The 57,671-nt window shown below is 70.8% G+C and carries 53 protein-coding genes and 1 tRNA gene (2 of these 54 cut by a window edge); 40 read left to right on the top strand and 14 right to left on the bottom strand.

Features of this window, described 5'->3' with window-relative positions:
- The 7 genes from OG538_RS22230 to OG538_RS22260 all read left to right on the top strand — a co-directional run.
- Positions 1-60, top strand: partial view of a transglycosylase family protein gene (locus OG538_RS22230; protein ID WP_406096218.1) — the 3' end only. It extends 678 nt beyond the left edge of the window; the window shows 60 of its 738 coding nt (coding positions 679-738); its start codon lies beyond the left edge, outside the window; it ends in the stop codon at positions 58-60.
- A gap of 283 nt (positions 61-343) precedes the next feature.
- Complete coding sequence (gene eno / locus OG538_RS22235; protein ID WP_073738482.1) at positions 344-1,624, top strand: phosphopyruvate hydratase; 1,281 nt, start codon at positions 344-346, stop codon at positions 1,622-1,624.
- Between the two features lie 112 nt (positions 1,625-1,736).
- The gene (locus tag OG538_RS22240; protein WP_406096220.1) at positions 1,737-2,207 is read left to right on the top strand and encodes a septum formation initiator family protein; all 471 of its coding nucleotides are present in this window, start codon (positions 1,737-1,739) and stop codon (positions 2,205-2,207) included.
- 64 nt (positions 2,208-2,271) lie between these two features.
- Positions 2,272-2,805 carry a DUF501 domain-containing protein gene (locus OG538_RS22245; RefSeq protein WP_406096222.1) on the top strand — a complete coding sequence of 178 codons (534 nt, stop codon included), beginning with the start codon at positions 2,272-2,274 and terminating at the stop codon, positions 2,803-2,805.
- 104 nt (positions 2,806-2,909) lie between these two features.
- Positions 2,910-3,854 (top strand): exopolyphosphatase, encoded by a 945-nt coding sequence (locus tag OG538_RS22250; protein ID WP_406096224.1) that lies wholly within the window; start codon positions 2,910-2,912, stop codon positions 3,852-3,854.
- Positions 3,855-4,287: 433 nt separating this feature from the next.
- Complete coding sequence (locus OG538_RS22255) at positions 4,288-5,673, top strand: NAD(P)/FAD-dependent oxidoreductase (protein ID WP_359082861.1); 1,386 nt, start codon at positions 4,288-4,290, stop codon at positions 5,671-5,673.
- A 364-nt stretch (positions 5,674-6,037) separates the two neighbouring features.
- The gene (locus tag OG538_RS22260) at positions 6,038-7,342 is read left to right on the top strand and encodes a class I SAM-dependent methyltransferase (RefSeq protein ID WP_406096226.1); all 1,305 of its coding nucleotides are present in this window, start codon (positions 6,038-6,040) and stop codon (positions 7,340-7,342) included.
- Between the two features lie 68 nt (positions 7,343-7,410).
- On the opposite strand, the gene OG538_RS22265 is transcribed toward OG538_RS22260, so the two are convergent.
- The 3 genes from OG538_RS22265 to OG538_RS22275 all read right to left on the bottom strand — a co-directional run bounded on the left by OG538_RS22265 (position 7,411) and on the right by OG538_RS22275 (position 12,087).
- A complete protein-coding gene (locus OG538_RS22265; RefSeq protein WP_406096228.1) occupies positions 7,411-9,939 on the bottom strand; it encodes an ABC transporter permease in 2,529 nt (842 codons plus the stop codon).
- A 71-nt stretch (positions 9,940-10,010) separates the two neighbouring features.
- On the bottom strand, positions 10,011-10,781 hold the full coding sequence (locus OG538_RS22270; protein ID WP_406096230.1) for an ABC transporter ATP-binding protein: 771 nt from the start codon (positions 10,779-10,781) through the stop codon (positions 10,011-10,013).
- A gap of 286 nt (positions 10,782-11,067) precedes the next feature.
- Positions 11,068-12,087 carry a LacI family DNA-binding transcriptional regulator gene (locus OG538_RS22275; protein ID WP_406096232.1) on the bottom strand — a complete coding sequence of 340 codons (1,020 nt, stop codon included), beginning with the start codon at positions 12,085-12,087 and terminating at the stop codon, positions 11,068-11,070.
- Between the two features lie 222 nt (positions 12,088-12,309).
- Between OG538_RS22275 and OG538_RS22280 the strand changes: the two genes are divergently transcribed.
- From OG538_RS22280 to OG538_RS22355, 16 genes are all read left to right on the top strand, one after another.
- Positions 12,310-14,040, top strand: coding sequence for an ABC transporter substrate-binding protein (locus OG538_RS22280; protein ID WP_406096234.1), 1,731 nt, complete (start codon positions 12,310-12,312; stop codon positions 14,038-14,040).
- Between the two features lie 119 nt (positions 14,041-14,159).
- Complete coding sequence (locus OG538_RS22285) at positions 14,160-15,155, top strand: ABC transporter permease (protein WP_406096236.1); 996 nt, start codon at positions 14,160-14,162, stop codon at positions 15,153-15,155.
- Positions 15,152-16,066: an ABC transporter permease gene (locus OG538_RS22290; RefSeq protein WP_406096238.1), complete on the top strand. Its 915-nt coding sequence runs from the start codon at positions 15,152-15,154 to the stop codon at positions 16,064-16,066. Before OG538_RS22285 ends, OG538_RS22290 begins: the two co-directional genes overlap by 4 nt.
- 44 nt (positions 16,067-16,110) lie before the next feature.
- Complete coding sequence (locus tag OG538_RS22295; RefSeq protein WP_406096240.1) at positions 16,111-17,052, top strand: ABC transporter ATP-binding protein; 942 nt, start codon at positions 16,111-16,113, stop codon at positions 17,050-17,052.
- Entirely contained in the window at positions 17,037-17,945 is a 909-nt protein-coding gene (locus OG538_RS22300) for an ATP-binding cassette domain-containing protein (RefSeq protein ID WP_406096242.1), read from the top strand. The genes OG538_RS22295 and OG538_RS22300 overlap by 16 nt, the downstream gene beginning before the upstream one ends.
- Positions 17,942-20,350 carry a glycosyl hydrolase 2 galactose-binding domain-containing protein gene (locus tag OG538_RS22305; RefSeq protein ID WP_406096244.1) on the top strand — a complete coding sequence of 803 codons (2,409 nt, stop codon included), beginning with the start codon at positions 17,942-17,944 and terminating at the stop codon, positions 20,348-20,350. The genes OG538_RS22300 and OG538_RS22305 overlap by 4 nt, the downstream gene beginning before the upstream one ends.
- A gap of 247 nt (positions 20,351-20,597) precedes the next feature.
- Positions 20,598-20,683: transfer RNA gene (locus tag OG538_RS22310), tRNA-Leu, on the top strand.
- Between the two features lie 188 nt (positions 20,684-20,871).
- On the top strand, positions 20,872-21,081 hold the full coding sequence (locus OG538_RS22315) for a superinfection immunity protein (RefSeq protein WP_406096246.1): 210 nt from the start codon (positions 20,872-20,874) through the stop codon (positions 21,079-21,081).
- Positions 21,082-21,369: 288 nt separating this feature from the next.
- A complete protein-coding gene (locus OG538_RS22320; protein ID WP_406096248.1) occupies positions 21,370-22,926 on the top strand; it encodes a Flp family type IVb pilin in 1,557 nt (518 codons plus the stop codon).
- A 25-nt stretch (positions 22,927-22,951) separates the two neighbouring features.
- The gene (locus tag OG538_RS22325; RefSeq protein ID WP_406096250.1) at positions 22,952-23,542 is read left to right on the top strand and encodes a hypothetical protein; all 591 of its coding nucleotides are present in this window, start codon (positions 22,952-22,954) and stop codon (positions 23,540-23,542) included.
- Between the two features lie 36 nt (positions 23,543-23,578).
- A complete protein-coding gene (locus tag OG538_RS22330; RefSeq protein ID WP_406096252.1) occupies positions 23,579-24,034 on the top strand; it encodes a hypothetical protein in 456 nt (151 codons plus the stop codon).
- 10 nt (positions 24,035-24,044) lie between these two features.
- Entirely contained in the window at positions 24,045-24,458 is a 414-nt protein-coding gene (locus OG538_RS22335; RefSeq protein WP_406096254.1) for a DUF3592 domain-containing protein, read from the top strand.
- Between the two features lie 78 nt (positions 24,459-24,536).
- Complete coding sequence (locus tag OG538_RS22340; protein WP_406096256.1) at positions 24,537-24,923, top strand: DUF4259 domain-containing protein; 387 nt, start codon at positions 24,537-24,539, stop codon at positions 24,921-24,923.
- Positions 24,924-25,067: 144 nt separating this feature from the next.
- Positions 25,068-25,664, top strand: coding sequence for a DinB family protein (locus OG538_RS22345; RefSeq protein WP_406096258.1), 597 nt, complete (start codon positions 25,068-25,070; stop codon positions 25,662-25,664).
- 250 nt (positions 25,665-25,914) lie between these two features.
- A complete protein-coding gene (locus OG538_RS22350) occupies positions 25,915-26,802 on the top strand; it encodes a Bax inhibitor-1/YccA family protein (protein WP_406096260.1) in 888 nt (295 codons plus the stop codon).
- A gap of 325 nt (positions 26,803-27,127) precedes the next feature.
- On the top strand, positions 27,128-27,445 hold the full coding sequence (locus OG538_RS22355; protein WP_406096262.1) for a hypothetical protein: 318 nt from the start codon (positions 27,128-27,130) through the stop codon (positions 27,443-27,445).
- Between the two features lie 119 nt (positions 27,446-27,564).
- On the opposite strand, the gene OG538_RS22360 is transcribed toward OG538_RS22355, so the two are convergent.
- The 3 genes from OG538_RS22360 to OG538_RS22370 form a co-directional block, all read right to left on the bottom strand.
- Positions 27,565-28,434 carry a hypothetical protein gene (locus OG538_RS22360; protein ID WP_406096264.1) on the bottom strand — a complete coding sequence of 290 codons (870 nt, stop codon included), beginning with the start codon at positions 28,432-28,434 and terminating at the stop codon, positions 27,565-27,567.
- Positions 28,435-29,092: 658 nt separating this feature from the next.
- Positions 29,093-30,313, bottom strand: coding sequence for an acetyl-CoA C-acetyltransferase (locus tag OG538_RS22365; protein ID WP_406096266.1), 1,221 nt, complete (start codon positions 30,311-30,313; stop codon positions 29,093-29,095).
- A 198-nt stretch (positions 30,314-30,511) separates the two neighbouring features.
- Entirely contained in the window at positions 30,512-31,567 is a 1,056-nt protein-coding gene (locus OG538_RS22370) for an SGNH/GDSL hydrolase family protein (protein WP_406100255.1), read from the bottom strand.
- A gap of 177 nt (positions 31,568-31,744) precedes the next feature.
- Between OG538_RS22370 and OG538_RS22375 the strand changes: the two genes are divergently transcribed.
- Positions 31,745-33,157 carry a cystathionine beta-synthase gene (locus OG538_RS22375; protein WP_406096268.1) on the top strand — a complete coding sequence of 471 codons (1,413 nt, stop codon included), beginning with the start codon at positions 31,745-31,747 and terminating at the stop codon, positions 33,155-33,157.
- Between the two features lie 288 nt (positions 33,158-33,445).
- Here the strand turns inward: OG538_RS22375 and OG538_RS22380 are convergent, their stop codons facing one another.
- Positions 33,446-34,315, bottom strand: coding sequence for a helix-turn-helix transcriptional regulator (locus tag OG538_RS22380; protein ID WP_406096270.1), 870 nt, complete (start codon positions 34,313-34,315; stop codon positions 33,446-33,448).
- 148 nt (positions 34,316-34,463) lie between these two features.
- On the opposite strand from OG538_RS22380, the gene OG538_RS22385 reads away from it, so the two are divergent.
- Entirely contained in the window at positions 34,464-35,225 is a 762-nt protein-coding gene (locus OG538_RS22385; protein WP_406096272.1) for an SDR family oxidoreductase, read from the top strand.
- A gap of 29 nt (positions 35,226-35,254) precedes the next feature.
- Here OG538_RS22385 and OG538_RS22390 read toward each other — a convergent pair whose 3' ends face one another.
- Positions 35,255-35,683 (bottom strand): hypothetical protein, encoded by a 429-nt coding sequence (locus OG538_RS22390; protein ID WP_406096274.1) that lies wholly within the window; start codon positions 35,681-35,683, stop codon positions 35,255-35,257.
- A 184-nt stretch (positions 35,684-35,867) separates the two neighbouring features.
- On the opposite strand from OG538_RS22390, the gene OG538_RS22395 reads away from it, so the two are divergent.
- From OG538_RS22395 to OG538_RS22405, 3 genes are all read left to right on the top strand, one after another.
- Positions 35,868-36,386 carry a SigE family RNA polymerase sigma factor gene (locus tag OG538_RS22395; RefSeq protein WP_406096276.1) on the top strand — a complete coding sequence of 173 codons (519 nt, stop codon included), beginning with the start codon at positions 35,868-35,870 and terminating at the stop codon, positions 36,384-36,386.
- Positions 36,379-37,059: a hypothetical protein gene (locus OG538_RS22400; protein WP_406096278.1), complete on the top strand. Its 681-nt coding sequence runs from the start codon at positions 36,379-36,381 to the stop codon at positions 37,057-37,059. The genes OG538_RS22395 and OG538_RS22400 overlap by 8 nt, the downstream gene beginning before the upstream one ends.
- A 325-nt stretch (positions 37,060-37,384) precedes the next feature.
- Positions 37,385-38,242, top strand: a complete 858-nt coding sequence (locus tag OG538_RS22405; protein WP_406096280.1) for a MurR/RpiR family transcriptional regulator — start codon at positions 37,385-37,387, stop codon at positions 38,240-38,242.
- 201 nt (positions 38,243-38,443) lie between these two features.
- On the opposite strand, the gene OG538_RS22410 is transcribed toward OG538_RS22405, so the two are convergent.
- The 4 genes from OG538_RS22410 to OG538_RS22425 form a co-directional block, all read right to left on the bottom strand.
- The gene (locus OG538_RS22410; RefSeq protein ID WP_406096282.1) at positions 38,444-38,818 is read right to left on the bottom strand and encodes a hypothetical protein; all 375 of its coding nucleotides are present in this window, start codon (positions 38,816-38,818) and stop codon (positions 38,444-38,446) included.
- 85 nt (positions 38,819-38,903) lie between these two features.
- Complete coding sequence (locus OG538_RS22415) at positions 38,904-39,374, bottom strand: roadblock/LC7 domain-containing protein (RefSeq protein WP_406096284.1); 471 nt, start codon at positions 39,372-39,374, stop codon at positions 38,904-38,906.
- A 38-nt stretch (positions 39,375-39,412) separates the two neighbouring features.
- Positions 39,413-40,189, bottom strand: coding sequence for a transcriptional regulator (locus OG538_RS22420; protein WP_406096286.1), 777 nt, complete (start codon positions 40,187-40,189; stop codon positions 39,413-39,415).
- Positions 40,186-40,629, bottom strand: a complete 444-nt coding sequence (locus OG538_RS22425) for a hypothetical protein (RefSeq protein ID WP_406096288.1) — start codon at positions 40,627-40,629, stop codon at positions 40,186-40,188. Before OG538_RS22425 ends, OG538_RS22420 begins: the two co-directional genes overlap by 4 nt.
- 230 nt (positions 40,630-40,859) lie before the next feature.
- On the opposite strand from OG538_RS22425, the gene hutU reads away from it, so the two are divergent.
- The 4 genes from hutU to hutI all read left to right on the top strand — a co-directional run bounded on the left by hutU (position 40,860) and on the right by hutI (position 46,544).
- On the top strand, positions 40,860-42,521 hold the full coding sequence (gene hutU, locus OG538_RS22430) for a urocanate hydratase (RefSeq protein WP_406096290.1): 1,662 nt from the start codon (positions 40,860-40,862) through the stop codon (positions 42,519-42,521).
- A gap of 101 nt (positions 42,522-42,622) precedes the next feature.
- Positions 42,623-43,837, top strand: a complete 1,215-nt coding sequence (locus OG538_RS22435; RefSeq protein WP_406100256.1) for an allantoate amidohydrolase — start codon at positions 42,623-42,625, stop codon at positions 43,835-43,837.
- The gene (locus tag OG538_RS22440) at positions 43,828-45,213 is read left to right on the top strand and encodes a formimidoylglutamate deiminase (protein ID WP_406096292.1); all 1,386 of its coding nucleotides are present in this window, start codon (positions 43,828-43,830) and stop codon (positions 45,211-45,213) included. Before OG538_RS22435 ends, OG538_RS22440 begins: the two co-directional genes overlap by 10 nt.
- A 143-nt stretch (positions 45,214-45,356) precedes the next feature.
- Complete coding sequence (hutI, locus tag OG538_RS22445; protein WP_406096294.1) at positions 45,357-46,544, top strand: imidazolonepropionase; 1,188 nt, start codon at positions 45,357-45,359, stop codon at positions 46,542-46,544.
- A gap of 89 nt (positions 46,545-46,633) precedes the next feature.
- Here hutI and OG538_RS22450 read toward each other — a convergent pair whose 3' ends face one another.
- A complete protein-coding gene (locus tag OG538_RS22450; protein ID WP_406100257.1) occupies positions 46,634-47,617 on the bottom strand; it encodes an RNA polymerase sigma factor SigF in 984 nt (327 codons plus the stop codon).
- 280 nt (positions 47,618-47,897) lie between these two features.
- Here OG538_RS22450 and OG538_RS22455 point away from each other — a divergent pair, with 280 nt between their 5' ends.
- From OG538_RS22455 to OG538_RS22480, 6 genes are all read left to right on the top strand, one after another.
- Positions 47,898-48,266 carry an STAS domain-containing protein gene (locus OG538_RS22455; RefSeq protein WP_406096296.1) on the top strand — a complete coding sequence of 123 codons (369 nt, stop codon included), beginning with the start codon at positions 47,898-47,900 and terminating at the stop codon, positions 48,264-48,266.
- Positions 48,267-48,494: 228 nt separating this feature from the next.
- Positions 48,495-49,043: an ATP-binding protein gene (locus OG538_RS22460; RefSeq protein WP_406096298.1), complete on the top strand. Its 549-nt coding sequence runs from the start codon at positions 48,495-48,497 to the stop codon at positions 49,041-49,043.
- A 361-nt stretch (positions 49,044-49,404) separates the two neighbouring features.
- Entirely contained in the window at positions 49,405-50,070 is a 666-nt protein-coding gene (locus tag OG538_RS22465; RefSeq protein ID WP_406096300.1) for a peptidase, read from the top strand.
- A 45-nt stretch (positions 50,071-50,115) separates the two neighbouring features.
- Entirely contained in the window at positions 50,116-51,192 is a 1,077-nt protein-coding gene (locus OG538_RS22470; protein ID WP_406096302.1) for a hypothetical protein, read from the top strand.
- Positions 51,189-52,325, top strand: coding sequence for a hypothetical protein (locus OG538_RS22475; protein ID WP_406096304.1), 1,137 nt, complete (start codon positions 51,189-51,191; stop codon positions 52,323-52,325). Before OG538_RS22470 ends, OG538_RS22475 begins: the two co-directional genes overlap by 4 nt.
- A 38-nt stretch (positions 52,326-52,363) precedes the next feature.
- Positions 52,364-53,722, top strand: a complete 1,359-nt coding sequence (locus OG538_RS22480; protein WP_406100258.1) for a hypothetical protein — start codon at positions 52,364-52,366, stop codon at positions 53,720-53,722.
- Between the two features lie 84 nt (positions 53,723-53,806).
- Here the strand turns inward: OG538_RS22480 and OG538_RS22485 are convergent, their stop codons facing one another.
- Positions 53,807-55,303, bottom strand: coding sequence for a peptide MFS transporter (locus OG538_RS22485; protein WP_406096305.1), 1,497 nt, complete (start codon positions 55,301-55,303; stop codon positions 53,807-53,809).
- Between the two features lie 420 nt (positions 55,304-55,723).
- On the opposite strand from OG538_RS22485, the gene OG538_RS22490 reads away from it, so the two are divergent.
- Both OG538_RS22490 and OG538_RS22495 read left to right on the top strand, forming a co-directional pair.
- Positions 55,724-56,401, top strand: coding sequence for a response regulator transcription factor (locus tag OG538_RS22490; RefSeq protein WP_018524728.1), 678 nt, complete (start codon positions 55,724-55,726; stop codon positions 56,399-56,401).
- A gap of 15 nt (positions 56,402-56,416) precedes the next feature.
- A protein-coding gene (locus OG538_RS22495) for an ATP-binding protein (RefSeq protein WP_406096308.1) crosses the window boundary here: on the top strand, positions 56,417-57,671 show its 5' portion. It continues 11 nt past the right edge of the window; the window shows 1,255 of its 1,266 coding nt (coding positions 1-1,255); its start codon is at positions 56,417-56,419; its stop codon lies beyond the right edge, outside the window.

Here is a 57,671-nt window from a genome sequence, read left to right on the forward strand (position 1 = left end):
GACATCGTCACGGACGCGGACCTGATCTACCCGGGTCAGCAGCTCCACCTGACGAAGTAGTGGCGATCTCTCCTCGCTGATCACTCCGGCCGCCCCGGCCCGGTGCGCACCTTCCCCCTGCGCACCGGGTCGGGGTCGGCCGGTTTCGGCGGACGCGTTCAACTGTTGTAGTTACTGGCCAGTAAAATTCTGGCCTTTTGCCCCGCTGTGCCCGCCCTTGAGTCCTTTTTCGTCCCAGGGGACGGGCGGTCGGCCGGTTGGGGCGGCCCGGCCGGTTAGGCTCTTGTCGCAAGGCCAAAGCGACCCTGCACCACCAGCGTCATATCCCAGAAGGAGATGCCTCGTGCCGTCCATCGACGTCGTCGTAGCCAGGGAAATCCTCGACTCCCGCGGAAACCCCACGGTCGAGGTCGAGGTCGGCCTCGACGACGGCAGCACGGGCCGTGCTGCCGTGCCGTCCGGCGCCTCCACCGGCGCGTTCGAGGCCATTGAGCTTCGCGACGGAGACCCCAACCGCTACCACGGCAAGGGCGTCGAGAAGGCCGTCCTCGCCGTGATCGAGCAGATCGGCCCGGAGCTCGTCGGCTACGACGCGACCGAGCAGCGGCTGATCGACCAGGCGATGTTCGACCTGGACGCCACGGAGAACAAGGGCTCGCTCGGCGCCAACGCCATCCTCGGCGTCTCGCTCGCCGTGGCCCACGCCGCCTCCGAGGCCTCGGACCTGCCGCTGTTCCGCTACCTCGGTGGCCCGAACGCGCACCTGCTGCCCGTCCCGATGATGAACATCCTCAACGGTGGGTCGCACGCCGACTCCAACGTGGACATCCAGGAGTTCATGATCGCCCCGATCGGCGCGGAGTCCTTCTCGGAGGCCCTGCGTTGGGGCGCCGAGGTCTACCACACGCTGAAGAAGGTCCTGAAGACCAAGGGCCTGTCCACCGGCCTCGGTGACGAGGGCGGCTTCGCGCCGAACCTGGAGTCCAACCGCGCCGCCCTCGACCTCATCGTCGAGGCCATCAAGGAAGCCGGCTACGCCCCGGGCAAGGACATCGCGCTCGCGCTCGACGTCGCCGCCTCGGAGTTCTACAAGGACGGCAAGTACGAGTTCGAGGGCAAGTCCCGCTCGGCCGCCGAGATGACCGAGTACTACGAGGAGCTCGTCTCCGCGTACCCGCTGGTCTCCATCGAGGACCCGCTGTACGAGGACGACTGGGCCGGCTGGAAGGTCATCACCGACAAGATCGGCGCCAAGGTGCAGATCGTCGGAGACGACCTCTTCGTCACCAACCCGGAGCGTCTGGCCCGCGGCATCGAGGAGGGCTCCGCCAACGCCCTGCTCGTCAAGGTCAACCAGATCGGTTCGCTGACCGAGACCCTGGACGCCGTCGAGCTGGCCCAGCGCAACGGCTTCAAGTGCATGATGTCGCACCGTTCCGGCGAGACCGAGGACGTCACCATCGCCGACCTCGCGGTCGCCGTGAACTGCGGCCAGATCAAGACCGGCGCCCCGGCCCGCTCGGACCGTGTCGCCAAGTACAACCAGCTGCTGCGCATCGAGGAGATCCTCGACGACGCCGCGGTGTACGCGGGCCGCTCGGCGTTCCCGCGTTTCAAGGGCTGACACACAGGCCCGGCAAAGCCCGGCGGGGTCGAGCGCCCCGGCCTCCGTCCGTCCCCGCACTCGGTCCCGTACCGTGTGCGGGGACGGACGTGCGTAATGGGGAGGCGGAGACATGGCCGCGAAGGACCGGGACCGGTTCTCCACCGCGACCCGGCTGCGGTTGCTCGGCGAGCAGACCGCGGCCCGCGTCTACCGGTCCCAGAACCGCCGTCAGGCCCGCCGCTCCCGGCTCACCGGCCGGGCCGCCTTCCTGGCTCTGATCGTCTGCTCACTGATCGTCGCCCTCGCGTACCCGATGCGGCAGTACGTGTCGCAGCGTGACGAGATCGCCGACCAGGAGCGGCTCGCGCAGGAGGCCGAGGCCCGTACCGAGGAACTGCGCGACGAGAAGGCGCGGCTCCAGGACGACGCGTACGTCAAGCGGCTGGCCCGTGAGCACCTGCACTACCTTCTTCCCGGGGAGACCGGCTACACCGTGGTCGACCCCGACGCGGTCAAGGAGCGCGACGGTAGGCCGGAGGAGACCGACCGGCCCTGGCACTCCAACCTGTGGGACGGCGTCGACAGCGCCGACCGCGGCTGACCCGTATGTCCCCCAACTCTGCAGAACCGCAGTTCGAGCAGTCCGATCAGAACCCTAGGCAGGCATGGAAACGCCCCCTCCCCAGACCGAGTCCACCGCGCCCACCGACGCGGACATCGCCGCGTTCCAGCAGCAGCTGGGGCGCCCGCCGCGCGGGCTGCGCGCGATCGCCCACCGCTGCCCGTGCGGCAACCCGGACGTGGTCGAGACGCAGCCCCGGCTGGACGACGGTACGCCGTTCCCGACGACGTTCTACCTGACGTGCCCGCGTGCGGCGTCCGCGATCGGCACGCTGGAGGCGAACGGGGTCATGAAGGAGATGACCGAGCGCCTCGCTGCGGACCCCGAGCTGGCCGCGGCCTACCGGGCCGCGCACGAGGACTACATCGCGCGGCGTGACGCCATCGAGGTGCTGGAGGGCTTCCCGAGCGCGGGCGGCATGCCGGACCGGGTGAAGTGCCTGCATGTGCTCGTCGGGCACTCGCTGGCCGCGGGGCCGGGCGTGAACCCGCTCGGGGACGAGGCGATTGCGATGCTGCCGGAATGGTGGCGCAAGGGGCCGTGCGTCTCGCCGTGCGGCGCGCCGGACGAGGGCTGACCGTCCGTACCCGGGGGCGGTGCCCCCGGACCCCCGCTCCTGGATCGCCGGAGAGGCTTGGACGGGGGCTCCGCCCCGGACCCCGCTTGATTTGGGAGTAACTCATGACGCGTGTGGCCGCCATTGACTGCGGTACCAACTCGATCCGTCTGCTCGTCGCGGATGCCGACCCCGTCACGGGTGAGCTCGTCGAGCTCGACCGGCGGATGGAGATCGTCCGGCTGGGGCAGGGCGTCGACCGGACCGGCCGGCTCGCCCCCGACGCGCTGGAACGGACCTTCGCGGCCTGTCGGCAGTACGCCGCGGTGATCAAGGAGCAGGGCGCGGAGCGGGTCCGCTTCGTCGCCACCTCCGCCTCCAGGGACGCGGAGAACAGGGACGACTTCGTCCGCGGCGTGCTGGACATCCTGGGTGTCGAGCCCGAGGTGATCACGGGCGATCAGGAGGCCGAGTTCTCGTTCGACGGGGCCACCAAGGAGCTCGTCGGGCGCGACGACCTCGCGAAGCCGTACCTCGTCGTGGACATCGGCGGCGGCTCCACCGAGTTCGTCGTCGGCGACGACCGGGTGCGGGCCGCCCGGTCCGTGGACATCGGCTGCGTCCGGATGACCGAGCGGCACCTCGTGCGGGACGGTGTCGTCAGCGACCCGCCCGCCCCGGACGCGGTCGAAGCGATCCGGGCCGACGTCGCTGCCGCGCTGGACCTGGCCGAGGAGACCGTCCCGCTCACCTCGGCGGCAACGCTCGTCGGCCTCGCCGGAACGGTCACCACCGTGGCCGCCATCGCGCTGGGGCTCGACGCGTACGACTCCGAGGCGATCCACCACTCCCGGGTCTCCCTGGAGCAGGTCCGGGAGATCACCGAACGGCTTCTCGCCTCGACCCACGCCGAGCGTGCGGCGATCGGCGCGATGCATCCGGGCCGGGTCGATGTGATCACCTCCGGGGCGCTCATCCTGCTGGCCGTGATGGAGCGGGTCGGGGCGCGCGAGGTCGTCGTCAGCGAGCACGACATCCTCGACGGAATCGCCTTCTACGCGGCCCGTTAGGGGGGCCCGCAGCCGCCCGCAGGCACTGCTCATCAGCACCCCGGCCTGCACTTTTGAGCCGTCCGGAACCGTCCTGCGGGCGCCTTCGGGGACGCGGCGCGACGAAGTTCGTGAACTTCTTCACAAGGAATTCGGCCCTCTGGGCCGGACTTCTGCTGCGAACGGGTCCGCAGGAGGGTGCGCGGGGGTCCTCGCGCCGCATACGGGGCGGTTCCGGACGCGCTGCGGGAGTGGGGTCCAACGGGGTGGTTCATCCCGCTCGGCGGCTCAAGGGCCAGCTCACAAGCGGTGAACAACGTTCGCCAGGCTGTCGTGGTTCCCCTGCCGGGTCATGACCTGGGTCACGTGGGCGGCGAAGTGTAGCAGAGGGTGGGCCATACCTTGTGAAGGGGCTCACGAGCGTGCCCCCCGGGGGAGGTGGATACTCGATGGCATGAGCACCACGGAGCGTCCCAGGATCCTCGTAGTAGGCGGTGGGTACGTAGGCCTGTACGCAGCTCGGCGCATTCTGAAGAAGATGCGCTACGGAGAGGCGACCGTCACGGTCGTCGACCCCCGGTCGTACATGACCTACCAGCCCTTCCTCCCCGAAGCTGCTGCCGGCAGCATCTCGCCTCGGCATGTCGTCGTCCCGCTGCGACGCGTGCTGCCCAAGGCCGAGGTCCTCACCGGCCGCGTCACGACCATCGACCAGGACCGCAAGGTCGCCACGGTTGCGCCGCTCGTCGGCGAGGCCTACGAGCTGCCCTTCGACTACCTGGTCATCGCGATGGGCGCAGTCTCCCGTACCTTCCCGATCCCCGGCCTGGCCGAACAGGGCATCGGTATGAAGGGCATCGAGGAGGCCATCGGCCTGCGCAACCACGTTCTCGAGCAGCTGGACAAGGCTGACTCGACGACCGATGAGGACGTCCGTCGCCGGGCGCTCACCTTCGTCTTCGTGGGCGGCGGGTTCGCCGGTGCGGAGACCATCGGTGAGGTCGAGGACATGGCCCGCGACGCGGCGAAGTACTACACGAACGTGAAGCGCGAGGACATGCGCTTCATCCTCGTCGACGCCGCCGACAAGATCCTTCCCGAGGTCGGCCCGAAGCTGGGCACCTGGGGCCGGGAGCACCTGGAGTCCCGTGGTGTCGAGGTCTTCCTCTCGACCTCCATGGACTCCTGCGTCGACGGTCACGTGGTGCTGAAGAACGGCCTGGAGGTCGACTCCAACACCATCGTGTGGACCGCCGGCGTGAAGCCGAACCCGGCGCTGGCCCGCTTCGGTCTGCCGCTCGGCCCGCGTGGCCACGTGGACACCTCCGAGAAGCTCCAGGTGCAGGGCACCGACTACATCTGGGCCGCGGGCGACAACGCCCAGGTGCCGGACATGGTCGGCCGCAAGGCCGGCAACCCGAACGCCTGGTGCCCGCCGAACGCCCAGCACGCGCTGCGTCAGGCGAAGGTCCTCGGTGACAACGTCATCTCCGGGATGCGCGGCTTCCCGCAGGGCGACTACAGCCACGCCAACAAGGGTGCGGTCGCCGGCCTGGGGCTGCACAAGGGCGTCGCGATGATCGTCATGGGCAAGGTGAAGATCAAGCTCAAGGGCCGTCTCGCCTGGTACATGCACCGTGGCTACCACGGCATGGCGATGCCGACCTGGAACCGTAAGATCCGGATCTTCGCCGACTGGACCCTGGCGATGTTCCTCAAGCGCGAGGTCGTCTCGCTCGGCGCCATGGAGACTCCCCGCGAGGAGTTCTACGAGGCCGCCAAGCCGGCGCCGGCCCCCGCCGCCGCCAAGCCCGTGGGCGAGAAGGCCAAGGCCTCCTAGGCCCGCACCCGGGCACGAGGACCCCGGTCCTCCGGCCCGGTCCGCGGATCTCCGTATCCGCGACAGACAGTCGCACGACGTCCGAAGGGGCCGTCCGCCATCCGTGGTGCGGACGGCCCCTTCGGCGTATCGGTGCAGGTGGGCGCGGCAGCCGGTGCGGGAGTACGGGGGCCAGTGCCCCGACGGATGCGTGTGCGGTACAGGTATTTTGCCGTTCCGTTGCGCAGTAGCGGGATGGCCGGCCCGCCGGAGACTGTTGAGGGGGGTGTACCTCGCCACGGCGCCAAGGGTGCCGTGGCGTGGTCCGAGACATGTGTGGGCATGTCTGGGCACGTTGGGAAACACCATCACGGAGGTGTGCGCCATGGCAGACGCCGCATTGCGGCTGACCGCTCTCGCCCAGGAGTTGCTGGGAGAACCCCTACCGGTCCGCATCCGGGCCTGGGACGGCAGCGAAGCCGGACCCCCCGGCGCCCCCGTCCTCGTCATCAGGAACCGCCGTGCCCTGCGCCGCCTGCTGTGGAAGCCGGGCGAACTGGGCCTGGCCCGCGCCTGGGTGGCCGGAGAACTCGACATCGAGGGCGATCTGTACGGGGCCCTGGACCTGATGGCCGGGCTGATCTGGGAACGCGGCGGCGACGCCAAGGACAGCGTCCACCCGGTCCGCGACCCGAAACTGAGAGCCGCTGCCAAGGGACTGCTGCACCTGGCCGGCCCCTGGCCCCCGCCCCCGCCGCCACCCGAGGAGGTACGCCGCCGCGCCGGCACCCTGCACACCAAGCGCCGCGACAAGGAGGCCATCAGCCACCACTACGACGTGGGCAATGACTTCTACGAACTGGTCCTCGGCCCCTCCATGGTCTACTCCTGCGCCTACTGGGAGGACGGCGGGAACCTCGAGGACGCCCAGCGCGACAAGCTCGACCTGGTATGCCGCAAGCTCGCGCTGAAGGAGGGCGACCGTCTCCTGGACGTCGGCTGCGGCTGGGGATCGATGGCCATCCACGCCGCCCGTGAGTACGGCGCCCGCGTCACCGGAGTGACCCTCTCCGTGGAACAGGCCGCCTTCGCCCGGAAGCGCATCGCCGAGGAGGGCCTGACCGACCGGATCGAGATCCGGGTCCAGGACTACCGGGACGTCAGGGACGGCCCGTACGACGCCATCTCCTCGATCGGCATGGCCGAACACGTCGGCTCGGTTCGCTACCGCGAGTACGCCGACGACCTCTACGCACTCCTCAAGCCCGGCGGACGCCTCCTCAACCACCAGATCGCCCGCCGCCCGGAGAGGGACGAGTCCGCGTACCACGTGGACGAGTTCATCGACGCCTACGTCTTCCCGGACGGCGAACTGGCCCCGGTGGGCCGGACCGTCGCGACCCTCGAAGAAGCCGGTTTCGAGGCCCGCGACGTCGAGTCGCTCCGCGAGCACTACGCCCTGACCCTGCGTCGCTGGGTCGCCAACCTGGAGCGCGACTGGGAGCGCGCCGTGCGGATGACCTCGCCCGGCAGGGCCAGGGTCTGGCGGCTCTACATGGCCGCCTCCGCGCTCTCCTTCGAGCGCAACAAGATCGGCGTCAACCAGATCCTCGCGGTCCGCCCGGTCGAGGGCGGGGGCGCCCGCATGCCGCTGCGCGCCCGCGACTGGAAGGCCGACGCGACCGGCTGACCCCGGACACGGCCGAGGGCCGGCCCCCGCGCGAAGCGGGGACCGGCCCTCGGCCGTCTCACGTGGCACTACTCCGTCTTGATCGCCGTCAGCATGTTCAGCTTCGCCGCGTTGCGGGCCGGCCACAGGGCGGCCAGCACCCCCACCAGACCGGCCAGCAGCAGGAAGACCGCGATCCGGCCCCACGGCACCACCAGGACGTACTGCGGGATCTCGGCGGCCACGGTCTGCCCGATCGCCCAGCCGAGGAACATGCCGAGCCCAATGCCGACCACCGCGCCGAAGAGCGAGATGACGACGGCCTCCAGCCGGATCATGCGCTTGACCTTGCGCCGGTCCAGGCCGATGGCCCGCAGCATGCCGATCTCCTGCTGCCGTTCGAACACCGACATGGCCAGGGTGTTGACGACCCCGAGCACCGCGATGATCAGCGCCATGGCCAGCAGCCCGTACATGATGTTCATCGCGAGGTTGATGGAGCCGCCGAACATGTCGCGGATGTCCTTGCGGTCCATGATGCTCATGCCGGGGTTGTCGCCCAGCGCGTCGACCAGCGCCTGCTCGTGGGCCGCGCTCGCGCCGCCGTCCGTCTTCACCCAGATCTCGCGGATGTCCGCCCGGCCCTGGTGCGGGGCCACGACGTCACGGGGAATCAGGACCGGCGAGAGGAACTCGTTGTCCTTGTAGAGGGCGCCGACCTTCAGGTTGCCCTTCTTGTCGTCCTCGTACGTGACCGGGACGCTGTCGCCGGTCTTCCAGCCGTGCGACTTCGCGGTCTTGTCCGAGACGGCGATCTCCCCCTTGCCCAGGGAGTCCAGGGAGCCCGCGACGGTGTCGACGGTGAGGACCTTCTGCACATCGCCGGGGGTGACACCGGACGCCGAGAGCGAGGTGTTGCCGATCTCCAGCCAGACCGCCTGCTGGGGCGAGAGGGCGGTGACGCCGTCCGCCTTCTCCAGGGCGGTGAGCGCCGACTCGTCGAGCGCGTCGCCGCTTGCCATCGACACCATGTAGTCGGCCTTGATGTTGTCCGTCGTCACCTTGTCGACCGCCTGGCCGAGGGTGACGCCGAGCACCGAGATGCCGGTGACGAGAGTGAGGCCGATCGCCAGCGCGGAGGCGGTGGCGCCGGTACGCCGCGGATTGCGGACCGCGTTCTGCGCCGCCAGCTTGCCGGAGACCCCGAACAACCGCCGCAGCAGCGGGCGCACCAGAGCGATCACGGGGCGGGACAGCAGCGGGATCAGGATGATGACACCGATCAGGGCCAGGAAGGCGCCGCCCGCGAGGAGCATCTGACCGTTCGACCCGGCCTGCGCCGCACCCGCCACGACGGCCGCGCCGCCGAGCAGTGCGATGACGCCACCGATCGAGTTGCGCAGCACCAGGGACTTCACCGTGGCCACCGCGTACTGGCTGTTCATCGCCGCGACCGGCGGGATCTTCGCCGCCCGGCGGGCGGGCAGCCAGGCGGCCAGCACGGTGATCAGGACGCCGACGCCGAAGGCGGCGACGACGGTGAGCGGCGCCACGACCAGCGGCCCGGCCGGGATCTTTCCGCCGATCAGGCTCATGGCGGAGCGCAGCCCGGTGGCGAGGCCGAGGCCAAGGGCGAAGCCGACCACGGATGCGATCAGACCGACCACGGCCGCTTCGAGCAGCACGGAGCGCTTGACCTGACGGCGCGAGGCGCCGACGGCACGCAGCAGTGCGAGCTCCTTGGTGCGCTGGGCGACCAGCATGGTGAAGGTGTTGGCGATCAGGAAGATGCCGACGAAGAGGGCGATGCCCGCAAAGGCGAGCAGCAGCTTGTTGAGGCTGCTGAGGGCGGTCTCGGTCTGGTCGGCCTGTTCGTCGGCACGCACCTTGCCGGTCTTGGCCTCGGCGTCCTTGGGGAGCAGCGGCTTCACGGCGGTCAGCAGCTGCTGGTCGGAGGCGCCGGGCGCGGCGGTGAGGGTGACGTCCTTGAACTCGCCCGGCCGCAGGAACAGCTTCTGGGCGACGGGAGTGTCGAACAGGACCAGGCTGCCGCCGGCGTTGACCGCGCCGTCCTCGGTGGTGAAGACCCCGGACAGGGTGTACTCCTTCACCGGTCCGTTGGTGGCGACGCGCACCTTGTCGCCGACCTCGTACTCGCCCTTCCTCGCGGTGTCCTCGTCCAGGGCGACGCTGCCCGCGGCGGTCGGCCCGGAGCCGTCGGTGAAGGTGTACTGGGCGTCCTTGCCGCCCTTGCCGGGGGCGAAGTTGGACCCGGTGTTGGACCAGCCGTTGCCGATGAGCTTGCCGTCGGGGTCGGCGACGCCGGCGAAACCGTCGACGCGGCCGGTGGCGGAGGCCACGCCGTCCAGGGCCTGGATCTTCTTCAGGGTGGCGGCGTCGATGGCGGCGGCCTTCTCGTCGCGCTGGTCGGCGTACGTGGTGACGGCGACGGCGATGTCGTCGTAGCTCTTGGCCGACTGGTTGCGGAAGGCGTTGCCGAGTGTGTCGGTGAAGACCAGGGTGCCGGAGACGAAGGCCACGCCGAGCATCACGGCGAGGACGGTCATCAGCAGCCTGGCCTTGTGCGAGAGCACATTGCGCAGGGCGGTACGGAACATGGCTGTCAGTCCTGGGAGGGGGAGGGGTTCCGGATGGGACGGCGACGAGGGCCCCGGGCGGGGGCCGGGGCTCAGCTGGTGCGGCCCTTGGCGTCGAACGCCTTCATCCGGTCCAGCACCCCGTCCGCGGTGGGGTGCATCATCTGGTCCACGATGGCGCCGTCCGCGAGGAAGATGACCCGGTCCGCGTAGGAGGCGGCGGCCGGGTCGTGGGTCACCATCACCACGGTCTGGCCCAGTTCGCGCACCGAGTTGCGCAGGAAGCCGAGGACCTCGGCGCCGGAGCGGGAGTCGAGGTTTCCGGTGGGCTCGTCACCGAAGATGATCTCGGGCTGGGAGGCCAGTGCGCGCGCCACCGCGACGCGCTGCTGCTGCCCGCCGGAGAGCTCGGTGGGCCGGTGCTTCAGCCGGTCGGCGAGGCCCACCATGTCGATGACCTTGCTCAGCCAGTCCTGGTCGGGCTTGCGGCCCGCGATGTCCATCGGCAGCGTGATGTTCTCCAGCGCCGAGAGCGTCGGGAGCAGGTTGAACGCCTGGAAGATGAAACCGATCTTGTCGCGGCGCAGTTGGGTGAGCTGCTTGTCCTTGAGGGACCCCAGCTCCGTCTCGCCGATGCGCACGGAACCGCTGCTGAAGCTGTCGAGGCCGGCCACGCAGTGCATCAGCGTGGACTTGCCGGAGCCCGACGGGCCCATGATCGCGGTGAACTCGCCCTGCGGGAAGTCCACGGTGACCCGGTCCAGGGCGGTCACCTTGGTCTCGCCCTCTCCGTAGACCTTCGACAGTTCCGTGGCGCGGGCGGCCACCGCGGTGGCGCGGTGAGCGGTGGACATGGTGGTCACGGGAGTCTCCAGGGTGGGGTTCGTGCGGGACGGGGAGCCCGCCCGACGGCCTCGCCGGGCGGCGGGGGCCCGGGGCAGGGGCTCGGCTCCATCCTCTCCGCCGATCGGCCGCCGGTCGTCACTCCCGGTGCCCGTTCCCGAGGCAGCCTTGAGTCGCACCGCAGGGGCCCTGGCGTCCTCCTGCGGTATGACATCGGCCCCGGGGGACGCCCGCGCGCCCAGGGCGTGTTTCGAAAGTCCCGCCTGCCCGCCCTCCGGGCGGACGGCGCTGCTTTCGAAACAGGCCCTAGCGGGGCGCGGCCGTCGACCCGCGGGGGACCAGCCGGGCCGCCGCGTCCTCGAAGCCGGCCGCCGTGCCGTCGGCGACCAGGGACAGCAGGGTGCGTGCGGCATGGCCCCCGTACGCCGGGATGTCGCGGCTCAGGGCGGTGAGCGCAGGCCTGACGACCCGGGAGAGCTGTGAGTCGTCCCAGGCGACGAGGGAGAGGTCGTCCGGCAGGTCGAGTCCCATCTCCTGGGCGACCGAGAGGCCGGCCACGGCCATGATGTCGTTGTCGTAGATGACGGCGGTGGGCCGCCGCGGGGAGCTGATCAGCCGTCGGGTCGCGTGCGCCCCGTCCTGTCCGGAGTAGTCCGTGTGGACGATGACGGGCTCGTCGAGGCCGAGGTCGGCGCAGACCTCGTGCTGGGCCCGGTCGCGCAGCTCCGTGTGGTTGAGCCCGGGCATTCCGGCGACGCGGGCGATGGACCGGTGGCCCAGCGCGGTCAGATACGTGAGGGTGTCCCGGAGCGCCGTGTGCTCGTCCGACCATACGGAGGGGAGCGGGCCTGCCGCCGAAGGGTGGCCGATCACCACGGCCGGCAGCCCCAGCTCGACGACGCCCTCGAGGCGCGGGTCGGGGCTGCGCAGGTCGGCGAGGAACACGCCGTCCACCCGGCCCTCGCCCCACCAGCGGCGGTGGACCTCCAGTTCCTGCGCCGGATCGGTGACGACCTGGAGCAGCAGGGCACAGCCACGGGGCGAGAGTTCGCTCTCCATGCCGCTGATCAGCTCCATGAAGAATGGTTCCGTGCCGAGGAGCCGGGCGGGCCGGCACAGGGCGAGACCGACCGCGTCGGCCCGGGCACGGGTGAGGGCGCGAGCCGCGCTGTTGGGCCGCCAGCCGATCTCCTGCGCGATGGCCTTGATGGTGGCGCGGGTCGTGGGAGAGACGCCCGGCCGGTCGTTCAGGGCGTAGGACACCGCGACCTTGGAAACCCCTGCGCGGCGCGCTATATCGGCGATCGTGGGGCGGTGTCTGGGCAATGCAACCTCACTTAACCGGTTCGTATGAAACAAACACCCTAGTCGCTGGTTCGCTCGCGGCGCGGCTCCTCTCCTGAAATGCTGATCGCTCAACTCCCGCAAAAATAAAGGAATGGGAGCGCTCCCTCACCCTTGACACGGTCTCCTGGCGGCCTTAGCTTCACGGCACTTACCCGGTTCAGTAACTCCGCTCGGCATGGACGGCGGGGAGATGGAGGGACGATGGGCACGGGATTCCGGGGACGGATCGCGGCCACGCTCGCCGTGATCGGACTCGCCGCCACCGCGTGCACGGGGGGCGGCTCCTCGGCGGGCGGCTCCGGCGGTGCGGGCGGGGGCGGTGCGCTCCCGCGCAACGAGACGCTCTACACCACCGGTACGCAATGGGGGCCGCCGGCCAACTACAACCCGCTGCACAACTGGGACCACGCCACCGGCACCAAGGGCCTGGTCTACGAGACGTTGTTCCACTTCGACCCCAACGCGGGCAAGCTGACGCCCTGGCTCGCGGAGTCGGGCAGCTGGACCGGCGACAAGACGTACGAGGTGAAGCTCCGCCCGGGCATCACCTGGTCGGACGGAAAGCCGCTGACCGCCAAGGACGTCGCGTACTCCTACGGGCTCGGCAAGATCGAGGCCTCGTCCTTCCACACCCTGTGGAGCTGGCTGTCGGACGCGAAGGCGGTGGATGCCACGACGGTCCGCTTCACCTTCAAGGAGGCCCGCTACCAGGAGTGGGACTTCACCCTCTACGGGCAGCCGATCGTCCCGGAGCACATCTGGGGCAAGCGGTCCGAGAAGGAGATCCTCGACGGCGTCAACGACAAGCCGGTCGGCAGCGGCGCGTACACGCTCAAGAGCCACTCCCAGGACCGGGTCGTGTGGCAGCGGCGTGACGACTGGTGGGGCGTCAAGGCGCTCTCCATGAAGCCCGCACCCCGCTACATCGTCGACGTCTCCAACCCGAGCAACGAGGTCGTCATCGGTCAGCTGGGTCAGGGCCAGCTGGACCTCAGCAACAACTTCCTGCCCGGTGCCTCCTCGCTGGTCAAGAGCAAGAAGGTCGTCTCGTACTACGACAAGCCGCCCTACATGCTCTCCGCCAACACGGCCTGGCTGGTGCCCAACACCACGAAGAAGCCGATGAACGACGCCGCCTTCCGCAGGGCGCTCGCCGCCTCGGTCGACACCGGCAAGATCGTCAAGGGTGTCTACGGGGAACTGGTCAAGCCGGCCAACCCGACCGGTCTGCTCCCGCAGTGGGACAAGTTCGTCGACCAGGGCCTGGTGGCCAGTGAGGGCTTCTCCTACGACACCGCCAAGGCCAAGCAGATCCTCTCGGACGCCGGCTACAAGGACACCGACGGCGACGGTCTCGTGGAGAACAAGGACGGCTCCAAGATCGGTCTGAAGCTGGCCGTGCCCACCGGCTGGACCGACTGGATGGAGGCCGCGAAGGTCATCGCCTCGTCCGCCAAGGACGCGGGCATCAGCATCACCACCGAGTTCCCCGACGCGAACGCCCTCAACGAGCAGCGCGGCAAGGGCGCCTTCGACCTGGTCGTCAACAACGAGCGCCAGCTGTCCAGCACCCCGTGGACGTACTACGAGTACATGTTCCAGCTGCCCGTCCAGAAGCAGCAGAACACGGTCAACTTCGGCCGCTACGAGAACAAGGAGGCCTGGAAGCTCGTCCAGGAACTCGGCGGGGTGAAGACCGACGACACCGAGGGCATGAAGAAGGTCATCTCCAGGATCCAGGCGATCCAGCTCAAGGAGATGCCGGTCATCCCCCTCTGGTACAACGGCCTCTGGGCCCAGTCCACCACCGGCAACTGGACGAACTGGCCGTCGGACGCCGCCGGAGCACCCAAGTACGCACCGGCGCTGTGGCGCAACTGGCTGGAGATGGGCGGCTTCGAAGCCCTCACCCAGCTCAAGCCCGTCAAGTGACACGGCCGTTCTGAGAAGGGCCGGCCCCGCGCCGGCCCTTCTCCTTCCATGACCGCTCCGCCGTGCGCCTGCCGCCCTCACCGCCGCCCGCACGGCGGGGCTCTCTCCGGGGAGCTACCTTGCGCCGCTACTTCGCCCGCAAACTGCTGATCTACGCACTGACCTTCGTCGTCGCCGTCACCGTCAACTGGATGATCCCGCGCTTCATGCCCGGCGACCCGGTCGCCGCCATGGTGGCCAGGGCCCGGGTCTCGCAGCCCGAGGCCGTCGAGGCCATGCGCGCCTACTACAACAACCTCTTCGGCTTCGACGAACCCGTCTGGCAGCAGTACCTGCACTTCTGGGGCGCCCTGCTGCAAGGCGACTTCGGGCTGTCCATCTGGGTGTTCCCCAAGCCCGTCGCCGACGTGCTGCTCGACGCACTCCCGTACACGCTGGGGCTGATGATCCCGGCCGTCCTGCTCAGCTGGTTCGTCGGCAACTGGGCCGGGGCGCTGGCCGCCCGCCGCAAGGTGCTCGACAACACCGTGCTGCCGGCGGGCTACCTGCTGACCGCGATGCCGTACATGTGGATCGCCGTCATCCTCGCCTGGGCGCTCGGCTCCAAGGCGGGCTGGTTCCCGCTCTCCGGCGGCTACAGCCTCGACATCCAGCCGAGCTGGTCCACCGCCTTCGCCGTGGACCTGCTCCAGCACTGGGTGCTGCCGTTCCTCTCGCTGTTCCTCGTCGCACTCGGCGGCTGGGCCATCGGCATGCGCAACATGATCATCTACGAGCTGGAGTCCGACTACTCGTCCTACCTGTCGGCCCTCGGCGCCCCGCAGCGGCTCATCCGTCGCTACGCCTTCCGCAACGCCGTCCTGCCGCAGATCACCGGACTCGCCCTCCAGCTGGGCGTCCTGGTGGCCGGGGCTCTCGTCACCGAGATCGTGTTCGCCTATCCCGGGCTCGGCTCGCTGATCCTGGCCGCGATCCAGAACCAGGACTTCTTCCTGCTCCAGGGCGCGTTCCTGTTCATCGTCATCGGCGTACTGATCGCCAACTTCCTCATCGACATCGTGTACGTCGTCGTCGACCCCCGGACCCGTACCGGCATGGCAGGAGGCCAGTCATGAGTACCGTGCCCGAACCGGCCACCGACACCGGCCCCGTCGCGGGGCCCGCGGCCGCCGCGGCCAAGCCCGGCCGCGAGACGCTCCACTACGCCGTGCGCAACCCCAAGCTCATCATCGGTTTCACCGTCGTCGTGCTGCTCCTGCTCGTCGGGATCATCGGCCCGCCGCTGCTCGACAACGCCGACCCCAACGAGTACGTGGGCCCGCAGGCCTCGGCGCCCGACGGCACGTACTGGATGGGCACCACCACCTTCGGCCAGGACGTGTACGCCCAGTTCGTGCACGGGCTGCGTGCCACCTTCCTGGTCGGCGTCGTCGGCGGGGCCATCGCCGCCGTCATCGCCATGCTCGTCGGCTTCCTGGCCGGTTACCGCGGGGGAGCGGTCGACGAGATCCTCAACATGATCACCAACGTGGTCCTGGTGCTGCCCGCACTCGCCGTGCTGCTGATCATCAACGCCTACCTCGGGGTCCGGTCGGTCGCCGTGCAGGGCCTGTTCATCGGTCTCACCTCCTGGCCCTGGGCGGCGCGCGCGATCCGGGCGCAGACCTTCTCGCTGCGCACCCGGGAGTTCGTGGACCTCGCCCGGCTCAGCGGCAGCGGCACCTGGCGGATCGTCTTCCGCGAGATCGCGCCCAACATGAGCTCGTACCTCTTCATGATGTTCATCCTGCTCTTCGGCGGCTCCATCCTGATCGCCTCCTCGCTCGACTTCATCGGGCTCGGCCCCACCGAGGGCGTCTCACTCGGGCTGATGCTTCAGAGCGCCCAGCAGTGGAGCGCGCTCCAACTCGGCATGTGGTGGTGGTTCGTCCCGCCCGGCGCCGGGATCACCGCGATCGTCGGCGCGCTGTACGTCGCCAACGTGGGCCTCGACGAGGTCTTCAACCCGAAGCTGCGGGAGGCCTGAGACATGACTTCCGACCGTGACCGATCTCGGGAAGGCCTGAGCACATGACCCTGACCGTGACCGATCTCCGGGTCCACTACCGCACCCTGCGCGGCGAGGTCCGGGCCCTGGACGGCGTCTCCTTCGACCTCGCCGACGGAGAGATCCTGGGCCTGGCGGGCGAGTCCGGCTGCGGCAAGACGACGCTCGGCAAGTCGCTGATCCGCCTCGACGGCCGGATGCGGCACGCGGGCGGCACCGTCACGCTCGACGGTGACGACGTCCCGGTCGCCGACGACCGGGCGATGAACGCCTTCCGCTTCCACCGCATATCGCTCGTACCGCAGTACTCCATGAGCGCCCTCAATCCGACCCGGCGCATCGGGCGCATGATCCGCGAACTGCTCGCCTCCCGCGGCGTCAGCGTGGACACCGCCGAACTGCACCGCCGCCTCGACCTGGTGGGCCTGGACCACGACGTCCTGAACCGCTATCCGATCGAGCTCTCCGGCGGCATGAAACAGCGCACCGTCATGGTGATCTCCACCCTTCTCGACCCGTCCGTCCTCATCGCCGACGAGGTCACCTCGGCCCTGGACGTCTCCACCCAGCGGGCCGTGGTCGGCGCGCTCACCGGGCTGCGCGACAAGGGCCTGGTGACCAGCATGATCTTCGTGACCCACGACCTCGGCCTCACCTCGCACATCGCCGACTCGATCATGGTGATGTACGCGGGCAAGCTCGCCGAGAAGGCCCCCACGAAGGTCCTGACGACCGCGCCCCGCCACCCGTACACCAAGCTCCTGCTGGGCTCGCTCCCCGAGGTCGGGGCCCGGTACGCCGACAAGCCCCTCAAGGGCATCGCGGGCGCCCCGCCCTCCCTGCTGAACCCCCCGGCCGGCTGCCGGTTCCGCGACCGCTGTCCGCTGGCCGACGAGCGGTGTGCCGAGGAACCACCGGTCGTCGAGATCGCCCCCCGTCACTCCGTCGCATGCTGGAAGGCCTGATGCTGACCCTCGACCACGTCACCAAGACCTACCGCGCCGGAGCCTTCGGCGGCGGTTCCGTCACCGCGGTGGACCGGGTGTCCTTCACCGCCGAACCCGGCGAGGTCGTCTCCCTCATCGGCGAGAGCGGCAGCGGGAAGTCCACCATCGGCCGGATGATCCTCGGCCTGACCGGCGTCAGCTCCGGCAGCCTCACCCTGGACGGCCGCCCGGTCCGCCCGGGCAAGGACTTCTACCGCCGCGTCCAGGGCGTCTTCCAGGACCCCTTCTCCTGCTACAACCCGGTGTTCCGGGCCGACCGCGTCTTCTCGCTGATCCGTCGTGCCTACCACCCCGGCGTCTCCGACAGGGAGTGGGCCGACCGCGTGGAGAAGGCCGTACGGGACGTGCGCCTGGACCCCGGACAGGTGCTCGGCCGCTACCCGCACCAGCTCAGCGGCGGCCAGTTGCAGCGCCTCCTCATCGCCCGCGCCCTCCTCCTCGACCTGAGCTTCCTGGTCGCCGACGAGATCACCAGCATGCTCGACGCCTCCACCCGCATCGACGTGCTCAACCTCCTGGCCGTCCTCAAGGAACGTGGCCTCGGCGTCCTCTACATCACCCACGACCTGGCGCTCGGCACCTACCTCGCCGAGAAGACCGTGGTGCTGCGCCGCGGCCGGGTCGTCGAACGGGGCGACACCCAGAAGGTGTTCGGCAACCCGCTCCACCCCTACACCCGCACCCTGCTGGCCGCCGTGCCCCGGCTCAACACCCCCTGGGACCCGCCCGAGCCGCTGGAGAGCTGCGCCTTCCACGAGGGCGGCGGCGGGAACACCGATCTGTACGAGACCGAGCCGGACCACTTCGTCGCCTGCGCCCAGCTCCCCGACTGCGGAAGGACCTCCGCGTGACCCTTCGCCACCTGCCCCTGCACGACGGCTGGACACTCGTCGCCGAGAGTCCCGGGCCGCTGGGGCTCCCCACAGGGGGCGTCCCCGCCACCGTGCCCGGTTGCGTCCACACCGACCTGCTCGCGGCGGGACTGATCGACGACCCGTACCTGGACGACAACGAGAACCGGCTCGGCTGGATCGGCCGCACCGACTGGACCTACCGGACCACGTTCGACTGGACTCCGGACGGGTACGACCAGGCCGCCCTGTGCTTCGACGGCCTCGACACGGTCGCCACGGTCCTGCTCAACGGCATCGAGGTGGGCCGCAGCGCCAACCAGCACCGCAGTCACCGCTTCCCCGTCCGCGCCGTGCTGGCCGAGGGCGCCAACACCCTCGACGTACGGTTCACCGCCCCGTACACGTACGCCGAGGAACTGCGCGACCGGCTCGGGGACCGCCCCGGCGCGTATGCGGAGCCGTACGCCTTCATCCGCAAGATGGCCTGCAACTTCGGCTGGGACTGGGGGCCGACCCTGGTGACCTCCGGCATCTGGCGGCCGGTGGCCCTGGAGACGTGGAGCGGGCACCGGATCGCCTCGGTGAAACTGCTGCCCGACCTCGACGACGCCGGGGTGCCGCGCCTCACCGTCACGCTCGACGTGGACCGGGCCGGCCGGGAGGCCCTCGACGCGGTCGTGGAGGTCGCGGGAGAGCGAGCCCCGTTCACCGTCCTCGCCGGCGAGGACCGCGCCACGGTGACCCTCGCCGTCCCCGGCGCCGCGCGATGGTGGCCGCACAGCCACGGGGAGCAGCCCCTGTACGACGTCACCGTCCGACTCGGCGAGCGGGTCTGGCAGGGCAGGACCGGCTTCCGCGGCGTCCTGCTGGAGCGCGAGGCGTTCCGCTTCGTCATCAACGGCGAGCCCGTGTTCGTACGCGGCGTCAACTGGATCCCCGAGGACTGCTTCCCGCACCGACTCACCCGGCAGGCCCTCGCCGACCGCCTGGACCAAGCGGTCGCCGCGGGGGTCAACCTGGTCAGGATCTGGGGCGGCGGCCTCTACGAGAGCGACGACTTCTACCAGCTCGCCGACGAGAAGGGCCTGCTGGTCTGGCAGGACTTCCCCTTCGCCTGCGCCGCCTACCCGGAGGAGCAGCCCCTGTGGGACGAGGTGGCGGCCGAGGCCCGGGAGAACGTCACCCGGCTCGCCCCGCACCCCTCCCTGGTCCTGTGGTGCGGCAACAACGAGAACCTGGAGGGCCACGCGGACTGGGGCTGGCAGAAGGAGCTGGGCGACCGCACCTGGGGGCACGGCTACTACCACGAGCTGCTCCCCGCGATCGTCGCCGAGACCGACCCGACCCGCCCCTACTGGCCCGGCTCGCCCTACTCGGGCACCGAGGACATCCACCCGCAGGACCCGGCACACGGCACCATCCACATCTGGGACGTGTGGAACCGGGCCGACTACCGCGCCTACGCGGATCGTGTGCCGCGCTTCGTCGCCGAGTTCGGCTTCCAGGGCCCGCCCGCGTACGCCACGCTCCGCCGCGCGATCAGCGGCCCGCTGACCCCCGACGCCCCGCTCCTGGCCCACCACCAGAAGGCCGAGGACGGGAACGCCAAGCTGCTCCGGGGGCTGGGCGACCACCTGCCGCAGCCGGGCGCGGACTTCGACGACTGGCACTGGCTCACCCAGCTCAACCAGGCCCGCGCCGTGGCCTTCGGCATCCGGCACTTCCGCTCCCACACCCCGTACTGCATGGGCACGATCGTGTGGCAGCTCAACGACTGCTGGCCGGTCGTCTCCTGGTCGGCCGTCGACGGCGACGGCCGTCGCAAGCCCCTCTGGTACGCCCTGCGGGCCGTGTACGCGGACCGCCTGATCGCGGTACGCGACGGAGCCGTGCACCTCGTCAACGACGCCCCCACGCCCTGGGCGGGCACCTTGCGTCTCACCCGGCACGGCCTGGACGGCGCTGTGCTGGCCGCGGAGGAGGTGGTGGTGAGCACGGCCGCGCGTGCGGTCGCCCGGGTCCCGTTGCCTGCGTCCGTCGCCGAGCCGGCCGACCGGACCCGCGAGCTCCTGGTGGCCCGCCTCGGTGACACCCGGGCGGTGGAGTTCTACGAGGAGGACACCCGCCTCGCGCTGCCGCCGGCCCTGTACGACGTCACGGTGACGGAGAGCGGGGGCGAGGCGCCCGGCTACCGCGTCGAGGTGACGGCCCGCACCCTTCTGCGGGACCTCGCGCTCTTCCCCGACCGGCTGGACCCGGCGGCCGAGGTGGACGAGATGCTCGTCACGCTGCTGCCCGGGGAGAGCACGGTGTTCATGATCACAGGAGCGGTCCTGACGGACCCGGAGGCGCTGGGGGCGCGCCCGGTGCTGCGCTGCGTCAACGACGCCGTCGACCGGTAGGGGTGGCGCGTCCCTGGCGATCTATGGCGTGCCCCTGGCGAAACGGCTGTGCGGGTGCGGCGACTTTCCGTCAATTCGGATACGCGGCCGCCGCGCCCGCCACCCGCCCAGGCATGTGACTATGCCTCCCGCGTGTGCTGACGGGCCCTCAAGCGATCAATAAAATAAGACAACATCGAGCCACGGTCCGTCAGGTCGGGGCAAGCCCCCGGATAGGGTCATGTGCCAACGCGGAGCGGCGCGCCAAGCCCGGATGGTGGAATGCAGACACGGCGAGCTTAAACCTCGCTGCCCCTCGGGGGCGTGCCGGTTCGAGTCCGGCTCCGGGCACCATCGTGCGCACGGCGGCGCGCGTGCGGGAGGGGTCCGTGCGGTGCCGAAGGTGGACCCGTTTCGGAGCCGACCGGTTGCCACCCCGGCCGCATCCGGTCACCTTCCGGTGATCATTGTTGACGCACTGTGGACATCCATGGGCAGGTAGGGAGAATGAATCCTCCTGTCCGGTCGTTGCGGGGGGTCACATGAACGTCAACCTGTTCGTTGTCGCGGGAGCACTGTTACTCGGCCTGCTGGCCTACTTCGTACCGACGGTGGTCGCCTTCTCGCGAGGTGTGCCGAACAAGGGCTCCGTACTCGTGGTGAACCTGTTCCTCGGCTGGACCCTGGTGGGCTGGGTCGTGGCGATGGCGATGGCGGTGCGCAGCGCGCAGCAGCAGGGGGCCCGCTACTGAGGTGCCCGTGCCCGGGCGTGCCGTGAGCGCCCGCGCATGCCCGGTGGGGCCGGTGTCCGGCAGCCGGCGCCGGGCCCGGATGCCCCCCGCCCCACCTGATCCGTGGTCCGCCACGCGCTGGGCCCTCCGCCGAGGGATTGGGCCCCGCCGGGCGGTCGCGAGCGTCTGCCTTTGGGACCTGGATTGGGCCCACGGGCCCGTGCTCGAACACACGCACCTCTCGTAGCCTCCGACCCCTAAGGCCATCGGGGAGGACACAACATGCCACGGACGAGGTGTCGGGGGGCCATGTCCTCGCGCGGTGCATGGGACGACCGGGGTGGGACCGCCCTGGAGTACGTCGGCATGGTCCTGGTCGCCGTGGCCATCGTGGGCGCCCTGCTGGTAACGGGACTCGGCGGGCAGATCAGCGAGAGGTTCTCGTGCGCCATCTCCTCGGTCATGGGCGGCGGGGGATGCTCAAGTGGCGGCGGGGGCGAGGCGGGCGGCGATCCCAACGCCGAGTTCGAGCCGCTCACCTGCGCCACCGTGACCAAGGCCGGCACGCAGGGCGGCAAGTTCGGGGTGTCGTTCGAGACGCTCGGCGTCGAGTTCGGCGGTGAGTTCGGCTTCGAGGAGACGACGACCAAGGCGAAGACGGACGTCAACAAGGACGGCAAGATCGACGACAACGACGAGCAGGTGTCGCTCACCTTCACCGACGCCGGCTCGATCAAGGGCACGGAGAAGCCCAAGGGCCGTATCAAGATCGGTGACGTGGGCAAGGACAAGGTGGAGATCGCCGCCGGTCTCACCGTCACCACGGGCGACACCTGGGTCTTCGACAGCCAGGAGGAGGCGGACCAGTTCCGCAAGGACCTCCAGGAGTACAAGAAGCTCAGCCGGCTGAACAAGCTCTCCAACCTCAGCCCGATCGTGGGCGGTTCCACCGAGATAGCCAGCTGGTTCGGCAAGGGGCCGAAGGCCGAGGAGAGCCGCCTCAAGCAGAACATCGAGGACCGGCTCGGCAACAAGCACATCACCACGCAGAAGATCAGCCTCGAAGTCGCCGCCCAGGCCGGCTTCCAGTTCGGCGCGGGCATGAACGCCCCCGACACGACGAACGCCGACGGCACGACCACCCCGGCTCCCAAGCCCGGCGCCACCGTCGAAGCCGGCCTCAAGATCTCCGAGGCGCAGGAAGTCACCCTGACGCAGAACCACATCAACAACACCGACGCGTACACCTACCAGGCGAAGGCCACCGGAGGTGCGTACGCGAAGGGCGAGGCCGGCCCGGCCAAGGCGGGTGCGGAGGCCGCCGGTTCGGCGGCCGGCGCCATCACCGTCACCGTCGACAGCAAGACCGGCAAGGTGAAGAGCATCACGATGACACGGACCCTGGAGGGCAAGGCGGAGGCCGGCGCCGGTCTCAAGGGTGACGTCAACGGCAACGCGAAGGGCGGCGGGACGACCACCCAGGTCATCACCACCACCGTCCCCCTGGACGACAAGAACATGTCCAAGGCCGAGTCCGACGCCATCAAGGCCCAGATGTTCTCCGGCCAGGGCATGAACAGCGCCTTCAACTACCTGTTCACCGGCACCCCGGTGCCGACCTCGGACCCCGGCCCGGGCGACCCGTTCGGCCACTACGCGTTCAACCACGGGCAGGTCAGCAAGCAGGAGTACGACGGTTCCTCCTCGTCCGAGGAGATCGGCCTCGACGTCAACCTGGAGGTGGCCGGCATCAACGGCGCCTACACCAGCTCCGAATCGCAGAAGAGCCTGACGAAGGCCGAGTTCCTGGGGGCTCCCTCCGGTGGTCAGCGTTCGTTCTTCCCGTACAGCTACTGTGCGAAATGAGCCACAGGTACAAGGAGACGTGATCATGACGAAGCTTTCCGTTCGGCGGACCGTGCGGGCCGTCGCCGTCACCACCGCTGTCCTGACCACCGGCCTGATGCTCGGTGCGTGCGGTGGCGAGGAGGGCTCGGACACGGCCGCCCCCGCCGTGCCGAGCGGGTGGAAGAAGCTCGCCGGACCGACCGTGTCCCTCGCCTACCCGGCCGGCCTCGCCGAGCAGGGCAAGGCGGAGCGCGGCAAGCTCAACGACGCCGCGGCCCTGCGGACCGAGGGCGGCCGGCCGACGGTGAAGGTGTCGATCCAGAGCGGCTTCGCCGACGCCTCGACCGGGGACGACGCCGCCTCGGTGGGCAGGGCACTCCTCATGGCGACCACCGAGGTCAAGAGCACGAAGAACGCGGACATCAAGGGTGCGAAGGGTGCCAGGCGCATCGACTTCACCTACACCGGTACGGGGGTCCCGCAGTCGCCCCCGAAGGGCGCGACGGTCGACGGCGTGGTCATCACGGGCGTCGACTCCGACGGAAAGATCTACTCCGTCCGCATCGACGCCCAGGAGGGCAAGCTCAGCGAAACGGACCGGACGAAGATCGTCGACAGCATCCAGGTGAAGTAGCGCCCGAACACCGGGCGACGACGAAGAGGCAGCCCCATGTCCCGATACGACGCACACCGCGGGTACGCTCCCGCCCCCGCGCCCGGCCACGAACGGCCACGGCTGCTGGACTTCATGCTGCCCTGGGCCGCGGGCATCGTGGTGATGCTGGCGACGCAACTGGCCCTCGCCATCCTCGTCTGGGACGTCATCACGGGCGACGACGTCTCCACCATGGACTCACCGGTCCGCACCGTCCTGCTGCTCCACCTGCCGTCCGCGGCCTGCGTCGCCCTGGGCACCTGGGCCGCGGCGGCTGTTCACCAAGGGGTGTCACGGGAGTCGCGGGCACGGCACTTCATCGCGGCGTTCACCCCGGCCGTCGCCCTGCAGCTGGTGATCTTCTTCTCGCAGGGGAGCGACCTCACCGTTCTCACGTTCCTGGTGCAGCTGGTGGTCCTGGTGGTTGGCTGTGCGGTGGGCTTCCTCACCGACAGGTTGCGCAACGGTTAGAAGGTTCTCCATGGACACGTCGCTCGTCATCACGGGTGTGGTCGCGCTGGTGGCGCTCAGATCCCTGGGCCGGACCGTCCAGCAGCTGCGCGGCGCCCGCTCGGGCGTGACGGCGCCGGCGCGGTGCGTCCGGGTGTACGAGCGCGACTCGGCGACGGGCTCGTCGGGCGACCGGCGGTCCTGGCACGTCTTCGCGTTCACCGCGCAGGGCGGGGAGTGGGTCGAGTTCCAGGACGGGAGCAACAAGCGCTTCGCCGAAGGGGCACGGGTCACGGTCCGCTACGACCCCGCCGCCCCGCACCGGACGGCCACCCTGGCGGGCAGCCCGCGCGCCGCGCTGGCCGAAGGGGCCGTCTCCCTGCTGCTGATGGGGCTGGTGCTGCTGATGTTCCTCACGGACTTCCCGGAGAACCTGTTCTCCTGACCGGCCGGCCCTCCGATTGTCAGTGGCCCCTGCTGTGATGACGTACGCAAGCGACGACACACAGCGCGGAGGCGGACAGTGGGCACGTGGGGCGCGGGCAACTTCGACAGCGACACGGCGGCGGATCATCTCGGCGACCTGGTCCACCGGTTGGTGACCGAGGTGACGGACGCGATGGCCGGTGATCCGGTGGAGCTCGAACCGGACGAGTACGGGGGCGTGACGGTCCCCTGCAACCTGGAACTGCTGCTGGTCCTGGACCGGCAGGGCTGGGTGGGCGTGACCCTTCCGCCCGCCGAGGTGATCCGGTCCTGGCAGAAGACGTTCCTCGGAGTGTGGGAGGCGACGATCGACGGTCTGGCGCCGGACCGCGCGCACAAGGACGAACGCAGGGCGGTGCTCAACGAGACGTTCGAGCGCCTGGCCGAGGCGTCGGCGGCGGCCGCGTCGGCGGTGGTGGGGTAGGGGCTGCCGGCCGAGCCGGACACGGATCGTGCGGGTGCCGGTGACTTCGCCGGGCACGGGACCCCCGTAGGACATGGTCTTCAGCCGGGCCGGCCCGGGAAAAATGCCCTTGGGCACGGATCGGGCGCGCGGCAAAGTGGCCTCATGACTGCGACCGGCCGGGAGACCGACCACAAGAAGGACCTGCACGTCTATCTGCAGGACGCCCGTGACGTCTTCCTGTGGAAGCTGGAGGGGTTGCCGGAGTACGACATCCGGCGGCCCCTGACCGCCACCGGGACCAATCTGCTGGGACTCGTCAAGCACGTCACCGGAGCCGAGGCCTTCTATTTCGGTGAGATCTTCGGCCGGCCCGTGGACGCGCCCGCGCTGTGGATCGCCGGTGACGCGGAGCCGAACGCGGATCTGTGGGCGACTGCCGACGAGACCCGCGAGGAGACGATCGCGCACTACCGCCGGGTGTGGGCGCACTCCGACGCGACGATCGACGAGCTGGACCTCGATGCGACCGGGCTGCTCCCCGGGGCGGAGCGCAAGGAACTCAGCCTCCACCGGGTCCTCGTCCACATGGTCGCCGAGACCCAGCGTCACGCCGGGCACGCCGACGTGGTCCGGGAGTTGATCGACGGCGCCACCGGGCAGCGGGAGAGCGGCCACCACATGGCTCCCGGCGACTCCGCATGGTGGCAGGGCCACCGGGCCAGGGTGGAGAAGGTGGCCCGGGAGGCCTCGGGGAGGTGACAGGCGCCCGGTCGCTCCTGGAAGGTGCGTGCCCCGGGTCTCAGGCCGCAACCAGGGCCGCACCTGGGGCGACGGGCCGAGCGCGGGGGGCTCGCGGCGAGCCGGGATCACCCCCGAGGATCACCCCTGAGCAGCACCGGTCCCGCCGGGCGGCGGCCGCGGAAAGATCCTCCCCTGGCACTAGGGAGATTGCTTTGCCTACCCATTACTCTTGTTCCAAGGCCACGCTGGGTGGCCATGGAGGAGTGAGATGAGGAGCAGCAACCCGGTCTTCTCGCGACGGGGCTTCAGCCGCGACAACGGTCACGCGGGCTTCAACGCGTCACCGCAGGCCGGGGCCCCCGCAGCGGGTGCCAACCCGTACGCGCAGGGCACCGCCCCGAACCCGTACGCCACCAACCCCTACGCCCAGCAGGACACCCGGACCGGCGCCCCGCAGGCGCCGGCGCGCTCCGGTGTGATGACGATCGACGACGTCGTCACCCGCACGGCGCTGACGCTGGGCACGGTCGTGCTCGGCGCCGCGCTCGCCTGGGCCCTGCTGCCGGTCGACGAGGCCAACCTGGGCAAGTCGTACGGCATCGCGATCGGCGCCGCGCTGATCGCCTTCGTGCTGTCGCTGGTCCAGTCGTTCAAGCGCAAGCCCGTTCCCGCGCTGATCATCGCGTACGCGGCCTTCGAGGGCGTGTTCCTCGGGGTGATCTCCAGCGCGGTGAGCACGTACATCTCACCGGGCGTCGTGATGCAGGCCGTGCTGGGCACCATGTGTGTCTTCGCCGGTGTGCTGCTCGCGTACAAGATGCGCTGGATCCGTGTCACCCGCCGGTTCTACGGCTTCGTGATGGCCGCCGCCATGGGCTTCATGCTCCTGATGGTGGTCAACCTGCTGTTCGCCGCCTTCGGTGGCGGTGACGGCCTGGGCTTCCGCAGCGGTGGCCTCGGCATCCTGTTCGGCGTCGTCGGCATCATCCTCGGCGCGTGCTTCCTGGCCCTGGACTTCAAGCAGGTCGAGGACGGCATCGCGTACGGCGCTCCGCGCGAGGAGTCCTGGCTGGCGGCCTTCGGCCTCACCATGACCCTGGTGTGGATCTACCTGGAGATGCTGCGCCTCCTCTCCATCCTCAGCGGCGACGACTAGGCACCACGCCCCGTCACCACGCCGATCTGACAGCGGGAACGGCCCGCAGGCTCCGGAAGTACGGAGGCTGCGGGCCGTTTCCGTTGTACGGAGACGGGGACGGGGAACGTTGGGCGGGGGCGGGGCAGACGGGGGCGGAGCCGGTCGGAGATCGCACGACCGGTGCGGTGAGGGACTCCGGAGAGCAGGTGGCGATGGGTCTCTGCGTGGAGAACGCGCGGCACTGGCACCTCCGACGCCTCGTTCGCGTGCCGGCCGTTCCCGGCGCCGTGTCCGGACATCGGCCCGTTGGCAACCATCCGGGAGGGGCGCGTAGGGTCGCGGGGTGCTCGATACGACGCCCCTGATCTCAGCCGTGGACCGATTCGCCGACCGGCTGCGCGCCGCCCCGCAGAGCAGGCTGCAACGGGGAGCGGCAGCCGAGGGGCTGGCTGCGGCCCGGGAGCTCGCGGCCCGGGCCCAGCGCGTCGAGAGGCCGGACCGGGAGCCGAGGATCATGCCGGACGCCGGGATCTTCGCCATCGGGGACCAACTCGCCGTCGCGGGGCGGGATCTGGCCGTGGCACTGGAAATGGCCCCGTCCGTGGAGCTGGACGAGGCCGTGCAGTTCGTCGAAGAGGCGGCCGCGCGGGCGTTCGCCTGAGCGGTGCGCGCGGGCGCATGACCGAGTGGTGCGCTCCGGGGCGATCGCGCACGCAGTCCTGGGGCAGCGGCCGGCGAGAGCCGCTGTGCCGGGGGTGGGGCCGGAGACCGGTCCGCGGGCTAGAAGCTCGCGATGACGCGGTCGGCCAGTATGTAGACGTTGTCCTTGCCGCACGAGAACGTCAGCGCGTACGCGCCGGAGACGCCGGAGCCGCCCAGGAGCACGGGGTGCTCGCCGGCCCGCAGCGACGCGGCCAGCTGCTCGGCCGTCTCGCGGTGACCGGGAGTCATGCAGAGCGTGGTGCCGTCGGCGAAGACGTACACGTCGAGCGTGCCGAGCGGCCCGGGACGCACGTCGGAGAGCTCCGTCCGGCTGTCGGCCAGCTCCTCGAGGCGGTTCACCGTGCGCTCGTGGTCGGTGACGACGGGCGTCTGCACCGGCACGAAGTCCGGGTGCGAGGGGTGGCGGCGGCGAGCCGCGGCCAGCTCGGGGGAGTCCTCGGCGAACTCGGCCGTCTCCGGGAGCTCGGCCATGTCGGCCAGCTCGGTCAGCTCGGCCAGCTCCGTCAGTTCCTCGAACGCCTCGGTGGCGTCGAGGTCCATCGATTCGAGCCCGGCGAAGTCGCTCTGGCGCGGCATGAAGAACGGGGCGTCCTCGCCCAGCCCGGCCAGACCGCCCAGCAGCGACGGGGCGTCGGCTGCGTCACGCGCCTCCTGCGTGGCCCAGAAGGCCCGGGCCTCGGCGAGCTCGCGCTCCCGCTCCTCGGCCAGCGCCTCGGCGACCGCCGCGCGTATCTCGGCGGCAGGGGTGGCTTCGTTTCGGCTCTGAGCGGGTACGGCGGCACTGCGGGCGCGGCCGTCGGCCAGCTCCCTCCGCAGGGCGGCTACCTGCTGACGCAGCCCGTGAGCGGCGTGCAGAGCGGCAGCGCCCACGGCCGTGGCAGCGGCGGTGGTCAGCAACAGGGCAAGAGGCATGGCGCTCACTGACATACTCCCGGTTTCAATCGATCCCCCGACTTCCTACATCAGCTTGTCCTGTACCGGCACCATGTGTCAGTGCATTACGTCACGAATTGGACAGGTCTTTGGGCCTGGGGTTTAACCCTGATGCGGGTGTGACCTGCGGGAATGAGTCTCCCCCAGGAGATAGGTCACATCCTGGGGGAGATTCGGTCACGGTCGGGGCTCGGAACCGGCCACGCGGTCCGGCTGAAGCGCCCGGAAGGCGGTCTGGGCCCGGCCGGCGCAGTTGGCCGGTGATCCGGTGGATCCGGAGAGTCATCAAAAAGTGGGAGTTGCGGAGTCGGGCGGACCACCCCGACCCGCCCCCGCAGCGGCTGAGCAGTGCGGCCCAGCTCAGCCGCTCGCGTCTTCGGTCGCGTTCGCTTCGCTTCCGCTGCGGGCAGGTGCCGCCCTCGTGCCTCGGGCGACCCCTACCCTCCGCTGCAGCTCAGCTCAGCCGCTCGCGTCTTCGGTCGCGTTCGCTTCGCTTCCGCTGCGGGCAGGTGCCGCCCTCGTGCCTCGGGCGACCCCTACCCTCCGCTGCAGCTCAGCTCAGCCGCTCGCGTCTTCGGTCGCGTTCGCTTCGCTTCCGCTGCGGGCAGGTGCCGCCCTCGTGCCTCGGGCGACCCCTACCCTCCGCTGCAGCTCAGCTCAGCCGCTCGATGACCATCGCCATGCCCTGGCCGCCGCCCACGCACATGGTCTCCAGACCGAACTGCTTGTCGTGGAACTGCAGGCTGTTGATCAGCGTGCCGGTGATCCGCGCGCCGGTCATGCCGAAGGGGTGGCCGACGGCGATCGCGCCGCCGTTGACGTTGACCTTGTCCAGCGGCAGGCCCAGGTCGCGGTAGGAAGGGATCACCTGGGCGGCGAACGCCTCGTTGATCTCGGCCAGGTCGATGTCGTCGATCGTCAGACCGGCCCGCTTCAGCGCCTGCTTGCTCGCCTCGACCGGTCCGTATCCCATGATCTCGGGGGAGAGGCCGGAGACGCCGGTGGAGACGATCCGCGCCAGCGGGGTCAGGCCCAGCTCGCGCGCCTTCGTGTCGGACATGATCACGAGGGCGGCGGCACCGTCGTTGAGCGGGCAGCAGTTGGCCGCGGTGACCAGACCGTCGGGGCGGAAGACCGGCTTCAGGCCCTGCACGCCCTCCAGCGTGACGCCCGCACGCGGGCCGTCGTCCTTGGAGACCACCGTGCCGTCCGGGGTCGTCACCGGGGTGATCTCGCGCTCCCAGAAGCCGTTCTTCAGGGCTTCCTCGGCGAGGTTCTGCGACCGGACACCGAACTCGTCCATGTCCTGGCGGGTAACGCCCTTGGTCCGGGCCAGGTTCTCCGCCGTCTGCCCCATCGCGATGTACGCGTCCGGGACCAGGCCGTCCTCGCGCGGGTCGTGCCAGCTCGCGCCGGACTCCGCGGCGCGGGCCGCGGTGCGGGCCTCGGCGTCGGCGAAGAGCGGGTTGTGGGTGTCCGGCCAGCTGTCGGAGTTGCCCTTCGCGAAGCGGGACACCATCTCCACACCGGCGGAGATGAAGACGTCGCCCTCGCCGGCCTTGATGGCGTGCAGCGCCATGCGGCTGGTCTGCAGGGAGGACGAGCAGTAGCGCGTGACCGTACAGCCGGGAAGGTGGTCCATCCCCATCTGTACGGCGATGATGCGGCCCAGGTTGTTGCCCTGCTCGCCGCCGGGGAGGCCGCAGCCGAGCATCAGGTCGTCGATGTCCTTCGGATCCAGCTCGGGGACCTTGGCAAGGGCGGTCTGGATGATCGTGGCGGTCAGGTCGTCCGCGCGCAGGTCCTTCAGCGAACCCTTGAAGGCCCGGCCGATGGGCGAACGGGCAGCAGAGACGATCACGGCTTCGGGCATCACGCGGCTCCATGAGGGCTGGAAGGCTGTCTGGCAGAACTGCTCTGGAAGTTACCCGGACGTACCTCCGAGGTCACCCGACGGGGCGTGTGATGCGGGCCTCTTTTCTAAGCAACCGCTCAGTCCGCGAACGGCGGCGTCGCGTTTCCGCCGCCGCCGTTCGCGTCCTCACCGTCGCGGAACCCGCACAGCACACCCTCAGACGGGCCTCGCCGAGGTGCCCGTATCGGTGCCCGGCCGCCGCTCCACGCGCGTCGAGCCGCCCGTCTCGCCGTGCATCTCCGGGTGCGGGTGCGGCTCCGTGGCCGCGGGCAGGCGCCGCCGCCTGCGGTGCTTGAGGAGCGCCCAGGGCGCCCGGGCCCCGGTGACCTCCGTACCGGCCTCCCTGGCCGCCTGGGAGGCCGCCTTGGCCACCGGCAGCATGTCCTCGCGCCGGGCCCCGTCCAGACGATCGCTCTCCGGCCACAGGCCGAGCACCGCGCAGAGCGTCGGCAGGAGCGCCATCGCCGCCGTCGCGTAGCCCTCCGCCGACGGGTGGTAGTTGTCCGGACCGAACAGCTCGCGGGGATTCGCCTCGAACTCGGGGCCCAGCAGGTCACCCAGCGACACCGTGCGTCCGCCCTGCTCCACCGAACCGATCGTCTGCGCGGCCGCCAGCTGCCGGCTCACCCGGCGGGCCAGCCAGCGCAGCGGCTGGTAGACCGGCTCGATCGTGCCCAGGTCCGGGCAGGTCCCCACGACGACCTCGGCCCCGGCCGTACGCAGCCTGCGCACCGCCGTCGTCAGACATCGCACGGACTGGGTGGCGGGCATCCGGTGCGTCACGTCATTGGCGCCGATCATGATCACGCAGACGTCCGGCACCCGGGACGGGTCCGCGAGCAGCAGCGAGACCTGTCGCTCCAGGTCGTCCGACCGGGCACCCGGCTGCGCGACGTTGCGCAGGTCCACCGGCCGCTCCGACACGGCCGCGAGCCCCGAGGCGAGCAGCGCCCCCGGGGTCTGCCCGGCCCGGCGCACCCCCTGGCCGGCCGCTGTGGAGTCCCCGAGCAGCCCGAACCGCAGCGGGTCCGCAGGGCCGGTGAACGCCACCCCGTACCGCCCGTCCGCACTCGGCGGGACCGGCGCGGTACCGCCCCCCACCTGCCGCTTCGCCAGCTGGACCTCCGTCAGCAGGACGCCTACCGCCGCCGCGCCCAGCAGCCCGATGCTGCCACCGCCATAGGCCGCGCCCGCCGCGATCCGCCGTGCCACCCTTGCCCTCGACACAGTCCGGTCCACCTCCTCGTCGCCTTACGGCCTCACCCTCGCCGTCGTACCGCCGTACACACAGCTAACTGCCCCCAAGTGACCGTCGTTCAATCGCTTCGCCCAATCTCGTGCCCGTACGCATACTCTTGCGGCACCATCTCGGAGACCCCGGAGTACACGGTGCAATTCCACGATTCGATGATCAGTCTCGTAGGCAATACCCCGCTGGTGAGGCTGCGCAGTGTGACGGCCGGCATCCAGGCGACGGTCCTGGCCAAGGTCGAGTACTTCAACCCCGGCGGATCGGTCAAGGACCGCATCGCCCTGCGCATGATCGAGGCCGCCGAACAGAGCGGCGAGCTCCAGCCCGGAGGCACGATCGTCGAACCGACGAGCGGCAACACGGGCGTGGGCCTCGCGATCGTCGCGCAGCAGAAGGGCTACAAGTGCATCTTCGTCTGCCCGGACAAGGTGTCCACGGACAAGATCAATGTGCTGCGCGCCTACGGTGCCGAGGTCGTCGTCTGCCCGACGGCGGTCGACCCCGAGCACCCGGACTCGTACTACAACGTCTCGGACCGGCTGGTCCGTGAGACGCCGGGGGCCTGGAAGCCCGATCAGTACTCGAACCCGAACAACCCGCGCTCCCACTACGAGACCACCGGTCCCGAGCTGTGGGAGCAGACGGACGGGAAGATCACCCACTTCGTGGCGGGGGTCGGTACCGGCGGCACGATCAGCGGCACCGGCCGCTACCTGAAGGAAGCGAGCGGCGGCGCCGTCCAGGTCGTCGGCGCGGACCCGGAGGGCTCGGTCTACTCCGGCGGTTCCGGGCGGCCGTATCTGGTCGAGGGCGTCGGCGAGGACTTCTGGCCGTCGGCGTACGACCGCACGGTCACCGACGAGATCGTCGCCGTGTCCGACAAGGACTCCTTCCAGATGACCCGCCGCCTCGCCAAGGAGGAGGGGCTGCTGGTCGGCGGCTCCTGCGGCATGGCGGTCGTCGGTGCCCTGGAGGTCGCGAAGCGGCTCGGGCCCGACGACGTGGTCGTCGTCCTGCTGCCCGACAGCGGCCGCGGCTACCTGAGCAAGATCTTCAACGACGAGTGGATGGCCGACTACGGCTTCCTGGAGGGCACCGGCCCGTCCGCCCGCGTCGCCGACGTCCTCGACTACAAGGCGGGCCCGATCCCGACGCTCGTCCACATGCACCCGGAGGAGACCGTCGGCGAGGCGATCGACGTGCTGCGCGAGTACGGCGTCTCGCAGATGCCCATCGTGAAGCCCGGCGCCGGCCACCCGGACGTGATGGCCGCCGAGGTCATCGGCTCGGTCGTCGAACGGGAACTGCTGAACGCGCTCTTCGCCCAGCAGGCCTCGCTCACCGACCCGCTGGAGAAGCACATGTCGCCGCCCCTGCCGCAGGTCGGCTCCGGCGAGCCGGTCGAGGACCTGATGGCGGTGCTCGGCGGTACGGGCGCGGCGGACGCGGCGATCGTGCTGGTGGAGGGCAAGCCGAAGGGCGTCGTCAGCCGGCAGGACCTGCTGGCGTTCCTCGCCAAGGACGCGACGGCCGCTCCCGCCAAGCCGTAGGCCGGGCGCGGTGGGCGCGTTCCGGCAGGCAGGAACGCGCCCTTCGCGAAAACGGTACGAGCGCGACACGTGGCCGCAGCACCGGCTTAACACGGCTCGGGCAGATTGGTGGGTGTCGGCAGGGAAACCCGCCGGCACCGATACGGCGACACGGACTACGGAGCGGCTCCCGGACCTCCACCGTCGCCCGGATGCGAGATCGGCCCTGACCCGGATCGCGTCCTTCGCGGGGACCGCCGTCGTCCCGCCCCCTGGGAAACCGGGGGTGCGGCGGTCCCCGCGACACATCTATGCGCGGAGACCGCGCACCCCCTCCCCGTCCTCGTCCTGCGCCCGCGGAGCGGCCGCCCAGCTCGCCAGCAGGGCGATGCGCTCCGCCGTCTCCGAACCGGGCTCCGGGGTGTAGACCACCAGGGACTGATCGGGGTCGCCGGGCACGCCGAGCGTCTCGTACGGCAGCGTCAGGCCGCCCACGAGCGGGTGGTCGATCCGCTTCACGCCGAACGTCTTCGCCTTCACCTGGTGGTCCGCCCACAGCCGGCGGAAGTCCTCGCTCTTCATGGACAGTTCACCGACCAGGGTGGCGAGCTGCTTGTCGTCGGGGTGGAGGCCCGCGTCCAGTCGCAGATACGCGACCGTCTCCGCCGCCACGGCCGGCCAGTCCGGGTACAGCTCCCGCGCCGCCGGCTCCAGGAACGTCTGGCGCGGCATGTTGCGCTCAGTGGCGGCCATCCGGGAGAAGCCGACGACCGCGTCGCCCAGCGCGTTCCACGCCAGTACGTCCATCCGGCGCCCCAGCAGGAAGGCGGGCGCACGGTCGAACGTGTCCAGGAGCAGCCGCAGCCCCGGCCGTACCCGCTGCGCGGCGGGCGGAGTGGTCTTGCGCGGCGCCGGGCGGGCCACCGTGCGCAGATAGGCGTGCTCCGTCCCGTCCAGCCGGAGCACCCGGGCTATCGCGTCGAGCACGGCGTCCGAGACGCTGGGGCCGCGCCCCTGTTCCAGCCGGATGTAGTAGTCGACGCTGACCCCGGCGAGCTGAGCGACCTCCTCGCGCCGGAGCCCGGGGACGCGCCTGCGGCCGTAGGAGTTCAGCCCCACGTCCTCGGGCTGGATGCGGGCACGTCGTGAGCGGAGGAAGTCTCCGAGGTCGCCGTCCATGCTGCCGATCGTAGAAGACCGGCTGTCGCCCAGCCTGGTACTGCCGGACCCAGGAAAGACGCATCCCTGGGTAGCGGGCGCGCCCTGTCACAGAGTGGGGCCACAGCCCGGGGAAACGCCCGGCGGCACCACATCAGGGAGTACGGACATGTCGTACGCAACGCTCGCAGGCCGCACCGCCGTCATCACCGGAGCCGCCAGCGGCATGGGGAACGCGACCGCCCGGCTGCTCGCCGCCCAGGGAGTCCGGGTGGCGCTGCTGGCCCGCCGCGCGGAGCGGCTGGAGGAGCTCGCCGGGAAGATCACCGCCGACGGCGGCCGGGCGCTCGCCGTGGCCGCCGACGTCACCGAGCAGGCGTCCGTGGACGCCGCCGCGGAGCGGGTGCACGCGGAGTTCGGCCCGGTGGACCTGGTGGTCAACGCGGCCGGTGTGATGCTGCCGAACCCGGTCGATGCGGGCCGCGCCGACGAGTGGCAGCGGATGCTCGACACCAATGTGACGGGCGCTCTGCGCATCATCCGGGCCTTCACGGCCGACCTGGTGGCGGCCGCCGCCGGGGGCCGCACCGCCGACCTGGTCAACATCTCGTCGATCGGCGCGCACATCACGTTCCCCAACTACGCCGTGTACGGCGCCACGAAGGCCGCCCTCACCTATCTCTCGGCCTCGCTGCGCACCGAACTCGGCCCGCGCGACGTCCGCGTCACGAACATCGAGCCCGGCCTCACCGATTCCGAACTGGCCGGCCACGTCGACAACGCGGAGCTCAGCGGTCAACTGGACGGCATGTTCGACGCTCTCGGCGGGCTCTCCAGTGACGAGATCGCCGACCTGATCGCGTACACGACCAGCCGCGCACGTCACATCAACCTGCGCCAGGTGGTCGTGCTGCCGACCCGTCAGGCCTGAGGCGCCGCCGGCCCGAGCCGGCCGTTGGCTCAGTCCTCCCAGTCGGACGTCTTCCGCGGCTCGTTCTCCCGGCGCCCGAACAGCCGCCTGCCGTGTGCGGCCTGGACGACGTTGACGCCGACGATGCCGAGCCAGGCCACGACGAGCCCCTCGATCCCCGCGTTCGCGACACCGATGGCGGACAGCGGGATCGCCAGGACCAGCGAGATGATCCCGAACCCGAAGCGCTCCCCGAAGTGCCCCAGCGGCGGCTCCGGAGCGCGCGCCCCCCGCGCGACGTTGATCTGCTGCTGCGCGAGATGGCGCCGGACCCGGCGGTCGAGCGTGCCGTCGAGCCGCTGTTCGACCTTGTCCAGAAACGACTCGACGAGCGCGGACTCGTACTCGGCCCCCAGCTCGCTGCGGGCCTGCAGGGTGGCCTTGAGCTCCTTCTCGAGCTCGGTGTCGGGTGCGTCCATGGTTCCACGGTACGAAGCCGGGGTGGCCGGGTCAGTGGGGCTAACCCCCCTGTTTCTCGGGGGTGAGCGCGGAGGAGGGCGCGACACGCCGCCTGGGCAAAGTCGTCCGTAACATCCGGCCCCGCCGGAGCGTGTACCTGGACAGAAGCAGTTCTCGGGGCACGTGAGGAACGGATGGGGGGCCATGACAGCAGGATCGGACGAGTTCGACGCGTTCTACGCGGCGACCGCCAGGCGTCTGGTGGCCACGGTCTACGCGATGACGGGCGACCTGGGGGAGGCGGAGGACGCCGTGCAGGAGGCATACGTACGGGCGTGGCAGCGGTGGGACAAGGTCGCCGACGGCGGTGACCCGCTGCCCTGGGTGCGGACCGTGGCCGTACGGCTGGCGATCAGTACCTGGCGCAGGACCCGCACCAGGCTGCGGGCGCACTTCCGGCACGGTGTGCCCGCCGATGTGCCGGGCCTTTCGGAGGACCGGGTGGCACTGGTCGGCGCGCTGGCGGAGCTGACCAGTGACCAGCGTCAGGTGGTGGTCCTGCACCATCTGCTGGACCTGCCGGTGGAGGAGGTGGCGCGGGAGACGGGAGTGTCGTGCGGTGCGGTACGGACCCGGCTCCACCGGGCCCGCAGGATTCTCGGCGAGCGGCTCGCCGACACCACGCTCGGATGCGAGCGGGAGGGGAGCGTCAGTCATGGCTGAGGTCGAGGAACTGCTGGACGCCGTCGCGGTGCGGTTGCCGGCGGCCGAGGAGATCCGCGCGAAGGGGCAGCGGCGGCGGAACCGCCGCCGGGCGGCCGGTGCGGGCGGCATGGCGGTGCTGGTGGCGGCCGGGGTCTGGGCGGTACTGCCGTCCGATGCGCGGGAGCCGGACCGGGGGGCTGTCGCCACCGCGACGGTCAACCCCTTCCGGAGCGACGGGGTGATCCAGATGCGGCCGGCGGACGAACTGCCCGGATACGAGCGGTGGCACTGGAAGGCGAACGGGGGACTCGCCTCGGACACCGGAGCGCCGGGCGGCCCGCTGCCCCGGATCGGGCTCGACGAAGCCTGCCCCGCCTCGCTCGTCATGGCGGACGAGCCCGATCAGACGCGGTACAGCCTGCAGTACCGGGGCAAGGGCGGGGCCCTGGCCCAGCACCGTGTCGTCGAGTACGACGACACGGCGACGGCCCGCGAGCAGCTGACGGATCTGCGCTCCGCGCTGAAGGCGTGCGGACTGAGGGCCGGGCAGCCGACCGCGGAGGAGGCGGACGAGGGGAGCAGTGTCTGGTCCGGCACGGCGAAGAACGGCCGCACCATGCGGGTCACCGTTCAGGACTGGAACTCCTGGGTGTCGGTCATCGAGGTCCTGGACGGTGAGGACGCCGGGTGAGCGGGTGACACCGGCCGCCCGCGGGGCCGTGAACTGCTCGACGTCCGCACCTCGACGGCGAGCGCCATCGACGAGGGCTCACGGCCGGGCTCGACGAGGCGTTCCGGGACGGGCTGCGCAAGACCCTCGCGGTGCCGGCCGCGCGGGCCTGCCTGCCCTGCTGAGGGCTGTCCGGGCCGGATGGTGCGGAGCTCGAACCGGCCTGGTCCCGACGGAAGACCCGGGAGCGCAAGGAGCCTGTGCATATGGACATGCAGACGGCTTGCTGGCTGAATGGATTCGCCGGCGCCGGATGCCGGTGCGACGGACCTACCGAGGGGACACGATGAGCGGGAGCAGCCCGGCCGCGCGTGTGCAGCAGCTGTTCGAGGGGCGCAGACTCACGCCCACGCAGCGGCGCATCGCACATTCGATGGTGCGCAGGGCCGGCGACGCCCCGTTCCTCTCCAGCGTCGAACTGGCCGAACTGGCCGGGGTCAGTCAGCCCTCCGTCACCCGGTTCGCCGTCGCACTCGGCTTCGACGGCTATCCCGCGCTGCGCAAGTACCTGCGCGAGGTCGCCGCGGCCGGGCCCGGTGAGGAAGGAGGTGAGGACGGCGGGGAGGACCGGTACAACGAGTACCAGCAGGCGGTGCTCGGCGAGATCGAGAATCTGCGCCACCTGGCCGAACTGCTTGCCGACCCGGGACCGGTCGAGCGGGCCGGCCGGCTGCTCGCCGCCTCCCGGCCCCTGCTCGTGCTCGGGTTGCGCGCCGCCTCCTCGCAGGCCCGGGGCTTCGGGTACTTCGCCGCCAAGGTGCATCCCGACGTCCGGGTGCTCGACGAGAGCGGCAGCATGTTGCACGACCGGATCGACGCGGCCCGGCGGGCCGGTGCGAGCGCGCTGATCTGCTTCGCGCTGCCGCGCCACCCCCGCGAGGTAGTGGACGCCCTGGCCTATGCGCGGGACCAAGGGCTGGCCGTGGTGTCGGTCGCGGACTCCGCCTTCGCGCCGGTGGCCGCGCACAGCGATCTGCTGATCCCCGCCGCCGTCGGAACGGGGCTCGCCTTCGACACCGCCTGCGCGCCGATGCTGTTGGGGCGGGTGCTGCTGGAGGCCATGTGCGACGACCTGCCCGAAGCGCAGGCGAGGCTGGAGGAGTTCGACGCACGGGCGGCGGCGCGGGGCCTCTTCGTCGAGTGAGCCGCCGCTCTCCTTGGTGCGGGGTTCCGTTCCCGAGCGCCGGACGGGCTTGAGTGGTGTGGGTCGCTCCTCGGGGGTGCGCCTGCACCGATGATGGGGTCCGGGATCGCTGCGCGGGGGACCCGCACAGGGGCCCGTCCGGCGACTGAGGGCGGGAGCCCCGCGCCCGGTCGGGCGCGGGGCTCCGCAGGCCAGGGGGTTTCAGATCTCCAGGTCGGCCTCGATCTTCTTCAGCTGGTGGCGGGCCATGGCCAGGTTGGCTCGGCCGGCGTCGAGGACCAGGTAGAGGAACAGGCCGTTGTTCCCGCGGGTCTTGAGCAGCCGGATCAGGTGGTACTGGCTGCCCAGGGTGATCAGGATGTCCTCGATCTCGTCCTGGATGCCGAGGTGTTCCATGGTGCGGAGCTTCGCGCGTACGACGTCGGTGTTGCCCGCGGCGGCGACCTCCAGATTGAAGTCCTTGCCGCCGCCGAGGGTGCCCAGCGCCATGCCGCTCGTGTAGTCGACGAGGGCGACACCGGTGGTGCCCTCGATGGACGACATCGCTTCCTTCAGTGACGCTTCGGTGTTCGCCATGAGTGCTCGTTTCCTTTCCCTGACCGGTCGGGGCGACCGGTTCCGTTTTTGGGCATGCCGGACTTGTGCGGGGGGTCGTGCGGGGTCACGTCGAGCGGTGCGGCAGGGGGCCGGGCTGCTGCGGGTTGCGGGGCACCGGGGCACGGTGGCCCGGTGCGGGCTGCGGGGCGCGCTCCAGAGCGGCGTCGACGAGCTCGCCGATCCGGGAGCCCGACCTGCGGCCCTCCAGATGGAGCCGGCCGACGTTGATCCGGTCCTCGGCGAGCAGGGTCAGCACGGCTGAGGAGCCGGCCGCGTACGTCGCGATGTAGCCCGTCTCGCCGCGTACGAGGAGTTCGCGGAAGCCGCCCCGGGCCGTCGCGTCCGTCATCCGGATCGAGACGCCGAGCGCGGCGGCGGTCAGCGCTGCCACGCCCTCCGCCTCCACCCCCGGGGTGTCATGGGCCAGGACCAGGCCGTCGGTGCTGGCCGCGAGGGCGCCGGAGAGGAGCGGAACGCGGGCGCGTAACCGCTGGAGCTCGGCCAGGACATCCTGCACTTCGGCCTCGGGCACCATCAGCTGTCTCCTCCCGGCACGCTGTCTGAGCGCGCGTATCACAGGGCCTCCAATGCGTCTCGGAGCCGGCGCAGCAGGGCGACGTCGGGGTCGGCCGTGACCTCGGGGAGCGCGATCCGGCCGGCGGTGGACGGGTCCGACTTCTCCCGCACCGCCGCGACCAGTCCGGCGGCCGCCAGCCGCCGCAGGTCGACCAGGGTGTGGAACGCCGACCTGCCCAGCTCCTGCGCGATGTCCGTCGCCGTACGCACCCCGTCCACGCGCTCCAGTACGCGGCGCTGTCGCGGCGGCACGGGGGAGTCGGCCGGACGGCCGGTGGCCACGAGGGCGGCGCTGTCGGTCACCGCCTCCGGCCAGATCCGGTCCAGCAGTTCCCGGCGCCGGAGCGTCTCGCGCTGCACGGCGTCCACGGGAACGGGGCGGACGGGGCCGATCCAGTGGGCGACGCCGTAACGGAAGCGGGCCGGCGTCCGGGTCGGGGCGAGGGCGAAGAACGCCGCGTCGTACAGCGCTCCGAGGTGGCACAGCTCCAGGGCGCCGCCCGGCACCTTGCCGCTGTCCACGAGGTAGCGGCCGACCCGTTGCCCGGCACCCGCCTGGGCGACCGCGTCCCACCAGCCCTCGCGGTGCAGGGAGCCGCCCCGGGTGAGCAGGACGTCGATGCCCGGGGTGGCCGGGCTCTCCGCGTGCACCACCTTGCCGTCGGCCAGGTAGAGGGTGCCGCGGTCGCGCATCAGGGCGCCGGTGGCCCGTTCGGCGGCGAGACGCTGGAGCATGGGCGAGAGGACTGCGGCCGTGGGGGCGGTGGCCCTCATGCGAGGACCAGCCGCTCGGCCATCTCGCCCAGCCGTATCCGGGCGAGGGCCAGATTGCCCTCCGCGCGGTCCAGCCACAGGTGGAGGAAGACGCTGCTGTCGAAGTCGGTCTCGACGAACCGGAGAATGTGGTAGCCGGCGCGGGTGGTGACGATGACGTCCTCGACCGGTGGCGGGCTCCCCGTACCTCCCTTGCCGGACGCGTCGGCCGACGCCTCCGGTAAGCCGGCCGACGCCTCTGGTAAGCCGGCCGCGAAGGCGGGCTGTTCGGCCGCCATCCGTGCCACTTCCGCCGTCTCCGCGGCGGTGGCCTCGTGATCGCCGTTGGGCGAGTCACCGATGGTGCCGAGAGCGAGACCGCTCGTCCAGTCGACCACAGCGGCGCCACGGGCGCCGGGCAGTCTCATGACGTCGAGCAGGCACTCGTCGATTCCGGGCACGCGGACTCCTCTCCGACGCTGCGTGCGGCTGTGACCCCGAGGTTACGCAACGTGCTCGCTCCAGGTGGAGGTTCTGGCATTTTCCACAGGTACATGCGGACGGCCCGGGAGAATGCCCCGGCCCAGGCGGGCGGAGGTCGCGCGGAAGGCCCCGGCCCGCCCTGTTGACTGGAGCTATTCATCCGCTCAAGATGTGAATAGAAAATTCACAGTCGCGAGGAGGCATTGTCATGTCAGGACCCCGCCCCGTACGGGCACCGCGCGGTACCGAACTGAGCGCCCTGGGATGGCAGCAGGAAGCCGCGCTGCGCATGCTGCAGAACAACCTCGACCCCGAGGTCGCCGAGCACCCCGACAAGCTGGTCGTCTACGGCGGCACGGGCAAGGCGGCCCGTGACTGGCGCTCGTTCGACGCCATGGTCCGCACGCTCCGGACGCTCAAGCAGGACGAGACGATGCTCGTCCAGTCGGGGCGGCCGGTCGGTGTCATGCAGACGCACGAATGGGCCCCGCGGGTCCTCATCGCCAACTCCAACCTGGTCGGCGACTGGGCGAACTGGGAGGAGTTCCGTCGTCTGGAGGCGCTCGGGCTCACCATGTACGGCCAGATGACGGCCGGATCGTGGATCTACATCGGTACGCAGGGCATCCTGCAGGGCACCTACGAGACGTTCGCCGCCGTCGCCGCGAAGAAGTTCGGCGGAACGCTGGCCGGGACGATCACGCTGACCGCCGGGCTCGGCGGCATGGGCGGCGCCCAGCCGCTCGCCGTGACGATGAACGACGGCGTCGCGATCTGTATCGACTGCGACCCGCGTGCCATCGAGCGTCGCATCGAGCACCGCTTCCTGGACGTGAAGGCGGACAACCTGGAGCACGCCCTCCAGCTGGCCACCGAGGCACGGGACGCGCGCAAGCCGCTCTCCATCGGGCTGCTCGGCAACGCGGCGGAGCTGCTGCCCCGGATGCTCGCCGAGGGCGCCCCCGTCGACATCGTCACCGACCAGACCAGCGCGCACGACCCGCTGGCCTACCTCCCGCTCGGCGTCGACTTCGACGACATGGCGTCCTACGCCACCGAGAAGCCCGCCGACTTCACCCAGCGCGCGCGGGAGTCGATGGCCCGGCACGTCGAGGCGATGGTCGGTTTCATGGACGCCGGTGCGGAGGTCTTCGACTACGGCAACTCGATCCGCGGCGAGGCGCAGCTCGCCGGATACGAGCGGGCCTTCGACTTCCCCGGCTTCGTCCCCGCCTACATCCGGCCGCTGTTCTGCGAGGGCAAGGGCCCGTTCCGCTGGGCGGCGCTCTCCGGTGAGGCCTCCGACATCCACAAGACCGACAAGGCGATGCTGGAGCTCTTCCCGGAGAACGAGTCGCTGCACCGCTGGATCAAGATGGCCGGCGAGCGGGTCCACTTCCAGGGCCTGCCCGCCCGCATCTGCTGGCTCGGTTACGGCGAGCGCGACCGGGCCGGCGAGCGGTTCAACGACATGGTGGCGAGCGGCGAGCTCGCGGCGCCGCTGGCGATCGGTCGCGACCACCTGGACTGCGGTTCCGTGGCCTCCCCGTACCGCGAGACCGAGGCCATGCTCGACGGCTCCGACGCGATCGCCGACTGGCCGCTGCTGAACGCGATGGTCAACGTGGCGTCCGGCGCCTCCTGGGTGTCCATCCACCACGGTGGCGGCGTGGGCATGGGGCGCTCCCTCCACGCGGGCCAGGTGACGGTCGCCGACGGTACGAAGCTGGCGGGCGAGAAGATCCGCCGGGTACTGACCAACGACCCGGGCATGGGTGTCATCCGGCACGTGGACGCCGGGTACGACATCGCGGAGTCCGTGGCCTCGGACAAGGGCGTGCGCGTGCCGATGACGGAGGGCGAGGCGTGACCCTGCCCGAGGGCGCGCGAAGGAGCGGGGCGCCGACGGCCGTCGCGGCGCCGGGCCCTGCTGCGCCGGCCGCCGTAGCCGCGCCGCCGTCCTTCCAGGAGATGTGGCGGGAGCTGGCCCCTCTCGGGCTCCACCCGGACAGCGGCGGGTACCGGCGGTACGCCTGGACCTCCGCCGACGCCGACTGCCGCGCCTGGTTCCGGGCGCAGGCCGAGGCCCGCGGGCTGACCCTGGAGACCGACCGCAACGGCAACCAGTGGGCCTGGCTCGGTGACCCCCTGGCCGGGGACGCCGTAGTCACCGGCTCGCACCTGGACTCCGTGCCGGACGGCGGGGCCTTCGACGGGCCGCTCGGCGTCGTCTCGTCCTTCGCCGCGCTCGATGAACTCCGCCGCAGGGGAGTGGAGTTCACCCGGCCGCTGGCCATCACCAACTTCGGTGACGAGGAAGGCGCCCGCTTCGGTCTCGCCTGCGTCGGCTCCCGGCTCGCGGCCGGGCAGCTGACCGTCGAGGCCGCGCACCGGCTGCGCGACGCCGACGGCATCACGCTGCCCCAGGCCATGGAGGCGGCCGGACACGATCCCGACGCCATCGGCCCGGACCCCGAACGCCTGGCCCGTATCGGCGCGTTCGTCGAACTCCATGTGGAGCAGGGCCGCGCCCTCGACCTCACCGGTGACCCGGTGGGCATCGCCTCCGCGATCTGGCCGCACGGACGCTGGCGCTTCGACTTCCGGGGCGAGGCCAACCACGCGGGCACCACCCGGCTCGTCGACCGCCGCGACCCGATGCTCACGTACGCCGAGACCGTGCTGGCGGCCCGCCGTGAGGCGGAGCTGGCCGGCGCCCTCGCCACCTTCGGCAAGATCGCCGTCGAGCCGAACGGTGTCAACGCCATCCCCTCCCTCGTGCGCGGCTGGCTCGACTCCCGCGCCGCCGACCAGGCCACCCTGGACATCGTCGTCGCCGGCATCGAGCGGGCCGCCCGGGAGCACGCCGAGCGGGCCGGGATCGACCTCGACGTCGTACGGGAGTCCTTCACCCCCGTCGTGGACTTCCAGCACGCGCTGCGCGACGAGCTGGGTGCGCTCCTCAAGGGCTCCGCCGGCCGGGACCCCGGATGCGGCGTGCCCGTGCTCGGCACCGGAGCCGGACACGACGCGGGTATTTTGTCCGCTTCGGTCCCTACCGCCATGCTGTTCGTACGGAACCCCACCGGGATCTCGCACTCGCCGGCCGAGCACGCCGCCGAGGACGACTGCGTGGCCGGGGTGATCGCACTCGCCGACGTACTGGAAGGTCTCGCGTGCCGCTGACGACGGAAGCGACGGGCACGCCCGTCAACGTGACGTACTGGCTGTCCCACGCCTGGCTCGGCACCCATGTCGAGCCGGGCGTCGTCCTGGAGGTGTCCGACGGGCGGATCGCCGGGGTGCGGACCGGCGTCGACGCCCCGCCGCCCGGCGCGACCGTACTGCGCGGGCTCACGCTGCCGGGTCTCGCCAACACCCATTCGCACGCCTTCCACCGGGCTCTGCGCTCGACCGTCCAGGTCGGCTCCGGAACCTTCTGGACCTGGCGCGAGACCATGTACCAGGTCGCGTCCCGACTCACCCCCGACACCTACTACGACCTGGCCCGTGCGGTGTACGCGGAGATGACGCTGGCCGGCATCACCGCCGTCGGTGAGTTCCACTATCTGCACCATGCACCGGGCGGCACCCCCTACGACAACCCGAACGCGATGGGCGAGGCGCTGATCGCGGCCGCCCACGAGGCCGGGATGCGGATCACCCTGCTCGACACCGCCTATCTCGCCGCCGGATTCGGCCGCAGGCCCTCCCAGTACCAGAAGCCGGATCATCACCAGCTGCGCTTCTCCGATACGACAGCCGACGCCTGGGCGGAGCGCGCCTCCCTGCTCAAGGGCGACGAGCACACCCTGATCGGCGCCGCCGTCCACTCCGTGCGAGCCGTCCCCGCCGATCAGCTCGCCACCGTCGCCCAGTGGGCCGCGGAGCGGAACGCCCCGCTCCATGTCCACCTCTCCGAGCAGACCGCGGAGAACGACGCCTGCCTCGCCACCCACGGCCGCACCCCCACCCGGCTCCTCGCCGACCACGGGGTCCTCGGCCCGCGCACCACCGGCGTCCACAACACCCACCTCACCGGCGAGGACATCGAGCTCATCGGCTCCTCGGCCACCGGCACCTGCATGTGCCCGACCACCGAACGCGACCTGGCCGACGGCATCGGCCCGGCGGTCGCCCTCCAGCGCGCGGGGTCGCCGCTCTCCCTGGGCAGTGACAGCCACGCCGTCATCGACCTCTTCGAAGAGGCCCGCGCGATGGAACTCAACGAGCGCCTGCGCACCCGGACCCGCGGCCACTGGACGGCCGCGGCACTGCTGCGCGCCGCCTCCGCCGACGGCCACGCCGCACTCGGCCGGCCGGACGCGGGCCTCCTCGAACCCGGCGCCCCGGCCGACCTCGTGACCGTTGCCCTCGACTCCGTCAGAACAGCGGGGCCGGTGCCCCGGCTGGCAGCCGAGACAGCCGTATTCGCCGCGTCCGCGGCCGATGTGCGCCACACCGTGGTCGCGGGCCGGCACATCGTCCGCGACGGACATCACGCGTTGGTCGACGACGTCCCCGGAGCGCTCGCGAAAGCCATCGCGGCCCTGTACCACTGAGCGGTCCCGCACCCCCGAGCACGGCGGCATGACCGGGCACAGCGGCATCCCCGAGCGGTCCCGTGCCTCCGAACAGCCCGGCAACCCGGAGCAGTCCGGCGGAAATCCCTCCACCGCCCACACGCAAGGAGAGCAGTCCCCCGATGACGACGACCGCCATCACCCACATCTCCGCACTGGTCACCAACGACCCCTCCCTCGGTGACGGTTCCCCCCTCGGACTGATCCAGGACGCGGCCGTCGTCATCGAGGGCGACCGGGTCGTCTGGACCGGTGAATCAAGCAAAGCACCCGCCACTGACAACGCCGTCGACGCGGGCGGCAGGGCCGTGATCCCGGGCTTCGTCGACTCCCACTCCCACCTCGTCTTCGCGGGCGACCGCACGCAGGAGTTCAACGCGCGGATGTCCGGCCGCGCCTACAGCGCGGGCGGGATCAGGACCACCGTGGCCGCCACCCGCGCCGCCACCGACGAGGAACTCTCCGCCAACGTCGCCCGCTACCTCGCCGAGGCGCTGCGCCAGGGCACCACGACGTTCGAGACCAAGTCCGGCTACGGCCTCACCGTGCAGGACGAGGCCCGCGCCCTGCGCATCGCGGCCCGCCACACCGACGAGGTCACCTTCCTCGGCGCCCACATCGTCCCGCCGGACCACGCGGACGACCCGGCCGGGTACGTCGACCTGGTCACCGGCCCGATGCTCGACGCCTGCGCCCCGTACGCGCGTTGGATCGACGTCTTCTGCGAGCGGGGCGCGTTCGACGGGGACCAGGCCCGGGCGATCCTGACCGCCGGCCGGGCCAGGGGGCTCCACCCCAGGGTCCACGCCAACCAGCTCGGCCACGGCCCCGGCGTCCAGCTCGCCGTGGAGCTCGACGCCGCCTCCGCCGATCACTGCACCCACCTCACCGACGCCGACGTCGACGCCCTGGCCCAGTCGGAGACCGTCGCCACGCTGCTCCCCGGGGCCGAGTTCTCCACCCGGGCCGCCTGGCCCGACGCCCGTCGGCTCCTCGACGCGGGTGCCACGGTCGCGCTCTCCACGGACTGCAACCCGGGGTCCTCGTTCACCTCGTCCGTGCCGTTCTGCATCGCCCTCGCCGTCCGCGACATGGGCATGACCCCCGACGAGGCGCTCTGGTCCGCCACCGCGGGCGGAGCGGCCGCACTGCGCCGCGCGGACGTCGGCCGGATCACGCCCGGCGCCCGCGCCGACCTGGTGGTCCTCGACGCCCCCAGCCACGTCCACCTGGCGTACCGGCCGGGCGTGCCGCTGGTCCACGAGGTCTGGCGGCGCGGCGAGCGGGTCGTAGCTCCGCACCGTGCCTGAACAGGCACCGGAAGCACGGAAGGACCTGCCCCTCGACGGGGCAGGTCCTTGATCCGGCAGGCCCCGCACGCGCGTCGCGGGGTGCTGGCTCATTCGTCCAGGGTCAGTCCCTTGCGGAGCTTGACCAGGGTGCGGGAGAGCAGGCGCGACACGTGCATCTGCGAGATGCCGAGCTCCTCGCCGATCTCCGACTGCGTCATGTTGGAGACGAAGCGGAGCGAGAGGATCATCCGGTCGCGACCCGGCAGCGAGGCGATCAGCGGCTTCAGGGACTCGACGTACTCGATGCCTTCGATTCCGTGGTCCTCGTAGCCGAGCCGGTCGGTCAGCGCGCCCTCGTTCTCGTCGTCCTCGGGCTTGGCGTCCAGCGAGCTCGCGGTGTACGCGTTGCTCGCGGCCATGCCCTCGACGACCTCGTCGCGGGTGATGCCGAGGCGGTCGGCGAGCTCGTCCACGGTGGGCGACCGGTCCAGCCGCTGGGCGAGCTCGTCACCCGCCTTGGCCAGGTCGAGCCGCAGCTCCTGCAGGCGGCGCGGGACGCGCACGGACCAGCTGGTGTCGCGGAAGAAGCGCTTGATCTCGCCGATGATGGTCGGCATCGCGAAGGTGGGGAACTCGACGCCCCTGCTGAGTTCGAACCGGTCGATCGCCTTGATCAGGCCGATGGTGCCGACCTGGATGATGTCCTCCATCGGCTCGCTGCGCGAGCGGAACCGGGAGGCGGCGAACTTGACCAGGGCCAGGTTCAGTTCGACGAGCGTGTTGCGCACGTAGGAGTACTCGTGCGTGCCCTCGTCGAGGGATTCCAGCCGGGCGAAGAGCGTCTTCGACAGCGCTCTCGCATCCAGCGCCCCCACTTCGGAGTAGGGCGGGATCTCGGGAAGTCCTTCGAGACCGGACACGTCTCGGGTGGTGCGGTTGTCTTCGGTCTTGCTGATGTCACTGCCACTGCTGGTGGTGCTGTTGCGCGTGCCGTCCAGGACGGCCGCAGCAGGGGAGTCTGATTCGGTCAGTCCCTGAGGACATGCTGACGTCGCTTTGTGGGTACGCGCTTCGTCGAGCCGGGGTGACATGGTCTCCTCCATCGTTCTCGGCATATGGCTGCCGATGCCCATACGTGTTCCTGCGGTGAAGCGGCGCCTCCAAAGCCGGCCGTGTTTCGGGTGTCCCCCTACCCTTACCCGGTCTTTGCAGGTCGTTACAACCTCCAATTGACGCTATATGTCCGGTTTGTTGAGTTCTTCGGCTACCACGTGGCGCACAGAACGCGTAGTGTTTTAAGAACGTCAGCGACAGCTGCACCCATCTGCATGCACGTTGATGCAGAAAGTGACGAGGCGAAGAGGGGCGGGCATGGACCGCGGGACGGTCGGCAGCGCGAACCGGGGGCGACTTCAGGTCGAGACCCGGACCGAGGGCCGTAGTGAGGTTGTGACGCCGGTGGGTGAGCTCGATCACCACACGGCGGACCTGCTGCGCGAGCCCTTGGAGCACGCGGTCGAGCAAGGGCGTGTACGCCTGGTGGTCGACTGCTCGCAGCTCGAATTCTGTGACTCCACCGGGCTCAACGTGCTGCTCGGTGCCCGCCTCAAGGCGGAGGCGGCCGGGGGAGGGGTCCATCTGGCCGGAATGCTGCCGGTGGTGGCGCGGGTCTTCGAGATCACCGGGGCCGAGGCGGTATTCACCGTCCACGACTCCCTCGACGAGGCCCTGGACTCCTGATCATGGCGCGTTTCGATGCCTCGGGCGCCCCTTCTGCAGCCCGTGTCACGCGTTCCGCGTAGGCGAAGTGGGTGTTGTCACGATTCGGCAGGGCAGAAGACTCCTCGGCTGACCGTGGGAGACGTGCACGTTTCGTGTCCTTGCGGTACCTGTATCAGTGTTCGTATCAGTATTCGTTTTCTGTATCTGTTCGATGGCGACATGGTGAATCGGTGAGGTGAAGCGCTGATGAGCACCACCCGGCAGCATCCGCCGGGCGACCTCGGCCGCGAGCCGGAGGGCGCAGGCGCGGACGCACGCGCCGACGCGGGTGCGCGTGCGGACGCGCGTTCCGGCGTTCCCTCCGTCACGCACGTCGAGCCCACGGAGTGGCAGTGGCGCACGCTGCCACTGAGAGAGGCCAGCGGCATCGTGCCGACGGCCCGGGATTTCGCCCGTCAGGCGCTCCATGACTGGGGCTGGCTACCCGCCGCGACCGCCGACCGCCGCGCCGCCGCCGAGGATGTCCTGCTGGTGGTCTCCGAGCTGGTCACCAACGCGTGCCTGCACGCGGACGGTCCCGACGAGCTCCGCATCGCCCGCACACCCAAGGCGTTGCGGGTGGAGGTCGCCGACGGCGGCGCGGGACAGCCCACACCCCGCACCCCGCACCGGGCGGGCCGGCCCGGCGGGCACGGCATGTTCATCGTGCAGCGGCTCTGCCTGGACTGGGGAGTCGTGCGGGTGCCCGGCGAAGCGGGCAAGACCGTCTGGGCGGAGCTGGCCGCCCCTGCCTGAGGGCTGTGTCCCGTAGGGCCTCTCGTTCGGATCGAACGAAAGGCCCTGGGGTCTCTCGTTCGGATCGTGCCGGGCCCGCGGGGCCCGGCACGCGCGTCTGTGGCGCTGTCGTCGGTCGCCCATGCTCCGCGGGGGCTCCCTCCTCCGCCTTGCGGCCGCACGCACCGGACTCCGTTCCCTGATCCCGCCCGATCCGAACGAAAGACCCTCACCCCCTCGAAGAGCGCGCCGGATCGGCGCGCTCTTTGTCTTCCCTCCACAAGGCCCCGGGCGTACCTTGACGGCCAATCTGATGTGTCGTCAGTTTCTTGTGCCGCACGGAAGCGGCGCGCGGCGACTCCCGGCATGAGGGGATCTCGAGGTGTCGAACCAGAAGCGAACAGCTCTCGCGCTGGCGTCCGGGCTGGCGAGCGCGGTGGTGCTGCTGGCCGCGCCCGCCGCCCACGCGACGGTCGTCGACGTCAACTACCAGTGCAAGACCCCGATCGGTGACAAGGCCGCCGTCTCGCCGATCGACATCAAGAGCGTCAGGAGCGGCGGTGGCTACAAGCTCACCATGTCCTTCCAGAAGGGCGTCTCCTCCAGCCCGGTCGAACTCGGCAAGGGGGCGATGAACCCCAGTGCGGTGATCAAGGTGGGCGGCGCCGACCCCGGACAGGTCCAGGTCTCCGGCCCGGCCAACTCCGCGGCCATCCCCGCCAACAGCCCCATCAAGATCAACGATCTGTCGGGGACCTACACCCCGAAGAAGAGCGGCAAGGTCGACTTCACCGCCGGCGTGCTCACCATCAAGGCACTCGGCACGACGACGACCTGCACCCCGTCGAACAACCCGGGCCCCTCGCTCTCGCTCGACGTCACCGCGTCCGGCGGCGGCGCGACCACACCCGACACCAACACGTCGCTGCCCAGGACCGGCCCGCTGGACTCGGCGGTGGCACTCGGCACGCTCGGCGGCACGGTGCTGCTGACGGGCGCGGCCGGTGTGCTCTGGCTGACCAGGCGGGGGCAGCGGGCCACGGGCTGACAACCGCGCGAACCGCCGCCGCTGTCACGCACCAGGGAGCCGCCCATGCCGCCGTTGACCGGTCACGCCACCCGCCCCGTCCCAGGACCTGCTGCCGCACCGCGGTCCGTCGTGGGGCGTTTGGCACGCGCGGCTGCCGCACGGCCGTCCGCCGTGCGGCGTCCGACACGCGCCCTGCCGCTGCTCGCCGCCCTGTGCTGCGCGCTCGCCCCGGCGGCGGCGGCCGGTGCCACCGAGCACCCCGCCCGACCCGCGTGGACGGCGCAGCCCGCGGTGAGTGGTTCCGGGCGGGGGGAGGGCAGACCGTACTTCTACCTGGAGGGTCTGCCGGGCAGCGTCCTGGAGGACCGGCTGTCGCTCACCAACCCGGGGGCGGAGCCGGTCACCGTACGGCTGCGCGGCGCCGACGCGTACCACACGGGCAACGGCGGATTCGCGGTGCGCGGTGTGAAGGGCTCCAGCGGGACCGGGGCCTGGCTGCGGACGGCGAGTACCGAGGTGACGGTGCCCGCCAGGACCAGGGCCGACGTGCCGGTCGCCTTCACCGTGCCAGGGGACGCGCAGCCCGGCGACCACCCCGGCGCGATCGTCGCCGAGGGCGGCGGCCGCTCGGTCGGCGTACGCGTCCAACTGCGGGTCGGCGGGCCGACGCTGGCCGCGCTCACGGTGGAGGACGTGTCGGTGAGCGGCGGGAGCATCCACTACACGCTGGTCAACCGGGGCAACGTGGTCCTCGCACCGCGCCTGTCCGTCAGCGCGGACGGGGTGTTCGGGCCACTGCTGCGGCGCGGCGCCCGCACCCTGCCCGTCGAACTGCCGCCCGGCCGGCGGGCGCGGCTCACCGAGCCGTGGCGGGACACCCCCGCCCTCGACTCCGTCACCGTACGGCTGCGCGTCACGGCGGCCGGCGGCGCACACGACGAGGCGACCGCATCGGCGGCCTTCGTGCCCCGGTCGCCGGTGGCCGGTGGCGCGCTGCTCCTGGGCGCCCTCGTCGCGGGCGTGTACGGCCTCCGGCGAGCGGCCAGGCGGGGCGCACACGACGACGGGGCCGCACCGGTCCCGGACCCTCAACAGCACTCCGACGAGAGGCACCTGGTGAAGGCGGGAGCGGAATCGTGACTGGACGGACCGGACCGGCGGCATTCCGGAGCGAGGGCCGCGCGCGGGCGGCCGCCCTGCTCGCCGTACTGCTGGCCGCGATGCTGCCCGCCCTGCTGCTGACCGCGACGGGCGCCCGGGCCGGGAGCCCGAGCGCGGCTGACCCGAAACCGGTGGTCACGCTCTCGGAGAAGCAGGCGGGCAAGGGCGGCGAGATCACCGTCAAGGGCAAGGGCTGGCGGCCCGACACCCTGCTCATGATGCTGATCTGCGGGCGGTCCACCCCGGCCCGGGGCGTGATCGGCGGCACCAACTCCTGCGCCAACGCGGACGGTCGCGCCGTCACCACCGACAAGAAGGGCGCCTTCGGCAAGAAGCTGCCGGTCGCCGAGCCGCCCGCGCCCTGTCCCTGCGTGGTCCATGTCGCCACGGTCACCGGTGAACAGGCGCTGGCCGACGCGGTGTTCGTGGTCGCCGGTCACCCGGTCGCCGCGCTGCCGAAGCAGACGGGCGACGGCAAGCTCGCCGTCCTCGCGGCCACCCGGCTCGAGGGCGACAGCGGGCTGCTGACCTGGTTCGGCGCCCCGCCGTCACGGCGGCTCGTGTTCACGGTCGGCAACCTGGGCTCCGCGCCGGTCAAGGACCCGGTCTTCCGGGTCGGCACCGCGCACGGCGTCTACGCCGCGCAGTGGGACGAACAGCAGTGGCGGGGCACCGTCGAGCCCGGCCGCAAGGCCCGTATCGAACTGCCCGTCGAGCTGACGGCAGGCGCCCACGGCGACTACCAGATCTCTTTGAAGTACGGCACGAAGGTGCTGGCCGAGCAGCCGTGGGGGGTCGGCCGGCCGTGGGGCGTGACGCTCTTCTGGATCCTGCTCTGCCTCGTCGTGCCCGCGGCCGTGTTCCGCATCGGCATGGCGATCGTCGACAAGGTACGGCCGCACCCCGGGCACACCGCGAGCCGTCGGCGGGCACGGCGCCCGTCGACGCGCACCGGAGTGAGCGCCGGGTTCCCGAAGCTGCGGCGCGCCCCGGCGCCGGTCGCCGGTCCCGCCCCCGAGGCGGGGACGAGCACCACCACGGCCGCGCTGCCGTGGTTCACCCCTGATTCCGCACCGTCAGAGAACAGACCGACGACGAAGGGACATTCGTGAGTACGCAACGCAGGACGGTCGCGGCGGGAGTCGCGATGATGATCGGCGGGGCGGGCATGCTGCTGGCCGCGAGCCCGGCCCAGGCCGCCGACATCTCGTACAAGACGGAGTGCATACCCCCGGCCATCTCCGGACTGCCGGCCGTGCAGGGCACCACCAAGGTGCAGTTGACCGCGCCCGCCGAGGCGAAGGTCGGGGACACCGTCGAGGTCGTGTGGAAGACGGTCCAGGCCGCCTCCAGCAATCCCGACGTCCTCGATCTCGGGAAGGACACCGTCAAGCCGACCGGCACGATCAAGCTGGGCGGCGCCGCCAGTGGCGATCTGAAGATGGAGGGACCGCGGCAGAATCCGGCGATCCCCAAGAACAGCCCGATGGTCCTGCCGGACATGAAGGGCTCGCTGAAGCTGGAGAAGGCGGGTGATCTGACGCTGACGCCCGACGGGTACACCATCAACGTCTCCAAGCCGATCTCCACGGACACCACGTGCTCGCCGAAGGAGACGGTCCAGCCCGGCGCGACGATCAAGGTCACGGACGGCGGCGGAGGCACAGCCGGCGGCACGACGGCCGGCGGGACGACAGCGGGCGGCACGACCGCCGGGGGTACGACCGCAGGCGGCACCACGAGCGGCGGCACGACGTCCGCGGGTGGCACGACGTCCGGCGGCACGAGCAGCGGTGGCACGACCGCAGGTGGTACGGATGCGGGCGGCTCCACCGGGGGCTCGGGCGGCGCCACGGACTTCCCGGGCAAGGAAGTCGTGGTGAACTTCACCTGCAAGTCGCCGGGACCGCAGGAGGGCATCGCCTCCAAGGTGACGATCAACGCCAAGAAGACGGGCGGGAGCTACGCGCTCACGGTCAAGACGGCCAAGGGCGTGATGAACAGCCCGGCCCCGCTGCCCGCCGGTGCGCTCAAGCCGTCCATGAAGATCGTCATCGGCGGCGCGGACAAGGGTGCCGTCGACGTGACCGGGCCGGGGAACCCCGAGCCTCTGGAGACGGGCAAGCCGGTCAACCTGCCCGACATGACCGGCACCTACAAGCCGGGTGCCTCCGGCAAGTCCACCCTCACCCCCGGCGCCCTGACGATCGACGTCATGCTGGGCGGCCAGAAGATCAACATCCCGTGCGCGGTCAAGGGCACCCCACAGGCTTCCCTCGAACTCGACACCACCGCCCAGGAAGGCGGTGCTGCCGGAGGTGGCACCGCGGGCTCCGGCGGAGCCGCGGCGGCAGGCGGAGGCACGGCGTCCGGCGGCGGCCTCGCGGCCACCGGGGCCGAGGACAACGGCGCCCTGCGCGCACTCGGCCTGGTCGCCGGCACGGCGATCCTGCTGGGCGGCGCCGTGTTCACGTTCACCCCGTGGCGCCGGCTGCGCTCGGGCCGGTGAGCTGAACCAGGGACCGTACGCATACGGCAGGGGCCGCCGCACCGTGCAAACGGTGCGGCGGCCCCTGCGCGTGGAACCGGAGGATCAGCTCGCGTCACTCATGTGCTGCGTGACCTTCTTGCGGTACATCCAGATGCCGACACCGGCGATGACCGCGAGGACCGCCTCGAACGCGACGGCACCCGAGGTGTTCAGATCGACCCCCAGCTGCGGGGACGTGAGGAGACCGGTCACGGAGTCACCCGCGGTGACCGCCAGGAACCAGACACCCATCATCTGGGAGCTGTACTTCGCCGGGGCCATCTTCGTGGTGACCGACAGGCCGACCGGGGAGAGGCAGAGCTCGGCGACGGTCTGGATGAAGTAGATCGCCACCAGCCACATCGGGCTGACCCTGCCCCCGTTGGCCGCGGTGTCGATCAGCGGGATCATGAAGACGACGAAGGAGATGCCGATCAGCACGAGGCTGGAGGCGAACTTGACGGCGGTGCTCGGCTCCTTGCCGCGCTTGTTCAGCCACAGCCAGCCCGAGGCGACCACGGGGGCGATCGCCATGATGAAGATCGGGTTCAGCGACTGGTACCAGGACGTCGGGAAGTCGATGCCGAACAGGCTGTTCGTCGTCGAGTTCTCTCCGAAGATCGACAGGGTCGAGCCGTTCTGGTCGTAGATCATCCAGAAGACGGCGGCGACGACGAAGAACCAGATGTAGCCCGACAGCTTGGACTGCTCGGTGTTCGTCAGCTCCTTGTCGCGCTTCATGCGGACCAGGACGGCGACCGGAATGACCAGTCCGGCGATGGTGATCGGCAGCAGCGCCCAGTCGGCGAAGTTCCCGGTGATGCCGAGCAGGCTGTAGAAGACCGCCGCGACGATCAGCCAGACCAGGCCCTTGCGCAGGACCGAGCGCTTCTCCTGCTCCGTCGCCGGGGTGGAGACGACGTCGCTCTCCGGGCTCAGGTTGCGGGTGCCGAGCATGAACTGGGCGAGGCCCAGGGCCATGCCTATCGCGGCGAGCGCGAAGCCGAAGTGCCAGTTGACGTTCTCACCGATGGTGCCGATGGTCAGCGGGGCGAGGAAGGCGCCGAGGTTGATGCCGATGTAGAAGAGCGTGAAGCCACCGTCACGGCGCGGATCCTCGGGGCCGTTGTAGAGGTGGCCGACCATCGTGGAGATGTTCGCCTTCAGCAGGCCGGAGCCGAGTGCGACGAGTACGAGACCCGCGAAGAAGGTCGCCGAGTTGGGCACGGCAAGCGTGATGTGTCCGACGATGACGACACCGCCACCGATGGCGACCGTCCTGCGCGGCCCCCAGAAGCGGTCGGCCATCCAGCCGCCGGGCATGGCGAGCAGATAGACCATCGCCATGTAGACGGAGTAGATCGCCGTGGCCGTGGTGGCGCTCATGTGCATGCCGCCGGGCGCGATCAGGTACAGCGGGAGCAGTGCCTTCATGCCGTAGAAGCTGTAGCGCTCCCACATCTCGGTCATGAAGAGCGTGGCCAGGCCGCGGGGGTGGCCGAAGAACGTCTTCTCGCCACCCGCGGTGCTCGCCGGGTCCTTCGTCAGGCTGGACGCCATGATCGATCCTTGCTTGCTCGGGACGCGTCGCTCGTGAGCGGTACGCGCCCGGTGGGGGGAGGCCGGCACCGACGCGGGTACGCCCACCGCGTCGGGATCCACACCCGGAGCGCCCTCATCGGCGTCCCGGGCCCGGCCCACAGGTCATTCACTGAAAATCCGGACTGGCGGGTACCAGCCCTGCACATGAAGAAGGACCCTCGGCGCTCATAGCTGCCCAAAGGTCCTTGAGTAGTGCAACAGGCGTTGAAACACCATACGACACGACTGAGCGGGATATGGAAGGACTTGAGAGATGGATCACAGGCCCAGCTGCAACCACACTCCCATATTCGAAGGTCTGGACAAGAACGGGTCGCAGACCCGCAGGGCGCCCGGATCACCTCACTCCTTGTCCTCCGCGCGGACTACCATCACTGCATGACCCGTGTACTGCTCGCCGAGGACGACGCATCCATCTCGGAGCCGCTGGCCCGCGCCCTGCGTCGGGAGGGTTACGAGGTCGAGGTCCGCGAAGACGGCCCGACCGCTCTCGACGCCGGCCTCCAGGGCGGCATCGACCTGGTCGTGCTGGACCTGGGGCTGCCCGGGATGGACGGCCTGGAAGTCGCCCGCAGGCTCCGTGCCGAGGGCCACACCGTGCCGGTCCTGGTGCTCACCGCCCGCGCCGACGAGGTGGACACGGTCGTCGGCCTCGACGCCGGCGCCGACGACTACGTCACCAAGCCCTTCCGGCTCGCCGAGCTCCTGGCCCGCGTCCGCGCCCTGCTCCGCCGCGGCGCCACCGAGCCCGCCCCGCAGCCCGCCACCCACGGCGTCCGGATCGACGTCGAGTCGCACCGGGCCTGGATGGGCGACGAGGAACTCCAGCTCACCGCGAAGGAGTTCGACCTGCTGCGGGTCCTGGTCCGCGACGCGGGCCGCGTCGTCACGCGTGACCAGCTGATGCGCGAGGTCTGGGACACCACCTGGTGGTCGTCCACCAAGACCCTCGACATGCACATCTCCTGGCTGCGCAAGAAGCTCGGCGACGACGCCGCCAACCCCCGCTACATCGCCACCGTCCGGGGCGTCGGCTTCCGCTTCGAGAAGAGCTGACGTACAGATCCAGTCATGCGCCGACGTCTGATCAACTCCACCCTCGCCGTGGTGCTCGTGGTGATCGCCGTCTTCGGCGTCTCCCTCGTCATCGTCGAGACCCGCACCATCAGCAGCAGCGCCCAGGAGAGCGTCGACTCCGAGGCACTGCGGCTGATCAGCGTGATCGAGAGCCGGCTGCTGGGCGCCGAGCGGATCAACCCCGGCGTGCTGGCCGAACAGATCGACGACGGGCGCTACGCCCTCGTCAAGATGCCCGGCCGCGCCCCCATCGAGGTCGGTGACCGCCCCAGTGGCAGCGTGATCAGCGCCACGGAAGAGGGCGAGCACGGTGAGAAGGTCACCGTCGAGGAGTCCCGCTCCTCCGTCACCCGCGAGGTCGGCCGCACCCTGATGATCATCGGCGCGGTGGCGCTCCTGGCCATCGTCTCCGCCGTGCTCCTCGCCGTACGCCAGGCCAACAAGCTGGCCTCGCCGCTCACCGACCTCGCGGAGACCGCGGAACGCCTGGGGTCGGGCGACCCGCGCCCGCGCCACAAGCGGTACGGGGTGCCGGAGCTCGACCGGGTCGCCGACGTCCTGGACTCCTCCGCCGAACGGATCGCCCGGATGCTGACCGCGGAGCGCCGGCTCGCCGCCGACGCCTCCCACCAACTGCGTACGCCGCTCACCGCGCTGTCCATGCGGATCGAGGAGATCTCCGTCACCGACGACCCCGAGACCGTGAAGGAGGAGGCGAACATCGCCCTCACCCAGGTCGAGCGGCTCACGGACGTGGTCCAGCGGCTGCTGACCAACGCCCGGGACCCGCGGACCGGGTCCGCGGTCGTCTTCGATCTCGACGAGATCGTCAAGCAGCAGATCGAGGAGTGGCGCCCCGCCTACCGGAGTGAGGGCCGGGCCGTCGTCTGCTCAGGCAAACACGGCCTGCGGGCCGTCGGAACGCCCGGCGCCGTCGCGCAGGTCCTCGCCGCGCTGATCGAGAACTCACTCATGCACGGCGGCGGTACGGTCGCGCTGCGCACCCGCGTCACCGGCAACCAGGCGGTCATCGAGGTGACGGACGAGGGCCCCGGGGTCCCCGCCGACCTGGGCGCCCGGATCTTCGAGCGGACCATCAGCGGCCGCAACTCCACGGGCATCGGCCTCGCGGTCGCCCGCGACCTCGCGGAGGCGGACGGCGGCCGCCTCGAACTGCTCCAGCAGCAGCCCCCGGTCTTCGCGCTCTTCCTCAGCCAGGTGGCCCTGGACAGGAAGGAACCGGAACGCC

The sequence above is a fragment of the Streptomyces sp. NBC_01013 genome (assembly GCF_045162765.1).
Taxonomy (GTDB): domain Bacteria; phylum Actinomycetota; class Actinomycetes; order Streptomycetales; family Streptomycetaceae; genus Streptomyces.

Coding starts and splice junctions, on each gene's coding strand:
- OG538_RS22240 (WP_406096220.1), top strand. CDS start 1,737: ATGGCCGCGAAGGACCGGGACCGGTTCTCCACCGCGACCCGGCTGCGG.
- OG538_RS22245 (WP_406096222.1), top strand. CDS start 2,272: ATGGAAACGCCCCCTCCCCAGACCGAGTCCACCGCGCCCACCGACGCG.
- OG538_RS22250 (WP_406096224.1), top strand. CDS start 2,910: ATGACGCGTGTGGCCGCCATTGACTGCGGTACCAACTCGATCCGTCTG.
- OG538_RS22255 (WP_359082861.1), top strand. CDS start 4,288: ATGAGCACCACGGAGCGTCCCAGGATCCTCGTAGTAGGCGGTGGGTAC.
- OG538_RS22260 (WP_406096226.1), top strand. CDS start 6,038: ATGGCAGACGCCGCATTGCGGCTGACCGCTCTCGCCCAGGAGTTGCTG.
- OG538_RS22265 (WP_406096228.1), bottom strand. CDS start 9,939: ATGTTCCGTACCGCCCTGCGCAATGTGCTCTCGCACAAGGCCAGGCTG.
- OG538_RS22280 (WP_406096234.1), top strand. CDS start 12,310: ATGGGCACGGGATTCCGGGGACGGATCGCGGCCACGCTCGCCGTGATC.
- OG538_RS22290 (WP_406096238.1), top strand. CDS start 15,152: ATGAGTACCGTGCCCGAACCGGCCACCGACACCGGCCCCGTCGCGGGG.
- OG538_RS22295 (WP_406096240.1), top strand. CDS start 16,111: ATGACCCTGACCGTGACCGATCTCCGGGTCCACTACCGCACCCTGCGC.
- OG538_RS22300 (WP_406096242.1), top strand. CDS start 17,037: ATGCTGGAAGGCCTGATGCTGACCCTCGACCACGTCACCAAGACCTAC.
- OG538_RS22315 (WP_406096246.1), top strand. CDS start 20,872: ATGAACGTCAACCTGTTCGTTGTCGCGGGAGCACTGTTACTCGGCCTG.
- OG538_RS22320 (WP_406096248.1), top strand. CDS start 21,370: ATGTCCTCGCGCGGTGCATGGGACGACCGGGGTGGGACCGCCCTGGAG.
- OG538_RS22325 (WP_406096250.1), top strand. CDS start 22,952: ATGACGAAGCTTTCCGTTCGGCGGACCGTGCGGGCCGTCGCCGTCACC.
- OG538_RS22330 (WP_406096252.1), top strand. CDS start 23,579: ATGTCCCGATACGACGCACACCGCGGGTACGCTCCCGCCCCCGCGCCC.
- OG538_RS22335 (WP_406096254.1), top strand. CDS start 24,045: ATGGACACGTCGCTCGTCATCACGGGTGTGGTCGCGCTGGTGGCGCTC.
- OG538_RS22345 (WP_406096258.1), top strand. CDS start 25,068: ATGACTGCGACCGGCCGGGAGACCGACCACAAGAAGGACCTGCACGTC.
- OG538_RS22350 (WP_406096260.1), top strand. CDS start 25,915: ATGAGGAGCAGCAACCCGGTCTTCTCGCGACGGGGCTTCAGCCGCGAC.
- OG538_RS22360 (WP_406096264.1), bottom strand. CDS start 28,434: ATGTCAGTGAGCGCCATGCCTCTTGCCCTGTTGCTGACCACCGCCGCT.
- OG538_RS22365 (WP_406096266.1), bottom strand. CDS start 30,313: ATGCCCGAAGCCGTGATCGTCTCTGCTGCCCGTTCGCCCATCGGCCGG.
- OG538_RS22380 (WP_406096270.1), bottom strand. CDS start 34,315: ATGGACGGCGACCTCGGAGACTTCCTCCGCTCACGACGTGCCCGCATC.
- OG538_RS22385 (WP_406096272.1), top strand. CDS start 34,464: ATGTCGTACGCAACGCTCGCAGGCCGCACCGCCGTCATCACCGGAGCC.
- OG538_RS22390 (WP_406096274.1), bottom strand. CDS start 35,683: ATGGACGCACCCGACACCGAGCTCGAGAAGGAGCTCAAGGCCACCCTG.
- OG538_RS22395 (WP_406096276.1), top strand. CDS start 35,868: ATGACAGCAGGATCGGACGAGTTCGACGCGTTCTACGCGGCGACCGCC.
- OG538_RS22400 (WP_406096278.1), top strand. CDS start 36,379: ATGGCTGAGGTCGAGGAACTGCTGGACGCCGTCGCGGTGCGGTTGCCG.
- OG538_RS22405 (WP_406096280.1), top strand. CDS start 37,385: ATGAGCGGGAGCAGCCCGGCCGCGCGTGTGCAGCAGCTGTTCGAGGGG.
- OG538_RS22410 (WP_406096282.1), bottom strand. CDS start 38,818: ATGGCGAACACCGAAGCGTCACTGAAGGAAGCGATGTCGTCCATCGAG.
- OG538_RS22415 (WP_406096284.1), bottom strand. CDS start 39,374: ATGGTGCCCGAGGCCGAAGTGCAGGATGTCCTGGCCGAGCTCCAGCGG.
- OG538_RS22420 (WP_406096286.1), bottom strand. CDS start 40,189: ATGAGGGCCACCGCCCCCACGGCCGCAGTCCTCTCGCCCATGCTCCAG.
- hutU (WP_406096290.1), top strand. CDS start 40,860: ATGTCAGGACCCCGCCCCGTACGGGCACCGCGCGGTACCGAACTGAGC.
- OG538_RS22435 (WP_406100256.1), top strand. CDS start 42,623: ATGTGGCGGGAGCTGGCCCCTCTCGGGCTCCACCCGGACAGCGGCGGG.
- hutI (WP_406096294.1), top strand. CDS start 45,357: ATGACGACGACCGCCATCACCCACATCTCCGCACTGGTCACCAACGAC.
- OG538_RS22450 (WP_406100257.1), bottom strand. CDS start 47,617: ATGTCACCCCGGCTCGACGAAGCGCGTACCCACAAAGCGACGTCAGCA.
- OG538_RS22455 (WP_406096296.1), top strand. CDS start 47,898: ATGGACCGCGGGACGGTCGGCAGCGCGAACCGGGGGCGACTTCAGGTC.
- OG538_RS22460 (WP_406096298.1), top strand. CDS start 48,495: ATGAGCACCACCCGGCAGCATCCGCCGGGCGACCTCGGCCGCGAGCCG.
- OG538_RS22470 (WP_406096302.1), top strand. CDS start 50,116: ATGCCGCCGTTGACCGGTCACGCCACCCGCCCCGTCCCAGGACCTGCT.
- OG538_RS22480 (WP_406100258.1), top strand. CDS start 52,364: ATGATCGGCGGGGCGGGCATGCTGCTGGCCGCGAGCCCGGCCCAGGCC.
- OG538_RS22485 (WP_406096305.1), bottom strand. CDS start 55,303: ATGGCGTCCAGCCTGACGAAGGACCCGGCGAGCACCGCGGGTGGCGAG.
- OG538_RS22490 (WP_018524728.1), top strand. CDS start 55,724: ATGACCCGTGTACTGCTCGCCGAGGACGACGCATCCATCTCGGAGCCG.